The following is a 57671-nucleotide window of genomic DNA, read 5'->3' on the forward strand; positions in this document are numbered from 1 at the left end:
ACGGGCCCAGCGGGACCAACCGGACCAGAGGGCCCAGCAGGGCCAACGGGCCCAGCAGGGGCAACAGGAGCGACGGGACCAGAGGGACCAACAGGACCAGAGGGGCCAACAGGCCCAGCAGGGGCAACAGGACCAGAGGGACCAACCGGACCAGAGGGCCCAGCAGGGCCAACGGGCCCAGCAGGGGCAACAGGAGCGACGGGACCAGAGGGACCAACAGGACCAGAGGGGCCAACAGGCCCAGCAGGGCCAACGGGCCCAGCAGGGGCAACAGGAGCGACGGGACCAGAGGGACCAACCGGACCAGAGGGCCCAGCAGGGCCAACGGGCCCAGCAGGGGCAACAGGAGCGACGGGACCAGAGGGACCAACAGGACCAGAGGGGCCAACAGGCCCAGCAGGGCCAACGGGCCCAGCAGGGGCAACAGGAGCGACGGGACCAGAGGGACCAACCGGACCAGAGGGACCAGCAGGGCCAACCGGACCAGAGGGAGCGACGGGCCCAGCAGGGGCAACAGGACCAGCGGGCCCAACAGGGCCAACGGGACCAGAGGGACCACAAGGGCCAACGGGACCAGAGGGACCACAAGGGCCAACGGGGCCAACGGGACCAGCGGGACCATAAAGTGTATACAAAGAGAAACGAAAACTCTCCCTCAGCGAATTTAAACTAACTTGAGAAGCCCTCTGTTTAAAAGGGCTTCTTCTTTTTTATGCTTAAAAAGCCATTTATTTTTACATTAGAGTTAAAAAGTTGTTGTAACTTGATTTAACAGGTACTTTGTAGAAAAAGTGAACATCTGTGACGAGATGCATAGTTTAAAGTAGTGGAGACTTTATCAACATTTCCATCCGATTTAACAGTGGTATTGCTAAAAAACGTTCACAAACAGTAGGTGAGGGGAGAAAGTATGATCACAATTAGCTTATGTATGATTGTTAAAAATGAAGAAAAGGTGTTGGACAGGTGTTTACAGACAGTTAAAGGTCTTGTAGATGAAATTAATATTGTAGATACTGGATCGGAAGATAGGACCGTGGAGATTGCAAAAGAATATACAGATCGGATCTTTTTTTATGAATGGACCGGAGACTTTGCAGCAGCAAGAAATGAATCATTTAAATATGCAACAAAAGATTATATTTTATATTTAGATGCAGATGATGTGATATTAGAAGAAGATCAAGAGAAATTTAAGAAATTAAAAAAATCCTTAGATCCCTCTGTAGATTCTGTGTCCATGTTTTATAATGCCGGTGTGGATGAATATGGAAATGTCACCTTGAGATATCGACGTAATCGTTTAGTTAAAACTGATAAAAAATTCAAGTGGGGAGGAGATGTCCATAATTATTTAAATGTCTCCGGTCATATTATAAACTCTGATGTGGCAATTACTCATAAGAAAATAAAACATGCCACAAATAGGAACTTATCTATTTATAAAACAAAGATCGAACGAGGAGATGTTTTTTCTGCAAGAGATTATTTTTATTATGGAAATGAGTTAAGAGAGAATGGGCATCGAGAAAAAGCTATAGAAGCGTATGAAAAAAATATTCAAATGACAGAGGGATGGATTGAGGATAAATTTTACGCCTGTATCAATAAAGCGGACTGTCATCGACAGCTTGGCGAGCAAGAGAGAGAGCTGGAAGCGTTGATTCAATCTTTTATATTTTCAAAGACACCGAGACCGGAAGCTTGTAGTAGAATTGGATATCATTTTCAAACTAAAAGATTATATGATCATGCTATTTATTGGTATGAGCAAGCACTAAATTTAAAGCCTGACACGAATCAATGGAGCTTTAGTTATCCGGCTTATTCTACATGGTATCCTCATTTGCAATTGTGTGTTTGTTATGATCGCATCGGAAAGAAACAAAAAGCTTATGACCATAATGAAAAAGCAAGAGAATATAGGCCACGAGATCGAGCTGTACTCCATAATAAAACCTATTTTGAGAAAACGTTAAATCTCACAGAGTAGACGATAGGGTATTGTATCACGTTTAAGTTAGATGAAGAGAGGAAGAGTGAGTATGAATATGGGGCATGTTTTAGTAACAGGAGGAGCAGGGTTTATTGGGTCTCAGCTTGTAAACGAATTAATACCTGTTACTGATAAAATAACAATCATTGATGATTTATCAACGGGAAATGAAAAGGTAATTCCAAGTAGTGCTAACATCACTTTTTATAAAAAAAGTATTTTAAATACAGACTTTTTTCAATCTGTTTTTAAAGATGTTGATTACATCTTTCACCTTGCTGCGAGAAACTTAGCTTTGTCAGTAGGAAATGTAAAAAAAGATTTAGAAATTAATATTTTAGGTACGCTGAATATGTTGGAATATGCGAGGAAATATGGAGGGAATTTGAAGAGGTTTGTATATGCCTCTACCTCTTCTATATATGGGAATGCCACCTCTTTTCCAACAATGGAAAGTGAGAAAGATCTTACTTCCCCATATTCAACTAGTAAATATTCTGCTGAACAATATTGTCAGTTATATAAAAGCGTGTATGATGTCCCAACAGTTATATTAAGATTATCTAATGTATTTGGTAGAGGACAGCTCCCTACAAATCCGTACTGCGGAGTGGTAGCTAAATTTTATGAAGCAATAACCACGAACCAACCTCTCATTATATATGGAGATGGATTTCAAACGAGAGATTTTACGTATATAGATGACGTTCTTCAAGCCTTTATTTTAACGGCTTTAAATCCACGTGCTATAGGGGATGTTTTTAATGTAGGAACTGGTAAAGAGACGTCTGTGTTACAACTGGCTAAAATGGTCGTCGATATTTATCAAGTACCTGATTGTGCTTATGTCTATAAAGAAAAAAGGGTAATTGATACGGTCGACAGACGTTGTCTATCTATTAAACATATAAGTGATCTTATAGATTGGCAGCCTAAACATGATCTGTACACAGGGTTAGAACGGACGGCAGAATGGTATAATACTACAGCAAACTGATTAAAAAGGTTGCTCTTTTTTCAAGGAGCAACCTACTAGTTGTTTATATAATCGACTTATAAATATCAATTATATTTGCACTATTTTTTTTATAATCATGATATTTTATGGCATACTCTCTAGATTTTAACCCTATTTCAGGCAAAGCATCTTTATTTTTTAATAGCTCTTCTATTTTATCTCGAATGGTGTCCGGGTTAGCAGATATTATAGGTAACTCCGGAGGATATTTTTCTAACATATAATCACTAATATAACATATAACTGGTTTCCCCATCGCCATCCCTTCAATAGAAAAAAGACCGTAGCTGCCGATATGAAGCTGATCAATAATTATATCTGCTTTCTCATAAATCTTTTTTGCTTCTAAATGGGATGCTTTTTCAACTAATGCAAATTCAAACGAGTAGTGAGGTTTAAGTTGTTCGATGGCCTTTACTATATGGGAAGTTCCTTTAATTTCTGGGTGTGTGGGTGCATGGACGATCAGTGGTTTCTCATTTTTTTGTAACGGGTTGAAAGAATAAGCGTCTAAATCAACCATTGACGGTACGACATGAACATGTTCGTAATAGTCTTCTACATAGCGCCGTAATTCCTCGTCAGGAACAATACAATGGCTAATGTGACTAGAAATAAATCGAAGGTGTTTGTCAATAGATGGCGTATTAGCTACTTTCACTTTAGCATATGGATTCACTTCTAAAGCTTTAGACAACTGGCGGACATCACTGCCCCAATGATGCATAATAACCGGTTTATTCAAATTTTTAAGAAGAGTCAGGTCGTAGTTATCCTTGTATAAAGAGGTGGCAAAATGAAAGTGAAATAAGTCATTCTCAGGAATTAAATGATTTAGCAAGTATAGCTTTAACTTTTCTGTTGTTCGATAACGGCTCCAATCTATCTCAAATTCAGATGAATAATTTAAGTAATTGCGGTAATAATTTAACGTTTTGGCAGGAATAGAGTAGTATTGTAGTCCTTTAGATATAGTGTACATTTGATTGGCTATCTCCATCGTACCATGTACCACATTCAAACGATGTTTACTTTGCGACATGGTTTTTGTCGTCATGTCATCCTCCTTCTTTTTAATTTATGAGTCGTAACCTTAACATTATATGTTGAGAAATAAGGGGGGAAACGGTTTATGAGAAAATGTTCATGAAAAGGCATAGCACGCCTACTAACCGTAATTGAATGTTTCTATAGTTTAAATATTTGTAACGTCCTTCGCATAATATGGTAAGGGAACAGGTTCAGGTTATTTCTTTAAGGGGGGGGGATACAGTTGACCCAATCTAACTCATATAATCCAGTGGAAATGGCGGAAAAATTAGAAAAGTATAAGCAAATCTTAACGACATTAAGGACAGAAAGTGTTGTAGAAGATTATGTGAAACTAAAAGAAGAAAAAGGAGGTTTAACAACACAGTTAGCTCAATTAAAGGAAAGAGTTGAGATGCTAGAGAAAGGTGACAAACTCAATATTAATAGCCTTTCGGAAAAAGTTCAAAGTTTGCAAGGGCAAATTGAAAGGTTAAAAAAAGAGGTTGAGTTATTAGCAGAGGCTAAGCCAATGCCCTCGGTGGAAAAGGCGCCCAAAAATAAGAAAACATCAGATTATAAACGATTAAGAAATATGTTACAAACGTCAAAAAAAGTGGAAGTTGTCTCGGATGAATCGACTCCTTCGTACAACACCATTTCCCATTCTAAAAGAGGAGATTATCATCACTCTGCTTTAAAGAAGAGCAGGAGCTTGTTAGGTAGTAAAAAAACTTCTTTGCAAAAAAAGCATCATTCATCTTCGAAAAGTGAATGATAAGGTTGAATGCCGCTTCCTTTTACGAGCAAACGAATAAACTATCATAGTTCGCTAGAAAAAATGGAGGTGGCATAACGTGAAAGTAAAAAAATTAACACGAAAGTTGGCAAACTCTAAAACAATACGTCCCATACGTTCGACCTCAACAGGTAAACATAAGCGTTGTTGTTTAAAAGGATGACGTTCTTTCAAAAGGCCTTGGAAAAGGTCTTTTTATTTTTTCGAAAATAAAAAAGGAAACTTATATTTGGAAAGCGGTGAAAAAAGAGAGGATGAAGGAAACGCATTAAGAGTGCGAATCGTTTGCGAAGTCTTTCAACATAAAGGTGTTCAAATATTTTGCACGTTTAGCTTCAGGGCAAAGTATAAGTGATAATTTATTATGAATACCATTGTAAATGTTGTTGAACAGAATAGGGATTAAAACGCAACCATACCTTCTCAAAATGATGGAGAAAGAAGACGTATTAATCACGTTGTATTTCTTAAAGTCGCCACACTTTTGCCATTGGTTTGAAACGAGACTTTCACAATTACATCAAGTATTTTGCCAGCAAACAGACTATAATGTAAGTATCAAAGGCAGTGAGTGGTCACTAACTCTCCAATGGATAATAGCACTTATGTTGAATCATGATCAATAAATGACCGCTAACATGTCTAAAAACTGCATACTTAAGGAGGAATTGACGATGTTCATGGATTTTTTAAGGAACAACACAGTTGCTGCAGGAATATTAACGATTCTACGTGTGTATCTTGGTTGGCAGTGGTTAACGGCAGGGTGGGGAAAGGCTTTTGGTGAGTTTGATGCTAGTGGCTATTTGAATGGTGTGCTTGAAAATGAAACGGTGATTGAATATTACCCTACTTATCATGCATTTATAGAAAACGTTGCACTTCCTAATTCAGGCTTATTTAGCTTTCTTGTGGCATGGGGAGAAGTATTAGTTGGTTTAGGACTTATATTAGGAGTTTTAACAACTGCAGCTGCTTTTTTCGGAATTGTAATGAACTTTGCTTTTATGTTTGCGGGGACGATATCTTCTAATCCGTGGATGGTGTTGCTTACCATCTTCATCTTAGCTGCCGGCTATAATGCAGGTAAATTTGGTGGTGACAGGTGGATAATTCCTTACATGAGATCTACCTTGTTTAAAGGAAAGTTAGATCCTTCTTGAATCGGGGAAGTAAGGTATTTAAACATAAATAAAAAGACCAATCAGTGGGGCGTTCGTGTCCCACTGATTGGTCGTTACGTGAATCAGGACATTAGCGTCCGCCCTCTTCTACCTAAATAGATTTAGCTCTCCTCTTTAATTTGACCGTGCACGGGCAGTTATCTGTGATAAAAAGCGTTCTCATTAAAACGTGAGAGGCCGCTTTTTGGGCATGTATTACCTCTGCATGTTAATCATAAATCTATAGCGATCAGCTCGATAAGAAGACTTAACTAATTCAAGAGGGGTCCCGTCTTTTAAGTATGTATGACGCTCAATTAATAGGACAGGTGACCCTTTTTTTACGTTAAGATGGGTAATCTCATTTTGGTTAACGGTAGAAGACTCAATAATTTGTGTACCTTCCCCTATTTCTTTACCAAGGCTATTTTCTACATAATCATACAGGGATTGTTCTAATAACTTTTCTGTTATATTGGGAATTAAATGTTTTGAAATATAAGTCGTCTCTAGGGCCATAGGAAGACCATCAGCTAACCTGACTCTTTGAATCTCATAAACAGGTGTACTGGAGTCAATATTTAACGCTTTCATAACGGATAGAGGAGGTGATATAACCTTAAAATGTATTAATCGGTTTGTTGCAACCATTCCCCTAGCTTTCATATCTTCTGTAAAGCTTGTTAAGCCTTGAAGTGGTTGATCGATTTTTTTGGCTGATACAAAGGTTCCTGTCCCTTTTTTTCGGTAAACGTATCCATCATTTACAAGTTTCGTAATAGCTTGCCTTACCGTCATACGACTGATAGCATATTGACTGGCATATTCCCGCTCAGAAGGGAGCATATCTCCAGGTTGGAGTTCACCTTGATCGATTTGCGTTTTGATCTTTTCTTCCAGTTGATAGTAGATGGGGATAGGTGAGTTTTTATCAATCATTGAGACATCATCCTAATCTATAAAATTACATCGCATGAAAACTTGCGTTTATTTTACCACATTATCGGTTAAGAAAACTAGCTTAGTCCTGTAAGAGAACGTCTAAAAGTGCCTGTATTTACAGGCACTTTTAGAGACTACATGCGTTATTTGATTTTATGGTAGGCTTCAGGTATGTAAATACAGAATGGTTCACTTTCTAAATAATCACCTGTCACCGCATAAGCGCGCGAGCGAGACCCGCCACACACGAATCGGTAGTCACATACACCACATTTCCCTTTGTATAAATTAGGATCTCTCAGCTCTTTCAAAATAGGGGAGTGGCGGTAAATGTCTTTAAGCGGCTTCTCTTTAACATTCCCCACTTTAATCGGGAGCAGGCCGCTTGGCATAATGTCACCCGTATGCGAAATAAAAATAAAGCCGTTACCATCATTGACACTTTTAGGTGCACGATTTAAGCCATCAATATGAGACGCTGTATCGGAGATGGCATCAGCATAATGAATTTTTCCTCGCTCTATCATGTTATCTTTTACTTTTTGTTGGAGCACGACGCGTCGATGGTGTTGCGCTGCCGTCGTCTTAATGTCAAAAGGAGCAGTTTTATTTAGCTCATATAACCATCGAAACACTTTTTCATGTTCGGCAGGTGTCAAACAATCATTTATCTGTCCGCGACCTGTGGGAACAAGAAGAAAAATATACCACATAATGACGCCTAGCTCTTCAACTAATGCAGCCATCTCTTCTAAATAATCGTAATTATAACGAGAAATAACAGTATTAATTTGCAGAGGCATATCATATACTTTTAATTCTTTTATTTTAGAAAGTGTTAAGTTGAAAGAACCGGATGTGCCTCTAAACTGATCGTGGATCTTCGGAGTAGGGCCGTCGAGACTTAAGCCCCAACGTGCCAAGCCAACCTCTTTTGCTTTTTTAATTTTAGCTGGTGTAACATTGTCTGTAGCACTTGGTGTCATAGATACTCTCATGCCTTTTTTGATGGCATAATCAGCTAATTCAAATAAATCCTTTCGCATCATACAGTCCCCACCGGTAAAGACGAGCATAGGATTGTCCATCTCATAAATATCATCAATGAGTTTTATTCCCTGCTTGTGGGACAATTCATGAGGATGAGGCAGCGTTTGAGCATTAGCACGACAATGAACACAGCGAAGCTCACAGGCTCGTGTGACTTCCCAAATAACGATAAAGGGATTTTTGTTATAATCAATCGTCATTGCTTTATTACCGTGTGAATGGCCATGATGTATAGAGTGAGAGGGCTTTACCATAATATATCATCACCTTACTTATTAGAAGATTTAGTTATAAATAATTGCTATAATTTTATTGTAAGTGACTAACTCTCTTTTTAACGAAGGGATTGTTACAAAATGGTAACAATTACATTGTAAAAAATGTAAACAGTTCCATTAAACATGGCAATAGTTATTACAGGAGAGATTAATAGGTGTTACATATCTGCTGTCTTAATGAAAAAAGGGGTGTGTGAAGTGGATCGTAAAAAAGCGATAGAAGAACAGGTGATTAGCACTTATAAACAAGACGAAAGAATGATGATCCTTGTTTTTGCTCAATGGTGTATTAATCATGACTTAAACCCAGAGGACATTTATTTAAAAGCTTATCCAACTCAAAAAGAGAATAAAGAATTAAAGGAAGCAATCAGTCTGACGGTATCGAAGGAAGAAGCAGGAGAAATTAATAATGAGACAGTATTAGGAGTGCTCTCTTTGTTTGGAAATGATGACCTTGCGTTTATCCTCTCTGAGGAGATGGAGAAATTAAAGAAATAGCCTCTTGGAAAAACCTTTTCTCAAGATTTTGGACAAAATTTAAATAGGTATGTATAGGAATTAAATAACTTGTAATACTACATAAGGAAACAATTTAACAGGAGGAACAATTATGACTCAAGGAACAGTAAAGTGGTTTAACGCAGAAAAAGGGTTTGGCTTCATTGAGGTGGAAGGACAAGATGATGTGTTCGTTCATTATTCAGCAATACAGGGAGATGGATTTAAATCGCTTGAAGAAGGGCAATCCGTCACATTTGATATTGAAGAAGGCCAGCGTGGACCACAAGCAACTAATGTGCAAAAATAGGTGGATATAAAAGCTCCTGTTTCAGTAGCTTTTAATATGAGACTATGAGGCTGGGCTACACCCCAGTGATTAAGAATGGCCCTCACTTATGTGAGAGCCATTTTTAAATTGGTTACATGTCAAAAAATACACTCGCTTGTCGTGAACAAGGTTTTGGTGGGCTCTATTCTGAAGCATGTCAGTGCCTTTTGTCGTAAAACAGGTAACTAGCTTATAAAACCGAAGATGAGGATGTTGAAACCGAAGATGAGGATGTTGGAAATGATTTTTGCGCGTATACCCAAGCTGTATTTTCCGGACGAAAAATTGAAACTTGATTAAAAGACAATATACGTATGATGTGACTTGCTCAAGGGTGTGAATGTTTTTTATAAAAATAGGCACAGCTAGCTGTATTACAACTCATTAAGAAACGTCTGTATTCCTTCCCAATAGCTATCAGTGGTTTGGAGATCATTGTGGCCATACCCGTCAATCCAAATAGTTCTATTAGGGCCACCCCAAGAGACGAGCGTTTTTTCTGAATGATCTGGTGGTATGACTTTGTCTTCTGTGGCTATGAAACCTAAGACAGGAGACATAATGTATGGCGCCTTATCACTATTTTCAAATGGATGGCGGATAAGTGAAGAGAATGGCAATAATGGATAACGATGTTTAATTAACCGTTTGCGGTTATCATATGGGGAAACTAAAATAGTACCAGCTACATCCCTTTGTTTAGACACGTGTGTTGCGGGGGCAGAGCCCATGCTTCTTCCCATGATAACAATTTGGTCTTCTTTCACATCTGACCGTTCCTTCATGACATCATAAATCACTTCTGCATCATGAAACAAGGTTTCTTCACTTGGTTCACCATCGCTTAACCCATAGCCACGATAATTAACAAATAAGACATTCCATTTCGACAATACTTCAAAATCATCTATCGATTGGGAGGCTACTTCAGCATTTCCGCCGAAGTAGATGAGAAGTGGCGCAGGTGATGGCGCATCTTTTTGATGTAGCAACCACCCATGAAGAGATAGATTATCTTCTACATTTATCCTGACTTCTTCATAATGTTCGTCGTTTTCTATTGACGCGATGTCATTATCGGAAAATGGTGGTGACTGAAACAACATATCATCTTGTGTAACATAAAATACCGTGAGATAACTAACATATAATACAATCATAATAAAGCTAGTTAAATAAATATATGGAAAAAAAGGTGTCAGTTTTAGCATATAATCACCAGTTCTTTCTTACCCGTTCTTTTTAATAAATAATCATGTTTGGATGAAACACTCCTTTTGGAGCCCATTTTTTGGTGTCTCCGTAGATATAATTGGGGTGTTTTAATGTTGTTTATTTCATCTATATTTGGGACAGCATCGTTACAATATAAAAAACGAGACGAGGATTTCTTATATCCTGTCCCGCTTTTACATACGAATCGCATTCTTTTAGCATTTTATCACAGGTAACCGTCCGTAAAACGTCCACTGATTGTTTTATAATAATTTACTTAAAAATGCTTGTGTTCTTGGGTGTTGGGGATTATCGAAAATCTCTTCTGGTTTTCCTTCCTCCATGATGACACCTTGATCCATAAAAATAACACGATCACCCATTTCTCTTGCAAATCCCATTTCATGAGTGACCACAACCATCGTCATACCGTCGTTCGCTAAATCTTTCATAGCTCCTAAAACATCTCCCACAAGTTCAGGATCTAAAGCGGAAGTAGGTTCATCGAATAACATGACTTTTGGATTCATCGCTAAAGATCTTGCGATAGCTACTCGTTGCTTTTGACCGCCTGAAAGGCTATTTGGATAGGCGTGTGCTTTGTCAGATAAACCAACTTTTTCAAGCAAATCCATAGCTGAGCTTTCCGCTTCTGCACGAGCGACCTGCTTAACTTTAATGGGTCCTAACGTCACGTTTTTTAAGACTGTCATATGAGGAAATAGGTTAAAATGTTGGAAAACCATCCCAACTTGTGAGCGCAATTGATTTATATTCACTTTAGGGTCAGTCAGATTTTTGCCATCAATTACGACGTCACCAGACGTAATTTCTTCGAGTAAGTTAAGACATCGTAAGAAAGTACTTTTTCCTGAACCAGAAGGGCCAATGATACACACTACTTCTTTTTCTTGGACCTGGGCATTGATGCCTTTTAAAACTTCAACTGCTCCGAAAGACTTGTGTAAGTCTGTTACTTTAATCATTAAACATCTAACCTCCGTTCAATCCAGCGTAATAAAACCATTGCAGGAATCGTAATTATTAAATAACCAAAACAAAGCATCACATAAGGTACGAAGGTTTCTCCTGTAGTACTAACATATTGTCTCATAAGATAAGTCATTTCACTAAGAGATATGACAGCAAAAATAGAAGTATCTTTCAAGCTAATAATAAATTGATTACCTAACGGTGGAATCATCCGTTTAAATGCTTGCGGCCAGATAATATACTGCATTGTCTGAGTAGCATTTAAGCCAATTGATCTGCCTGCTTCCATTTGCCCTTTATCAATTGATTCTACCCCACCACGCACAATTTCAGCAATATAGGCACCTGCATTAATAGCAATTGCAATTATTCCAGCGGTAACAGCATCGAAATTAATTCCGAAAAAGTCAGAGACAGCAAAATATAAAAATAAGGCCTGGACGAGAATAGGTGTCCCGCGAACTAATTCAATATAAATGGTAGCTATAGCGTAGATGAATTTATTTTTTGATAGCCTCGCTAACCCAAATAGACTGCCAATCACAAATCCAATAATGACACCAGTAAATGTCACAATTAACGTTAATTGAAGTCCTCTCCATATAAAAGGAATGCTATTGATGAAATGAGGACTATTTATTAAATCATTAAAATTGTCTAACATACAATTAAAGGCCTCCTCGTAAATCATAAGATGTAGAAGCGCCACAAGCTGTCACACTCGTCGCGCTTCTGTTTCTATTTGTATTAAATTTATTGGGGCGTATTATTCAAAGTCAGGCCTTTCACCAAACCATGTTTCATAAATATCGCCATATGTCCCGTCTTCCTTCATGTCAGCTAATGCGTCATTTACTTCTTCAGTTAGCTCAGATCCTTGAGGAAAAGCAATACCGTATTGCTCTGCTTCAAGCCTTTCCCCTACAGCTTTCATTTCTCCTAAAGCTTCTGTTTCAATGTAATATAATACATTGGGCACATCATAAATAACCGCGTCCACACGTCCCGCCAATAAGTCTTGGTAAGCGTTCATAATGTCTGGGAATGTGGTAATTTCAGCGTTCGTATTCTCTTGTAAATAAGTCTCGCTAGTTGTTGAGCCACGGGTGGCCACATTTACGCCATCAACGTCTTCAATAGATTGGATTTCTTCTTCATCTGCACGTACAGCAAGCATTAAACCAGCATCATAGTAAGGATCGGAAAAATCAAAATTTTCCGCTCGTTCTTCTGTAATGGTCATACCTGCAATACCAATATCATATCGACCTGTGCCCATTCCTGATACGATACCATCAAATTCCACCACTTCTAAATCGATTGTAAATCCCACACGATCAGCTATTTCATTAATAAGATCAATATCAAACCCTTCCATTTCACCAGTGTCAGGGTTTAAGTATTCAAATGGTACATAATTAGAATCAGTAGCGACGGTATATTCTGGTAATTCCTCATTATTAGCTGATGAATCTCCACAAGCTGCGGCCACGACTGTGACAGCACCTAATAGTCCTACTAAAGGTAACGTCTTCACAAAAAATTCCCCCTTGTTGTTTGTTTTATTTGTGTATATTTAAATAGCCTAAATAGTATGACTATTTAAAATAAAAAATGATGTAATTTATATTGAAGTAAATAAATCAATCACCTTTAGGTTAGAAAATGCCCTCCTATAAAAGCGTTGAGATAACAGGGAATGATCATCGCCTAAATAAAATATCATTGCGATAATCCGAAAATTGGTAAATGTGAATGCTTGGCTCAACGTCTTCTTTGTTAGATAGTACGGTAGGAAAAGAGATGGCACAAGGTGTGTGTGAGATTATCTGACTGAAAACTACGAAAATTGTGAATAAAAATAGAAAAAGAGGCTGAAAAGGGATTGGAAAATATGGAAGGTGGAGGGGGTAAGATTTAATGAAAAAGACGAACAACCGACACTTAATTTGTTTTAAATAGTCTTAACGATTAGTTATATTGCTTGAGACCAGGGATACCAGCAATGAAAAGGAAGATAAGAGGGACGAAGCCGTAAGTACTTATAAAAAAAGGAATGAGAAGCCCAGTAATAACTAATGCCCAACTGCTAAAACGTGGTTTAAGACGTATCATACAGGCGGAAATGATAGCTATAGTACTTAATCCCATTGCTATCATGCTAGAACCCATAAGAAATGATTCTCCAAACACTATTTCATCTGTTGTTCCGTAATAAACAGCATAAAAAGTAAATATAAATCCTAATATGCCACCGATTAACCCTGAGCAAAACCTTGTTGAAATCATCTCTTATCCTTCCTTTGTATTGCATAGTATCTCTATTTTGAACGTTTAAATAATATATATGCCATTAAATTTTCATTAAATACAATGAAGTCAAAGGTCCCGATTATGATTTTGGAGTATAGGTCATTTTACTATGTTTTAATTAAAAATGGTACTTTAGATCCTGTTTGTCTATCGGAATTTATCATAATTTGTTATGTTAGTAGCAGATAAAAAGTCACAATTATTAATAAATAGTACTTTTGTTGTGCTAATGCCTCATTTTGTACGAAAAACTAAAACGGGGAAGGGGATAGGATTATGTACAAAGTTAACCCAGATTTAAAAGAGATGATGAATTTGCAAGAAGCGTCAGATAACCAGCTTAAAGAAAAATATAACTCGTTAGTGGAAGAGTTATCGTTCGCTAGAAGTGCATTTGAATTTGAAAATACGGCTGAAATTAAAATGCAAATGGTTTACATTATTCAAGAACTAAAAGAACGGCAAAGAAAAAGAGAGATAGAACTTCAGTTAGCTAAATAACATACCTTATGTATAATAGATATTTAACTTAGTCATTAAACCCACGTTAAAGAAAACAGCGTGGGTTTTTTCGAGATCTAAAAGGGCTAGGATTCAGTGGGCGTTTTCATCTTTTTCCTACTGATTGGTCATTGAGTCAAATCAGAACATGAGCGTCCGTTTACCACTCACGACAATAAATTTTTTCTGCTCTCTATTTTGGACGAGAAGTTTTACGGACGGTTATCTGTGAATTGTGACACTTTTTTATGGAAGCACTTTTCTTTAATCTTTTATTAAATCATTATAGAATGGAAACGATGTAAGTAAACGTGTAGAGGAGCAATGACTATTATCGTATGTCCGCGATTCAGTGAAAAGAGTACAGAATTAGGATGACAGTTGTCAGCTCTCCTAACTTACACAGCTTAAAATATAAGGAGGTATTTTGATGTTTACGAACACTCATGCACACATTTTTACGTGGGTTGTGGCGTTAATTCTATTTGTAGCTGCTATTTTATTATTAAAAAAAGGGTTAGCAAAACAAATGAAAATCGTACATATGACTTTGAGACTTTTCTACATTTTTATTATCATTACAGGAGCAGGGCTATTTTTTAATTTTGCTTCTATTGATCATATGATGTATGGCTTAAAAACGCTTGTAGGGATTGGGGTCATCGCCTGTGCTGAAATGGTACTGGTGCGTATGAAAAAAGAAAAAAGCATAACGGGTGTTGCAGCAGGTCTCGGCATAACGTTGTTAATCACACTTTATTTAGGATTTAGTTTGCCAATAGGCTTTGACTTTTTTCACTAGATGAGCTATTGAAAATGTGTATAGGTAAGTGAAAGATTTATTGATGCTGGTGATTGCTAACAACCGCGTTATTGTGATTAACAGTCACGTATGCGGTTATCACAAGCATTGAGGGCTATGAAAAGAGGTTTTAGCAGGAATCGTGCATGAATAGAAGAGGGAAGGTATCAAAAAAAGCAAATGAGATGTTTTAGTAAGAAATAAGATTGTGTTATTTTCGGTCATCTTCACATTCCTTATTTACGAGGCACGGGATAAAACAAGGTCGATGGTGATAAAAAATGCACATAACTCATGTGATATTCTCTCTGTAGGCAATTTATATTTTGATAAGTGCAATTGAAAGCTGTCCTTAATGAGGACGGCTTTTTAGTGATTTTTTGAATAGATCCTTTTTAATCTACACGTGTTCACATTTATGGATAAGAATTATGATACATAATCAAGTCTTCCAACCCTTTTTTTAGAAGGCATGTTTTCTATGAACGCTCTAAAGTTGGAAATGGTGAATTAATGCCCCTTATCCAGAGGTAATTAGACCTATTTAAGAGAATGGACTTGCATACCTCTACGTATATTTGTAGTTTAAATAGGTGTATAGTCCTATTCTGTTGATTTTGTTTAAAAAAGTTATTTTCGTTTTTTCAACAGTAAAAAGCTTGAAAAAAACAGCTGTTCGCCTATAATGTGTCATAGTTCGTTCAAAAAAACACATTGAAACATGACTGTAACATTTCTATAATCTTTCTGTGATTTAATAATGTTAGTATTCTATTTGTGGTTCATAATACTTATATCTATTAAAACAATCTACTTTATGACATATTCTAGTTTTTGAGAAAACAAGTACATAATCAACGTGATAAGTTATCTATGAGGAAGAGGGGTACTTTTTTATGAAGAGAGTAATGGGATTATCGTTTGTGGTGGGAATGAGTAGTTTATTAATTTTTCCAACAGGGATGGTAGAAGCAACAGCAAATTTAGAGAGTGAGCAGGAAGAAATTCAAGAGCAGCGTGAAGAAATTCAATCAAATCTTTCAGAAGCGGAACAAGAACTTGCTGAAATCCTAGATGAAATTGAAGAAATTAATGCTCAAATTGATCGAACAGATGAAGCAATTCAAGACAATAAAGCTAAGATGGAAGAAACGGAAGAAGAAATAGAAGAGCAAGAAGCAGCCATTGACGAATTAGAAGCAGAGATTGAAGAGCTTGAAAAAGATATAGAAGAGCGGTTTGAATTACTGAAAGAACGTGCTAGCGCTTATCAAAAAAACGGAGGAAACACGCGTTATTTAGAAGTAGTTCTTGGTTCAGAAAGTTTCAGTGATTTTGTCAGTCGTGTATTCACTGTCAATAAAATTGCACAAGCCGACAATGAGATTATTGATCAACTAGAGGAAAGCCAGCAAAAATTAGAAGATAGTCAAGCAGAACTTCAAGAAACCCTTGATAGCTTAAATGAGTTACACGTTGAAATGGAAGGTATGCACAAACATCTTGAAGAGCAGCAAGAAGAAAATGATCGTTTAAGAGAAGATTTAAAAGCTAAAGAAGCAGAAACTGAAAATATGATGGCTAGCTTGTTAGAAGAAGATGAAAACTTACGATCGGAAGAAGCTGATATTCAAGCACGAATTGATGCAGAACGCCAGCGTCAGCAAGAGGAAAGAGACGCTCAAGCAGCAGCTGAGAGTAATTCAAGTAGTAGTAACGGCTCATCTAATAGTAATGGTAATAGTAACTCTGGCTCTAGTTCGGCCTCTACCGCTTCATCAGGTGGCGGCAATGGTGGAGCAGTGACACAAGTAGGTCAAAAGTATATCGGGAATTCTACATACGTATTTGGCGGTGGAAGAAATTCTTATGATATTGCAAATGGAAGATTTGATTGTTCAGCCTTTGTAGCTTGGTCTTTTTCTCAAGTAGGTATCAGTCTACCAGCTTCAACTGATGGGCAGAAAAACGCTGGTCGCCAAGTATCAACTAGTGATATGAGACCTGGAGATCTTGTTTTCTTTGATACTTACAAAACGGACGGACACGTAGGTATTTACATGGGTGGAGGTCAATTTATTGGAGCGCAAAGCTCAACAGGCGTAGCTATTGCTAGTTTGAACAGCGGCTACTGGGGTGAAGTATTCAACGGCCGAGTAGTACGTGTTCAATAAATAAAAGGTTAAACAGTGCAGGGAAACCTGTACTGTTTTTTGATGTGCACTATCTTAAGGCAATCTACTTCTCATAGTCCGTATCTATATAAACTGAGACAACTTTATAATCTAGTTTCTTCTATTATAATAGTGTCCATTTAAAGTGTGTATTGAAGATGTTTAAACATGATCATTCTGTATTTCTAAGCACTGGTGTGTTATCAACGGATAAGTTATACAACATTCCTCTGTTAATCATATGACAGTTTGTTTAAAGGGCGTTCTTGCGTTTCTCGTTTTAAAGGCACAAAGTATCACTGACTCGTGACAAGAGGAGATACTATATAACGCCACCTTTCTTTGAAAGTAAATGGACTAAAAATTTTATTCTTGAATTGGCGATAGGCTTTTTAACAATGGTCAGTTGCTTCCTCTTTACCTTTCCATCATAATTTCTTAATACCCTTATTTATCTCTCAAAAACGTTTATTTCTCCTTATTTAAAACTTCATTTCTCATTCTATCTTCATATAAAAAGAAACAGGAAATCTAGCACATTTTACAAAACGTAACTACTAGAATGAAAATCATCACTCACAATAAGATATCAGCATGCGAATCATGATTGTGACTTTCACTTCAGACGTACGCTTTCCGAGGGCTTGTCTTCAGCTAATTTTTGCTCGGTAAACCCTAGCAAAAGTGGCTTTTCAGAGTGTGCGTCATCCTCAGGGCGTCGCCGTCTTAAGTGTCAGCCACATCCTATCTGTCAATCACCCTGCTCAAAATAAACAAGGAGAACGGTATCTATTTATGCGGGAGATAATGTTAATGTCCTGATTCAAGGTTCGTTATCTCATCTGTCTATTAAATGAAATCTATTACATATTAGTCGTGGTATTGCTTTAACAACATTATGATGAAAGCGACTCTCTTATGAATTCTGAGATTTTATCTGTGGAAAGGGAGAGAAAAGACAATGAATGTCAAAACCGCTGATTTAGATGAGTGATGAACGGATTTATTCAATAAATGTATAAAGGTCACAAATGGAAGTTTTTTTAAAATAATTGTTCTGTTTTATCAATTTGTTTGGCAATTTATCTAACAACGATAAATAGCGTTTACATAAGTGATGATTAGTAAAATAAGTGAAACAAATGAGAAGAAAGTCACGAATTAAAATAGGTTTTATCTAAAGTGATAATTCCAAATCATAAGAAAAAATATAATTTTCAAAAAATATTATTTACAAGTTTATGAGTTTATAGTAATTTAGATGATAACCTGTAAAGAAAGTTACGGGTATACATACCAGATTTGAAGGGGGATTTATTTTATGTTTAAAACGAAAAGGATGAAAGCTTGTGCTAGTTCACTTGTCATAGCATTAGCGATAGCTGGATGTGCCAGCGAACCGGATGATGGGAATAATTCGGGAACAGATACAAACGACAACAACAATAACACTAGCGAGAACGAGACAGGTGCAGGTGAGCCAGGAGGGGACTTAGTGGTTGGCGTGTTATCGGATGCGTCATCACTTGACCCTCACACTTCAAATGATGTGCCATCGGGAAATATTCAAGTAAACCTTTATGAAACACTTGTAAACTATGATGATGATATGGAGTTAGAACCTGGTCTTGCAGAAGATTGGGAAGCAGTAGAGGATAATGTTTGGCACTTTACTTTAGCTGAGGATGTAGAGTTCCATGATGGGGAGCCATTTAACGCTGAAGCTGTGAAAGTAAATATTGATAGAATTTTAGACGAGGAAATTGGCTCACCGAGAAAGATTTTGTTTGAAATTGTGGAAGAGGTAAATGTGATTGACGAGCATACCGTTGAGTTTGTAACGGAAGATCCATTTGCACCACTTCCTGCTCACTTAGCTCACTATGCATCAAGTATCATTAGTCCTCAAGTGATTGAAGATGATTATGCGGCAATGGAAGATGGTGCTCAACCAGGAGACCATGTCAATGAGCATCCATATGGGACTGGCTACTTTAAATTTGACAGCTGGGACACAGGGAACCAAGTTGTTTTAACGAATAATGAGAATTACTGGGGAGAGAATGCGAAAGTTGATACGGTAACATTCAAAGTTATTCCCGAAGACTTAACGAGAATCGGAGAGCTTGAATCGGGTAGTGCCCATATTATCGACCCTGTGACGCCAAGTGATATGGCTCGAGTGGAAAATTCCGATGGGACTAACGTGTATCAACGTAATGCCGCAAGTATTACGTATTTAGGGTTTAACGTTGAGAAAGAACCATTTGATGATGCGCGTGTACGTCAAGCAATTGCTATGACATTAGATAAGGAAGCGATGTTAGAAGGGATTCTTGAAGGAACTGGTGATCCAGCTCTCGGTCCAGTCAATGAAACAAACTTTGGATTCAGTGAAAATGTAGATCAATTGGAACGGGATCCAGAGAGAGCACAAGAGTTACTAGCTGAAGCTGGCTATGAAGATGGTTTTGAAACAACTATCTGGACAAATGATAGTCGAGAACGAATGGATATTGCTGAGCTCGTTCAGGCGGACTTAAGTCAAATTGGCATTGAGGTTGAGATTGAAGTTGTGGAATGGGGAGCGTACCTAGACCAAACAGGCGCTGGTGAACATGATATGTTTATTCTCGGATTATCATTAGGGACAGGCGATGCTGATTATCCTATGCACATGCTTTTCCACTCTGATAACGTTGGGGCATCAGGTAATCGATCCTTCTTCGCTGATGAGACATTTGATGCTATGTTGCAAGAGGCGCGTGTTGAACAAGATGAAGAAACACGACTTAGCATGTATGAAGAAGTAACCAATTATTTATTAGAAGAATCACCGATGGCATTCTTGTATCACCCTGACCATATTATGGGTTATTCTGATAGTGTATCGGGATTCTGGGCAGATGGCTCAGGCTTGTATCAGCTTAAAGATGTTACCATTCAATAATCTTTAACTATAACTGCTTTTTAAGTGGCTCACACCACTTAAAAAGCAGTTTTTATTTATATCTTCAAGAACTATCTTCATGAGTAATTCAGGAAAGTCAAACAGTTCAAAGCGATGATAAACGAATCTTCAATTAGTGGGTGTTTTTGTTCTCCTTCCTCTTGTTTGTTGAGTGAATCAGTCCATTATTATCCGTTATCCTCCCCTTAAATAGATTAAGCCTTCACGTTTTTTGTGCCAGACGTTTTACGGACGGTTATCTATGATAAATGTGAATAGCCAGATATAGCTTATAATTTTGATGAAAGATCACATACATTGATGTTGGTTAGAATATAGTTTACTGAACGTATATGAGCAATGAGGAGGATGGGAGCTTGGATATTCATGTGATTTCTCCGGGAGAGTCCTTATATTCAATAGCACAAACCTATGCAGTCGCTTATGAAAACATTGCAGCAGCTAATGAAATAGACGTAAATGCACCATTAGTTGTAGGGCAAACGCTTGTTATTCCAGTATTAGGTAGATATCATGTTTTAAAGCCAGGGGAAAATTTATGGCAATTGAGCGAAAAGCATCAACTTCCTGTCACAGATATTATCCCACTAGGTCAGGTGGTGACAAATCCCTTTGAACATACGGAAGCGAGGGTCTTTATTCCGGACACATATAGGCAAAAGCCAGCAATAGATGTTGGCGCCTATGTAGATTTGAACATTACCGGTGCTGAATCCGCAAATATTGTGCAACGTACAGGACCATATTTAACATTTTTGCAGATTTTCAGTTATGAATTAAATGAGGATGGTACTTTAACACCTATAGACGATCAGCAGCTCATTAATGTGGCATATGAGCAAGAAATCGTGCCCTTAATGGTGATTACAAATATTGAAGATAATGCCTTTAGTACAGAGCTAGCTACGACTGTTCTTCAGAATGAAGCATTGCAAGATAGATTGTTAGATGAGGCGCTGACGATTATGGAAGAAAAAGGGTATTTAGGGTTGGATTTTGATTTAGAATACTTAGGTGCAATTAATCGAGAACAATATAATCAACTGATGCTAAAAGCACGTGATAGACTAGCTGAAAAAGGACTATTTCTTTCCAGTGCTCTTGCCCCCCAAGTGGAACCGGGTATGCCTGGCGTTCTTTATGAAGGACATGATTATGCTTTTCATGGAGAGGTAGCGGACTTTGTTTTTTTAATGACTTATGAGTGGGGCTGGACAGGTGGACCGCCTAGAGCTGTGGCGCCCGTTGATGAAGTCAGGCGGGTTATCGAATATGCTGTTTCCGTTATGCCTAATGATAAAATTATGTTAGGAATACCATTATACGGATATGATTGGACCCTTCCTTTTGAAGAGGGGGTCACACGAGCGAGAGCCATTGATCATCAAGAAGCTATTCGGTTAGCAGCAACTTATAACGCTGCAATTGAATTTGATGAAGAGGCACAATCGCCATTTTTTACGTATGTAGACGAGGAAGGGAATCAACATGAAGTATGGTTTGAAGATGCGAGAACGGTTCAAGCTAAATTTGATTTAGTGAAGGAATTTGGTTTAAAAGGGGTGTATTATTGGGTTTTAGGATGGGATTTTCCACAGAATTGGCTCCTTCTTGAATCTAATTTTGATATTAATAAACGCGTTTAATAGCATATTTCTGGCCGACCAGATGTGTCGGCTTTTTCTTTTGTAAAAGAAAAACAAGATGAGGCAAGGTCGTAAAGCATAGAAGCACATCATAGTTGAGCCTAATTATAAATTTTTTCTTAAAAAAGAAGGTTGTAACTGTAGGATAGAGAATAGGTTTGTTATAATGTTAAATCAGACAAGTATATGTTTTTTAAAATAGAGAGAAATAACAGTCTAAATGGACTGAATAACTAGTCGTTCGTGAGGAGAAAAGCATGCTGATAGAGAGTGAGAAAAAACACCAAAACGTCATTCGTCGTTTCTTTAAGTGGTTAAGGTATCGAGGTTCAAAAACAGCAGCATATGACAAAAAAATAGTGTTAATGATTGTAGGGTTATGGGTTATATCAAGTATATCAATTATAATCGGGGGGCTAGGAACACCGTCCGGATTTGGGATGGTGATAGACTTAGTCGTTTACCTGACTTTACATACAGTTGTATTTTTAACAGTGACCTTTCTAGGCGGTTTTTTACTGAGTCTTTTGTATATACCCCTGCCTCGATTGTTACTTGCTGCATTAGGTTATAGTAGTGCCTTAACGTATTATATTTTATCAGAAGCCAACTTGGGGGCGTTATTCTCAGGGGTTATAACAGCTGTATGGATGGGGGTGGCCTTATGCCTCGGGTTTATATTAGTAGCCATTTTTCATAAAGTCTGGTCGACACCTAAGAAATTAATACTCATAATGTTCCCTTTATCCTATATTTTATTAATTTTCCTTTGGGCGCCAACAATTGACTATGATAGTGTCACACCCACTTTCAGTGAAAAGAGCTATATTACGCCGTTAGCCGTCCCAAATCCGGCAGATCAAGGTGATTATTCTTTTAAGAGCTTTTCATATGGAAATGGTGAGGATAAGCAACGAGATACTTTTAATGAAGATGTAGATATCGTTTCGAATTCAGTGGATGCATCTCAATTTATTAATGAATGGAAAGATTATCGAGAGTTTTTTTGGGGGTTTGATGAAACAGCTTTGCCATTAAACGGTCGGGTATGGATGCCGGAAGGAGAAGGGACCTTTCCCCTAGTTCTTATCGTGCACGGTAACCATAGCATGGAGTATTTTTCTGATTCTGGTTACGGTTATTTAGGAGAACTTCTTGCAAGTAGGGGATACATTGCTGTATCAGTTGATCAAAATTTTTTAAACTATTCAAATTGGACAGGTATTCCTAACGAAGATATGTCATTACGTGCTTGGATATTAATGCAACATTTACTGGAAATTAAGCGGTTTAATGAAACAGTTAATAATCCTTTTTTTGAAAAAGTAGATTTACAGAGAGTATCGCTCATAGGCCATTCACGTGGTGGTCAGGCTGTTGCAATGGTAGCTGATTACGAACGATGGTTTAGTGAAGATGAATCGGTGGAAGGGATGGCGGCGATTGATGTGAAGTCTGTGATTGCAGTCGCACCTACAGATACACAAGTGGATGATATGCGTGCCGAGCCAGCAAATGTCTCATATTTGACTTTACACGGTGCTCGCGATGGCGATGTCCACAACTATCATGGAGATCGGCAATATAGTAGAGTGATGATACCAAATGATTCTGACTTATTTAAAGCAGGGGTGTATATCGCTGAAGCCAATCATAGTCAATTTAACACCGATTGGGGGCGCATGGATATGCGCTTACCAGGGGGACTGTTTTTAAATAGACAGCAACTCATGCCTGCGGCAGAGCAACGAGAAGTGGCAAAGGTGTATATATCAGCTTTTCTTGAAACAACTTTAAATGGGAATGATCAATACAAGCCACTTTTTAAAGATGTTAGATATGGAAGAGAATGGTTACCTAATACGCAATACGTAACAAGGTACGAAGATGCGTCCTTCTATCCTCTTGTTAATTACAATGAAAGTAATAACAAAACAGTTCTCTCACAGTATATCATTGCTGAAGGAATAGGCTTTGAAAGCTGGGAGATTGAATCAGCTGTCAATCGAGCTGGAAATACTAAAAGGTCTAAAGGGATGGTCTTTGAATGGGATGATAATGCTCACTACGTTATGTCGTTAGATGACAGTTTACGAGAGACATTAAGTGAACATGACTTTGAATCAATGATTGTGTCTATGGCTAATATGGATAGAGATTTAGACGAGAATTCACATGATTTCTCTCAAGTGCCTCGTGTAGAAGTGGAATTTATGACGAGCGATGGCATATCGACTCGGGTAGATATGGAACAGTTTAAAAGTATTCAGCCATCAATTTTTACGCAATATACCATTCACCCGTGGTTCGATGAGATTATGCGTGAAGGAAAGTATGAAGAAGCTGTTGAACCCGTTTTTCAAAACTATGAGTTACCGCTTGATGCTTTTTATGAACAAGCCCCAGAATTAAAGCTTGAAGATGTAACAACGATCACACTTTATTTTTCAGAAGGACCAGGAAAGCTGATGATGGATAACATTGGGTTTAATGAATCTGAATAAGTGATAAGGTGATGATTAGGTATTAGTGTAAAACATAATATTAAACATAACGAAAAAGAGGCTTGAAAAAGTCTCTTTTTTTATTTGAGCCTTTTCAATGAGTACTTGTTTGTAAATGAGAAGGTTGTCATAAGGAAGACTCACATTGGTCATGAGAGAGGACTTACTTATAATATGTTTGAGGTTTTTGTAATAATGTCCCTACGATGACTGAAGCTTTTCTTACATTCTACATAAACGATCAAAACTCACTTTCCTCGCCCACCCAAGACTTTAATTAATGTAACGCTTCATTGCCTAAAATAATAAAGCATCCACTAGAAAAATAATGATGATAAGAAGGTGGAGAAAGGCTTTGACTATAGTGCTCGAAATAAAGCCAAGTAATGTTCCGGCAGCAATTCTCCCTGACTGCTTCATAGAGTGATTTTGCATGTATTCTATCAAAAAAACGGCAGTGAACGGTACGATAAAAATACCAAAAGGGGGGATAATAAAGCTACCAACAATAAGCCCGATTGTAGCAACGCGTTTTCCTAATAAAGACGCACCGTACTTGGTGATAAAGTACATGCTTGCTATATAATCAGCGATAAAAATGGCGACTGTGATGACTAAAAGGGAGCTCCACGTCCACGAAGACATTATAAGATCATTAATAAAAAAATGTCCAACGAAAACCCCAATCCAAACGAGTAAAATAGCTGGAATAATGGGATAAAAAAGACCAATGAAACTACCCGAAAATAGTAAAATGATCAATATCCAAGCAAAAAAATCCATTGACTGTCCCCCTTATTATGAGTAATAATAGTTTGCGGAGAAGTTTTTGTTATTTTATAAAAATTTAGAATAATCGTAAAGGGGTGAACAATTCACACACACACTAATTATGATAATATAATATCTCAATTTAATACACAAATAAGAAGCAATATCTTATATTAAATTTTCAACATGAAAAGGTCGAACAATGATAACTAAACGATATCAAATGTCCGTTTTAAAAAAGGGCTGTCGTGAAAGACAGTGAAAATAGAGAGGAGAGCAACATCTATTTAGGGGAATTAACGGATCTAATGTCCTGATTGAAGGGGCGTGTTATGAATGGTCTTTGTATGATGAAAGTGATTTAAAATAATGAATGAATCAAGCTTATACAATATTTACATCATTTTTTTTGATTTGGGAGGTTAGAATTCTTTACAGAATCGTGATACACTTATCAAAATATTTAAAACGTTCATAAGCTTGTTTTAAATAGGAAAGTTTGATAGATTTATTAACCAAGTAGTTTAAGAAAGATTTGAAGTTAAGGAGGAGCGCTATTATGAAACATCCAAGAACGCCATTACCGCAGGGACTGTATCACCCAGATTTTGAACACGAAGCCTGTGGAATTGGTATGATCGCCCATATCGATGGAACGAAATCGCATGATATCGTTCAAAATGCGATTACGATTTTATGTAACTTAGAGCACCGCGGAGGACAATCAGCAGATGTCAGTACCGGTGACGGTGCAGGAATTTTAACGCAAATTCCGCATCGTTTTTTTGAGAAACAGTTTCATAAAGAGGATCTTGAACTCCCTTCTGAAGGTAGTTATGGCTTAGGAATGATTTTCTTTCCTCAGGACCATAAAAGCCGGAAAAAAAGCAGACAAATCTTTGAAAATATTGTAGAGGAAGAGGGCCAGAAAATCCTTGGCTGGCGTACGGTGCCTGTGAACGATTCGTTTGTAGGTAAAGAAGCAAAAAAGACAAAACCGTATATCAGGCAAGTGGTTATTCTCCCTTCGGACAAAGTGAAGGATCAAGATGATTTTGAAAGACGTCTGTATATAATTCGTAAACGGACTGAAATTGAAGTAGCTCGATCCAGTGATACGAATGATTTTTATTTCACTAGCCTCTCTACAAGAACAGTGGTTTATAAAGGGATGTTGATCCCGGAACAATTGGATTCATTTTATATTGATTTAAACCATCCCGACTTTAAAACAGCTATGGCCTTCGTCCATTCACGATTTAGTACAAATACGTTTCCTAGCTGGAAGCGATCACACCCAAACAGGTACACTATTCACAATGGTGAGTTTAATACGATTCGTGGGAATGTTAATTGGATGCGAGCAAGAGAACAACTTTGTCAGTCTGACAATTTCAGTCAAGAAGATTTGGATAAAATCCTTCCTATAATTGACAAAGACGGCAGTGATTCTTCGATGTTTGATAATGCCTTTGAATTTCTACACTTATCCGGACGTTCCCTTGCTCATACGGCGATGATGATGATGCCTGAACCTTGGGCAAATGATCCGACTATTCATCCTGACAAGCGTGCATTTTATGAATATCATAGTACGCTCATGGAACCATGGGATGGACCAGCAGCTGTTGCTTTTACGAATGGAAAGCAAATCGGGGCCTGTCTTGACAGGAACGGACTTCGACCTGCGAGATATTACGTCACGAAAGATGGCTTGATCGTACTAGGTTCTGAAGTAGGAGCGCTTGATATTTTTTCTGATGATGTGTTATACAAAGATCGTCTTAAGCCAGGCAAAATGCTACTAGTCGATTTAGAGCAAGGTAAAATAATCCCTGATGAAGAGATAAAACTCCAAATTGCAAATGAGGAACCATACGCTGAATGGCTTTCAGAGAATCTTATTCGTTTAGATGAACTTCCCCAACAAAAAGAAGTTCAAACGATTACCGATAAAGGTGAACTCGTTAATCATCAACTTGCTTTTGGTTACACAACGGAAGAATTAACGAAAATCATTAAGCCTCTCGTTTCAGGCGGAAAAGACCCAGTAGGCTCAATGGGATATGATTCACCACTTGCTGTATTGTCAAAAAAACCACAGCTTCTATATAATTACTTTAAACAGTTGTTTGCTCAAGTAACGAATCCTCCTATTGATGCTATCCGTGAGGAGTTAATTACTCAAGTGGGAACAACAATCGGTGCTGAAGGAAGTTTAGTGAACGCTAACCCTCAAAGTTGTAGACATATTTGGCTTGATAGTCCAGTGTTGCGGAATGATCAGCTTGAAACACTACGACAACAAGACATGGATGGGTTTATGGCTGTCACGTTGCCTATTTTATTTACGGCAGAAGGTGGCAAAGGGCACTTAAAATCTGCCATGGATAAGCTTTTTAAAGAAGCGGACAAACAGGTTGAGAACGGGGCGACGTTACTCATTCTCTCTGATAGAGGGATTAATACTGAGCTGGCAGCTATTCCATCATTGTTAGCTGTTTCAGGTTTACATCATCATTTAATTCGACAAGGTACGCGTACGAAAGTGAGCTTACTGCTAGAATCGGGTGAAGCGAGAGAAGTGCACCACTTTGCCACTTTGTTAGGCTACGGTGCAGAAGCTATTAATCCGTATTTGGCTTTCGATACGGTTAATCACTTAATTGACATTGATGAATTGGACATGCCTTTAGACGACGCCATTAATCGTTATATAAAAGGCGCAACTGACGGCGTTATTAAAGTGCTTTCTAAGATGGGGATCTCTACGATTCAAAGTTACAGAGGTGCACAAATCTTTGAAGCTGTTGGTATTCAACAAGAGGTGATTGACAGCTATTTCACCCGGACATCATCGAAACTTGGTGGCATTGACCTTGACATGATTGAAAAAGAAACGTTGTTAAGACACGTCGATGGTTTTGGAGAAGATCGAGGCTCAGCTAAGCTACTAGAAGCTGGGGATGACTATCAATATAGAGTAAAAGGGGAAGACCATTCTTACAACCCTGAAACGATCCATTTGCTCCAGCATGCTTGTAGAACGAACAACTATGAGACATTTAAGAAATATTCAAACCTGTTAACAGACGAGAAAAACAACCTTCAATCATTACGTGGCCTTTTATCGTTTAAAAAGCGAACCCCTATCCCAATTGAAGATGTTGAGCCAATTGAGGATATTTGCAAAAGATTTAAAACGGGAGCCATGTCTTATGGGGCTATAAGTCAAGAAGCGCACGAAGCGTTGGCCATCGCGATGAACAGAATAGGAGCTCGAAGTAATAGTGGTGAAGGCGGAGAGGATATCGATCGGTTTACACCAGACGACAATGGCGATTTAAGACGAAGTGCTATTAAGCAAGTGGCATCTGGCCGCTTTGGTGTGAACAGTCATTATCTAGTCAATGCCGATGAAATTCAAATAAAAATGGCCCAAGGAGCAAAGCCCGGAGAAGGTGGCCATCTTCCTGGTAAAAAGGTGTATCCTTGGATTGCAGAAGTGCGTGGATCAACACCAGGAGTAGAGTTGATTTCACCGCCGCCACACCATGATATTTACTCAATTGAAGACTTGGCGGAGCTTATTCATAACTTGAAAAATGCGAACCCACGGGCTCGAATCAGCGTTAAACTCGTGTCAGCTGCTGGTGTAGGTACAATCGCCGCAGGGGTAGCAAAAGGGCGAGCTGATCTCGTGTTAATTAGCGGCTACGAAGGCGGGACAGGTGCAGCACCAAGAACGAGCTTGAAGCATACTGGTCTTCCATGGGAAATAGGGTTAGCAGAAACACATCAAACCCTCCTACTCAATCATTTAAGAGACCGCATCGTTGTAGAAACAGATGGTAAGATGATGAGTGGCCGTGACGTTATTATTGCCACGTTGCTAGGAGCTGAAGAATATGGGTTTTCAACCGCACCTTTAGTTGTTCTGGGCTGTGTCATGATGCGTGTATGTCATCTTGATACCTGTCCTGTGGGGGTAGCGACACAAAACCCAGAGCTACGTAAAAAGTTTCCGGGTAATGCCGATCATGTAGAAAACTTCATGCTATTTATCGCACAAGAAACACGTGAACTGATGGCTGAACTAGGATTCCGTACCTTGAATGAGATGGTGGGACGTACCGACATTTTAGAGACGAATGAGGCTGTGAACCATTGGAAAGCGAAAGGTGTGGACTTATCTGCTCTTTTACATCGACCGGATGTTACTGATAAAGTGACTCGTTTTGCATCTATCGAGCAAGATCATGGTTTAGAGAACTCAATGGACATGCAGGAACTTATTCCTTTCTGTGAAGATGCACTAGAAGATAAAATACCTGTTAAAGGGACCTTTGCGATACGAAATATTAACCGCGTCACGGGTACGATCCTCGGAAGTGAAGTGACACGCCGTTATGGATTAGCAGGATTACCTGAAGATACTATTCGCCTCACGTTTAAAGGTTCTGCCGGCCAAAGCTTTGGTGCTTTTATTCCACAAGGAATGTCATTAAAACTTGTAGGGGATGCCAATGACTACGTTGGAAAAGGGCTATCTGGTGGAAAAATTATCGTTCGACCATCGAGAAAGCGGACCTTTAAACCAGAGGAAAACGTCGTAGCAGGAAATGTATGTTTTTATGGTGCTACTAGCGGTGAGGCCTATATAAATGGTATTGCCGGTGAACGTTTCTGCGTACGAAATAGTGGCGCTAAAGTAGTGGTTGAAGGTGTAGGAGACCATGCATGTGAATATATGACAGGTGGTGAAGTCATTGTTATTGGCCCAACAGGCCGTAACTTTGCAGCAGGGATGTCTGGAGGGGTTGCTTATGTCCTTGATGAGAGTGAAGAGTCTTTTGCTTCTCGGTGTAACGATGAATTAGTTCACTTGGAATCACTTCTTGACCATGACGAAATTAATAAACTATATCACACACTTAAAACTCATATTGAGCATACGTACAGTGATCATGCAAAGTATATCTTGAAAAATTGGGAAGAGATGGTTCCGAAGTTTGTGAAAATCATTCCTAAAGATTATCGTCAAGTACAAAACCGAATTCAACAGCTCATGCAAGAGGGAAAAGAACGGCATGAAGCAGAAATGACTGCCTTTGAAGAAAGTAAAATTGCTGTCGAAGCATTGAAATAAAAAGGAGGGTATCTGCTATGGGAAAACCGACTGGCTTTATGGAATATCAACGACAGTCTTATCACGAACGACACCCTTCTGAACGGACGAAGGATTGGGAAGATTATACAAAACCGATGTCAGAGGAAGAGTTAAAAAAACAAGGGGCTCGCTGCATGGATTGCGGCGTCCCGACCTGTCATCATGGGATGGAAATAGACGGTGCCACGACTGGTTGTCCTGTCTATCATTTAATCCCTGAATGGAATGACCTTGTTTATCGTGGTCAATGGAAAGAAGCGTTGAAAAAAGAACATGAAATGAACAATTTTCCTGAGTTTACTGGTATGGCTTGTCCAGCACCGTGTGAAGGAGCCTGTGTGCTAGGTATTAATGAACCTCCAGTTGCTATTAGAACTGTCGAACGTTCTATTATTGAAAAAGGTTTTGAAGAAGGCTGGGTAGTCCCTGAACCGCCTGAGAAGCGAACAGGAAAAAAAGTAGCGGTCGTTGGTTCAGGGCCAGCTGGATTAGCAGCAGCAGCTCAATTAAATAAAGCTGGACACTCGGTGACGGTTTATGAGCGTCACGATCGCATCGGTGGTTTGTTAACTTACGGTATCCCTGAAATGAAATTACCTTATGATGTGGTGATGCGCCGTGTGGATATTCTTGAAAAAGAAGGCATCGAATTCGTGACTAATACAGAAGTAGGCAAAGATATAACGGCTGAGGAGTTAGATGACAATTTTGATGCGACTATCCTATGCGGAGGGGCAACCGTACATCGAAATATTCCAGCTGAAGGGCGTGACCTTAAAGGGATCCATTATGCCATGGATTTTCTCCACGCTAATACGAAAAGTTTATTAGATTCAAACCACGAAGATGGTAACTACATTTCAGCAGCTGATAAAAATGTAATTGTCATCGGTGGGGGAGATACAGGGACAGATTGTCTTGCCACATCACTGAGACATGGCTGTAAAAGCTTAACTCAGTTTGATATTTACAATAAAAAAGGCACAGCTAGAGACGAAAGCAATAATCCGTGGCCCCAATGGCCGGTTATCCACCGTATTGAGTACGGTCAAAAAGAGGCAGAAGCTGTTTTTGGTAAAGATCCTCGTGCTTACGCCGTCATGACGACAAAATTTGTCGGTGATGAAAATGGGCATGTTAAAGAAGTTCATACTATAGATGTAGAAACAGTTTTCGATAAAAATGGGCGGAAGATTCGCAATAAAATACCTGGCAGTGAAAAAGTATGGCCAGCAGATCTCGTCCTTTTAGCAATCGGTTTTGCTGGACCGGAGCAAGACTTAATTAACCAGTTAGGTGTGGAAACAGAGGCACGCTCTACTGTTAAAGCAGACTATGATCACTATGCGACGAATGTAGAAGGTGTGTTTGCAGCTGGTGATATGAGACGGGGGCAAAGCTTGATCGTCTGGGCAATTAATGAAGGCCGTGGAGCTGCGCGAGAATGTGACCGTTATCTCATGGGGACGACAAATTTACCATAATAAAAGACAACTAACAAAAGCCGGACTTTAAGTACATCCTTAAGTCCGGCTTTTTCTTATCCGTGTAGGGAAATAGTCAATTAGTGATCTGAAACCTTGTTAACTTGGCTTTCAAGGGAGATTGGTTTATCTGTTCGATCGTCAATTTTAATCGTCGTTACCACACGTTTTGCCTCGTTTTCAATTTCATTTAGATGAATCACTTGAGCCACATCCATTAATTTATCCAATTCTCCTTCAATAATAGTAGAAGTAGGGGTCACCTGATATTTCAAATTATTTTGTTCTATAATTGAAACGGCCTTTTCTACGTCATGACTAAAGCTTTCAGTGGCAGTACCTACAGGAACAACGCTAATTTCAAGCAATGGCATGTATTATTTCCTCCTTTGAAGAATTATTTTATAAGGTGTAGTTAATCTATTTCCATAACAGAAGATTTTTAAACACGTTTAAATTTAAACTCATGATCAGTACATAAAAGAGACGTCTATACAAAAAGGGTAAGTCGTTTTAAGTGAATGAACTTCAAAATTCATCATGACCGTGACCTTCACTTCAGACGAGCGTTTTTCGAAAGTTTGTCTTCAGCTAACATTTACTCGGTAAACCTTCGCAAACGGGATCTTTGGACAGCGTTTCATCTTTAGGAAGTTGCCGTCTTACATTGCACGTTTTATCACAGATAAGCGACCTAAAACGCCCTGCTCAAAATAGATAATAAAAGCTGTTTAAGGGGAGCTATCGGCTTCTAAAGTCCTGAGTTGACTCAACTAGGATAAAATCATGTAGAAAAAATCATAGACGACTAGCTCTTCTATTTTTGCTGACCTATGGTTTGTAATTTTTTCATTAAAAATGGTGTCTTTCTGAGGATGAATAAACTTATTTTACTTTGAGTGTGAAAGCTAGGATTAATCGTGACGAGTCCTTTTTGGATTAATTGCTGAATTTCAGGTGTTAATCGAGGCACGATACAAATATGATCCTTATTTGACAGACGGATTAGTGACCAAAGTGTTTGCTTTTCATGACGAGGTAACGTTTGAATGGAGAGTAAGAGAGCCCTTTCTTTTTCTGGTAAATCTTCAGCACGTATTTTCACAATTATCTACCTCTGTCCTGTGACATGATGGTCTAATAAGTATAAACGATTGAGTTGATAGAATGCATATGTTAATGATTAAGAAGACATGCCTTCTCATTAAAAGTGAGGAGACTTCAAAAAAAGAGAGACCTGTCAACGCTTAAGTAGACAGATCTCTTTCTTTTAAATGAAGAAAGGAAAATAAAAACCTCCGATTCCATAAAAGGGGAACCTACGACGTCTAAAGCGACGGAATCGCCACGGGACACCGTACCATGGACCATAGCCAAAACCGTAAGGAGTAAACGTACCAAAGCCTCCTATCCCCGTACCAAATTGCCGTGAACCATCTGGAAAGTGATGATCTTCTTCAAATGGTGTAAGTAACGTGACGCCTTCATTGTCTACGTCTTCTATAACGCCTTCATGTAGCGATCCGTCCATCATCTGAATTTGGACAAAATATAAATGATAATGCTGACACATATCTTTCATATCTTGTTGGTGAGGATGAGTATGAGTATGACGATCTTCCTCCACTGCATAAGTCTCCGTCTGTTCCTGTTTGTCTTGTGAATGGGCTGACATAAATAAATTCCTCCTTTTCTCACTAATGTATGCATACGCCCAATTAAAGGTGTAAATATAATTTCATTAAAATGTATAAAACCCTTCATTTTCCAAAAGACTAATGGTTAAAAATGGAGGTGTTTAAAATGGGATTGTTAAATGCGTTATTACTATGGCAGGAAACACGCCATGAGAAAAAAATGATGAAAATGAAAGATGAAGGCTTATGTCCGGCATGTCATGGAAAAGGCTATAACTTGCCGATCAGTGAATTTTATATCTCGCCTGATTACTTTCATTGTGATGCGTGCGAAGGCAGTGGCACATACACTGATTGGGAACACTCGCCTTACTACAATTGACAGTGTTGCCCATCATAATTTAACAAAAGAGGTCCTATTTGAACATATGTAACCTTAGATTATGACCAAAGTCATCATTCTCACCTCAAAAGTAAACATGGCTAAACGAGGTCCCCTACTATGGCCCTGTTTTAGTCATGTTTTAACTCGTTTCAAGTCATCACCATTATTTTCATTGACAGCTATATTTATCTATGTATTCCGTATATTGTTTTGTGTTTTGCAGAAGATAATGGAGACGTCACGATTTAATTGAGGGAGAATGCTATGCCAAATCAACATGAAAAACCTCCGACTAAGAAGCTCACATTTGATTTGTCAGAAAACATTAACTTAATTCGTTGGGGAACAGGTCATAGCGAGGATATCATTGTGAGAACTGTCAGTGTTGGCTCTCCAACATTAAAAGGGGCACTTATCTACACAGATGGTCTAACAAACGACCATTTAGTACAAACGGCTGTCATTGAACCGATTATGAGAGCAGGATCAAATGTTCTATATGATTATGGCACGCTCGATCATATATTTAGAGCGCTTCATGAGACTATTCTTCACATGACAGAATATGCGTATGAAAAAGAGATTGAAACCATCGTGACGGCCTTATTATCTGGTGATACAGTTTTTTTGTTAGAAGGATTAGATGAATGTTCATTAATTGCTTCGAAAAAATGGGAAGAGCGCGGTGTTGAAGAAGCTGGTACACAAACCGTGGTGAGAGGCCCGAAAGAAGCGTTTAGTGAAAGTCTCAAATCTAATTTAGCTCTCGTGAGAAGAAAGATAAAAGATTCGGATTTAACGGTTAAATATCATCAAGTAGGAAGTAGAACAAAAACGAAAATTGCTATCATGTCTATTGATGGACTTTGTGACGAAAAAGTATTGTCTGAAATTGTGAAGAGAATTGAAAATATTAACGAAGAATCTATTTTAGAAAGTGGGCACATCGAAAAGATCATTCAGGATGAGCCTTATACACCTTTTCCAACTGTTTACAATAGTGAACGACCTGACAATATTGCCGCTGGTGTGTTAAAAGGCCGTATTGCCATTCTCGTTGATGGGACGCCTTTTGCGCTACTCGTTCCAGCACTGTTTGATCATTTTTTTCGATCCATGGAAGATGACTATCAACGCTCAGATATTGCCACTTTCACACGACTTATCCGTTACATTGCATTTACACTAGCATTGTTAGTTCCATCGGTGTTTATTGCTATTACGACATTTCATCAAGAGATGCTGCCAACCCCACTTTTATTTAGTTTAGCTGCTCAACGGGAAGGCACCCCTTTTCCCACAATTGTAGAAGCACTAGCGATGGAACTTACCTTTGAAATATTGAGAGAAGCGGGAGTAAGAATGCCCCGAGCTATCGGGTCAGCGATTTCAATCGTGGGCGCTCTTGTCATTGGTCAAGCTGCTGTTGAAGCGGGCTTCGTATCAGGAGCGATGGTAATTGTGGTGGCACTTACCGCTATAAGTAGTTTTGTTAGCCCCTCATACAGCATGGGAATTGCGGCTAGACTATTGAGGTTCCTCTTTATGATTATCGCCTCTTTTTTAGGGTTATATGGCGTTATTTTAGGTCTGATTCTTTTAACCCTTCATCTATGTAGCTTGCGCTCGTATAGTGTGCCATATTTACAGCTGCCTACCTTAGCTAAGCTTAGAATGAAAAGGAAGGGCAGTTCACAGCAAGGACAGCAAAAGCAGCAGCAGGCAATGGAAGGTGGTTCATAATGTTACGAGTAAGTTTACAGCAGTTAACTCTCGTGATTTTAGTCATACTAGCTCCTTTTTTATCTGGCTGCTGGGATGCAAATGAATTAGGTGATTTAGGGATTGTTTTCGGTATCGCCATAGACAAAGCAGATAATGGGGATTATCTTGTCACCACCCAAGTCATTAATGCGTCAGAAATTGGCGAGCAAGAAACATCTGAACGAGCAGCCGCAGTCACATTTACAGAGTCTGGTGCCTCTGTTTCAGAAGCGTTAAGACGGTTAGCCACTCGAACACCGAAACAGTTTTATTTCTTTCATTTGCGTTTCATTGTCATTAGTGAAGACATGGCGAAGGAGGAAGGGCTCGCTAGTTTTATTGATCTTTTATCTCGTCATGATGAGATGAGAACCGATTTTTACATTGCAGTCGCTCGTAATACTAGAGCGAAAGATATTTTGACTCTTTTTACCCGACTAGAGAAAATACCTGCTAATAGTTTATTTGCCACTTTAGAATTATCAGAAGTGTTATGGGCTCCAACTGTTGCCACATTTTTAGATGAACTCATTATTGATATGGAGCTTATAGGAAAAGAACCTGTATTAGCAGGTGTTGAAATAATAGGGGACGAGCAGGAAGGTAAATTACCAGAAAATGTGACGAAAATTCAACCAGATGCCCTCATAAATTTCCTGACGATTGGGGTATTTAAAGAGGATAAATTATGTTATTGGATGACGGAGGACCAAAGTAAGGGCTTTAATTACATTGTAGGTAACATCGAGACAACGCTCGGTGTTATTCCTGTAGACGAGTCTTTGATTTCAATTGAAATACTTGATGCTGATAGTGAGTTAGAGGTCACTGTTGATAAAGGGGAGATAACAATAGATATTACCATCACAGGGGACGGGAACATCGTTGAAGTGAAAGGAGATATTGACTTAAGTGACCCGAAAGAGATAGAAAAAGCCAATGAGGTGGGAAGAGACAGAATAAAAGAACTAGTGGTCGATTCTCTAGCAGAAGCACAGAAGCATCAGACGGACGTGTTCGGGTTTGGTGAGCTTGTAAGGAAAGAAGATCCCCAATTGTGGAAGCAATTAAAGGATAAGTGGGGGGACGAGTTTGCCGAATTGAATACATCGGTGAATGTGGAGATGTCTATAGAGTATACAGGAAATAGATATAAGCCTATTAATTAACGCAGTGGAATGAGTGGTCTTAATGAATAAAGAAAAGATAACGAATTATCAAATATTCTTGCTCATGGTTTTGTTTATGCTCGGGAGTGCCGTAGTAGTCGGTCTAGAAATGAACTCACAGCAAGATGCCTGGCTGACCATCCTAACAGGAATGGTGTTTGGTAGCGTGTTTTTCTTACTGTATGGCTACATTTTTTCAAAGCATCCAGGCAAAGCGTTAACATCGATCTTAGAAGATGTTTTTGGGAAAATAATTGGTAAGCTCGTATCAATAGGATATATAGGTTACTTTTTGTATATAGCAGCTCGGGTAACGAGAGATTTTACAGACTTAATTATTATTGAATTAATGATTAAAACCCCTAATTATATCATTGCCGTTGCCATTATAATCGTGGTGATTTATGCCTGTTCCCTCGGCATCGAAGTGATCGCAAGAACTGGGCAATTAGCGATTATATTTTTGTTTGGACTAGGTGGACTCGTTATTGTGTTTGCGCTCATCGATCAGCTACCAGACTTTTCTCGCCTTGAACCAGTGTTAGAAGAGGGATGGGGACGTGTGTTAACGAACGCTTTTCCTGTTGCTACCACATTTCCATTTGGGGAATTGATCGCTTTTACGATGTTTTTTCCATTTTTTAAAGAGTATAAAACAAAAAAAATAATCATGACTGGTTTAAGTGCTATCGTCGTTAGTGGGCTGACATTAGCGTTACTATCAGCACTCGTTGTGGCGATAAATGCACCAGAAGTGATGGGGGATCTCGCGTTTCCACTTCTCGATGCCATAAAAAAAATCAATATAGCTGACATTATTCAGCGGCTCGATCCTATCGGTATTTTATTTTTAGTTATTGGAGGGTTTTATAAAATATCTCTCTTTGTATACGCAGCTAATGTGGCATTTAATCATGTTCTGAAACTGAAGAAAAATGTATTCATGCAAGGTTTTTTGGCAATTGTACCGTTAGTAGCTTCTTTTTACATTGCAGAAAATTTTATCGAACATTTGTATATTGGATTAGAAGTTGTTCCCTATTATCTGCATCTCGTTTTTCAGCTTTATATTCCACTTTTGTTGATAGTAGGCAGTTGGATTCGCTCAGCTTTTGAGAAAAAAGGAGCTAAGAAAAAGGCGTCTTAAGGTCGATTGCCTAGAACTATTGAATAAGCAAGATATCTTAGCTATTCTCTGAATGAAAATGTCTACATAATAAAAAAGACGAGCTGTCCCCAAAAGCACTGACATTTTGGAACAGCTCGTTAACCATAACTAAGTGATTATTAAAGTAATTGCATGGTTGTAATACATGTAGCATCATCTTCAAACGTAGAAAATTCAGAATGAACGGTTTTTCCGTTGTGCTCAATCGTTATATAATAGGTTTCTTCTCGTGGAAGCCACAAATCAATAAAACCATTAGCAAGTGACGTTAAAGACTCATCAACTATGACCTCACCTTTTGTGTTCTCAATGTAGATGTCAAACTCTTCCTCTATCATCTCTCCTTGGCACCCTGTAAGGTTATGGTAAGTGCAAGGATGTGTTTCCTTAACGTAAGGGGCAATAGATACAAAAAAGTCGTCACCAACTAAGTCATATGTCACTTCTCGGTCGTCACTATCCGTAACGATCAATTCAGTAGGTGTTATTGAGGCTGTTTCGTCTTCCACATTCGTTGTGCTGTACTCATGTACCATCTCTTTTATAGCTTGTTCATTCTCTTCTTCTACAGCACGATTATCACCAGTGCTCGAAATAACTAAATATACCACTGATATGATAGCAGCCAAACCGAAGGCTGTTATTAATTTTAATTTCATAATTATTCCTCCTTAGTTATTTTTGAAACACCATTGATGGAATAGCCACTTGTATTTTAGCATGCTTAAACGTTAGTGTGACATTTATTTGTGAAGATACTATGAAGAACGGAGAAATTGTTTAGTGAGATTAACAAAGCGGTTATGCATGGCATAAAGGCGATAACATCGATATATCCATGGAACATGTTGCCGGATAGGATTTTTTTCTGTTCACCTCACTAATTTTTTTCTCGTTGGACACCAAAATGGGATAGTGATGTTTTTGTTGATCTAGCACAAAAATAAAAACCCCTTGTAAACCAAGGAGTTTAGCGTTTTTTTATGGTGTCCCGTACTGGGCTCGAACCAGTGACCTCCACCCTGTCAAGTATCGGTAATTGTCCGATAAGTCAGGAGTTAAGTCAGTCCAGTAAGAGTAGCGATAAATCAAACGGTGAGTCCTACGCTCGTCCTATTTCTATCTAATTATAGCGTATAGCACCGCAATCCTGCAAGCTATAAAGGCGTCCGCGATGATCCCGTCTTAGATAGCGAAGACTCACACCGGACGAAGTTCCGCCGCGCTTTACATCGACTAAACGAATTACTAGACGAGGTGGAAACGTATTAAGCCCGCCAATTCCCGGCGGGCCTTCGTTGGATTAAAATAACACTTACTTATGATATTCTTTTCCCAAAACAGTTTGGCCGTTAGTTAAAGACACGGTATTTGGCAGGTCGTCAGAAAGAATTCAAGCAAGAAGGAGTATTTTACCATTAAATTACTCCTCAGAGGTATCAATATAACCGCTTACTGATTGTATCATACCAATATCAGCTAAAAATGTCACATTAACCGAACCAGAAATAGATACTTTTAAACCACTCTCTACGTTCTCTTGTATGTCAATACTCCCTCTCAAATTTTCTTTGCAATAACTTACACTTAAATCTTTTATATCAAAAAAATCCAACTCTATAAAAACAGTGTTGTACCCGGAATTAGTCCATTTTGAAGGAGGATTATCAACAAATTTTGGCATATTAAAATGTATTGAAACTCTCCTGCCTTCATCAGTAATTTTAATGGCTGCTATACGAACATTATTAAGATCAGGAACGTCATTGTATAGATTTGAAATAAACTTGCTTCTTTCTAAAAAGTTATACCACATATTATTATACACCACCTATTTTATTTAAAAAGGATAATGGTCTTTTGTATTTTCTACTTTTCCAGTACGAGGCTTATCAGCAGGTCTCACGTTAAAATGAGGTCCTTGTCCGCCTTTTTGGTGTCCTGCACTATGATCTTGAACAATTATTTTTTCCCCACGATTGTTTGTATAATGATATTCTCGAGTCATTATAACATTCCCTTTGCTATCTTTTATTACATGCCCACCTTCATAATCTGCATTACGCATCGGTACTTTTTCAACTTTTTGAGGTTGTTGACTTCTTGGGATATTAGTGTCTCTTTTCGCTTTATTAAATGCTCCTTTTCTACTAGGGAGATTACTAGTACCTTTAGCAACATCCCCAACATTATCTGCATTCTTCGCAAACTTGGCGACTTTTGAAGCCCCTTTAACTGCCGCACCGCCTAGAATAGCGCCACCAGACACCGCACGCTCCCACGGTTCTAAGCGCCTGCCTGTAAGAGGGTCGTATCCTGTGGCAGCTTCGATACCGGCTTTTAGATTACCGACGACAGGCACGAAATCAACGACGGCTGAAAGACTGGCCGCGGGGTTCTCTGTGACATAATTATACGCACTTGATGCCGCATTGCCAACCGTATCGACTGCTTTTTCCACCGTGTCAGCCACAGCCGAGACTGTTTTCGACCACCACGATTTGTCCTCTTCTACTTCTTCCAAGGCTTGCTGTTCAGCTAAGCGAGCTTCCTCGGCTTCAATGGCTGCTCGTTCAGCTTCGAGGATCGCCAGTTCTTCCTCCCGTGGATCAGCGGTTGATTTAATCTCTGTTGAGCGCTCTTGTAACACCTCAGTCAGTTTACTGTGCGTGGGTAAGTAATGGAGTTGGTCGACTGAAAAATCTTTAACGCTGAGATGTCCGCCACCCATGGCTTCATGCATTTCCATCACGTACTTACCTAATGTCTTCAAGTTGTCCTTGATAGACTGTAACGAGACGGTACCCGTGTGGTCGAATTGCAACACTTTGTCAACAACGGAATTGGCTTCCTTTTTGGCCACATGAATGGCCTGTTGCACATCGCTATCATCAATAAGAGGGATAGAGATAATATCTTGAATGCTTCTTAGCGATCATTTGCCGAATCTGTTAATGACATGGCCGTTTGACTGACCCGATCAAGCCCGTCTTGGACGTCGTTTTCTATAAACGCTTGATCGATAAATCCGCCTGGTGCTGGTTCCACAAAGTCTAAAGATTGTTTGATCTGCTGGAGGATGTGTTCGTAATCTTCTGAGAACAGTCTTAATAATTGAACAAAAGGGATGTGGCACGTGGCATAAAAATCGCGAATAGCTTGTCCGCCTTGACCTCTAAATTCAGCTTCTAAGTTCACAAAATTAGTAAGTGCGATTTCCATCTCGCGCAGTTGATCTTCTTTCTCGTGTAGCGCCTGAATGGTGATATCAATCGCTTCATGAACCTTATCTACATCTAATTGTTTCGTAGTCATAGAATAGACGCTCGCTTTCTATTAAAATATGTAGTCTTCTCTACATAATAATGGAAAGGGGGCACAGGTTAAATAAGGAAAAAGATAGATTTTTATTTAAAGTAGATCGCGGAAATAAAGAAGTCTTAGGTCTTGTCGCACTCATTTAAACAACTTTCGAATGGCCCGGCCGGTTATTTTTCCGGTGGCTCGACGGGCGACGCGCTTGCCGATAGTACCTCGTTTAACTGCATTGATATCGTTAGAAATGCGCAAAAGCTTATATAAGCTAGATTTAATACTCATTCGTGATCCCTCGTTTCTTTTCGTATTTTTTAACGCTTATAAAGGATAGTCGCGAGGTCTTTCGTTGCTAAAATATTATCTCTTTGAGTCCTCGTCAGTTTTTTCTACAGCCACCAAGTGTAGTAATTCACCGATCTCCACGTTAAATTCTGTGCATATTCGGGCAAGTAAATCCGCAGGGGAACGTGTCATTGTTCAATTATATAATTTGCGGATGGATAACCAAATAATTACGCCGCTTGCCCGTTTTAACGTGGTGGAGGTCGGCTATTACGTTAAGCCCGCTAAGCTCTCCCTCTGCGTTTAGATGCTGTCATTTTTTGCGTGTCTCCTTTCGGTCAGCCATCGAATAAAAGAACTTTAAGTCACCGTTTGCAGTATTGCGCTTACCGCCACCCTGCATGACCAGTCCGTTAAATCACCGACTAAGTCAAGGCATTAAAAAAGCGCCCTATTTCGCAATAGGACGCGGTTTATTATCGATTATGGTGTCCCGTACTGGGCTCGAACCAGTGACCTCCACCCTGTCAAGGTGGCGCTCTCCCAACTGAGCTAACGGAACTAAATGTGACGACAAATATTAATATATAAGAAAAATAAGCCAGAGTCAATAGGTTTACAAAAATTTTATTGGATTAAGAAGAAATCTTTAAATGTTGTCGTTAAAGGGGATGTGAATATAAGGAGGAAGCATGATAAATTATGTGGGAAATATGCTAGTCAAAAAAGTTATTATAACAATTAAAAGTACTGTGATGTTGCAGACTAATAACGGAATTATAGAAAGCGCTTTCTAAAAAACATTGACGTCTCCTTGCTAACCATACTAATATATTAGTATGGTTAGATTGAAGAATATTCAAAGGAGGGATGTTTGTGACAACCTTTACATTGAATAGTAAGCGAAAGATTCATATACTTGCTAACTATAAAGTCCTGTTCAATACATACTAAAAACCTAAATAAATTTTTGCATAGATAACTTTTATTACAGGTAACTGTCTGAAAAACTGCCGGATCAAAGTAGAGAGGAGAAGATAACGGACGCTAAAATTCTGATTCACTCACTTACCACTCAGTGGGAGAAGAACATAAATTACCCTGAGTGAAGTTCGCGTTATAGAAAGTCATTATATGATAAAAAGCTAGTCAATAGATGGAAAATGACACGTTTCAGCTAGAAATTGTTCTAAAATTTAATGAGTAAAGAGGGAGTATCAATGACTGATCAAATACAACCAACGTTTAAAACAGCAAGGGATTATATTTACCATACCATTAAAAAAGAAATATTAAGCTTAAACCTAAAGCCAGGAACTTGCATCTCTGAGAAGGAATACATGGAAAGGTTGAGTTCGAGTAGAACACCGATTCGAGAAGCCTTTGTTCAACTATCAAAGGATGAGCTCTTGGATATTTACCCTCAAAAAGGAACATATGTCTCACTTATCAACGTGGCGTATGTAGAGGAAGGACGTTTTATCCGAGAACATTTGGAGAAAGAGGTGCTTAAATTAGCATGTGATTGTTTGACAAAACACGACTTTTATAAATTAGAGGCCCTATTGAAAATGCAAGAGCTTGCAAAGAATCATGATCATATGGAGGAATTATTCAAACTTGATGATGATTTTCATCAAACGATTTTTAATGCGTGCGGTAAGGAGAGAACATGGTTAATGATTAAGAGAATGAACTCACACCTTGATCGGTTAAGAATGCTGAGTCTATTTAAGAGTACCAGTTGGGATTTAATCGTTAATCAACATGTCCTTATGTATGAAGCGATTAAGCGAAAGGATAAAGAAAGGGTTGAAGAAATTGTGGTAGAGCATCTTCGACTTGCTTTAATTGATCAAGTTGATTTAAAGCATCAATATCCTGCTTATTTCAAAGAATGATATAACACGTAAAGGTCTTAAGAATAAATATTTTTAAATAGGCCTAAGTCATGTTGTTTGGAGAAAGATGAGATATAGAGTTTGCACTGTTAACAGTTTATGAAATGAGGTGAGGCATATGAAGATGATGTTTCGGTGGTTTGGTCCTAAGAATGATCCTATTTCATTAGCACATATTAAACACATTCCCGGTGTTGAAGGCGTCGTATGGGCCTTGCATGATATACCAGTAGGTGAGGTTTGGCCATTAGATACATTATTAGAAGTGAAAAAGGTCGTTGAGAGACATGGATTTACAGTGGACGTTGTAGAAAGCGTTAATGTACATGAGGATATTAAATTAGGTTTAACCTGTAGAAAAACGTTTATCGATCACTATAAAAGAACGATTGAAAATCTTGGTAAATTAGGTGTTAAAGTCATTTGCTATAATTTTATGCCTGTGTTTGATTGGACGAGAACAGATTTGTTTAAGCACTTGCCGGATGGTTCTACAGCTATGTTTTATGAAAAAGCTATTATAAATAACATAAAACCAAGTGAACTTATAACAATGGTTTCTCAACAAGCACATTTTAGTCTTCCAGGATGGGAACTGGAAAGGCTTGATTATTTATCAGATGTTTTTCGTGCTTACGAAGGGATCACAGAAGATGACCTATGGGAAAACCTTCACTTCTTTCTTGAAGAAATCATCCCTGTAGCAGCAGAAAATGATATAAAAATGGCGATACATCCTGATGATCCTCCTTGGCCGATATTTGGCTTACCGCGCATTGTAACCTCGCAAAAAAATATAAGACAATTATTAAATCTTGTGAAAAGTGACTATAATGGGGTGACCTTATGTAGTGGCTCTTTAGGGATAAATCCTTCTAATGATGTTCCCGCAATGATAAGGGAGTTTGCTGGCCGTATTCCCTTTGCACATATTCGAAACGTAAAAGTATTTGAAAATGGTGATTTCATAGAAACCTCTCACAGGAGTCAAGATGGCTCCATCGATATTTATGAGGTCGTAAAAGCTTACCATGATATAGGCTTTACAGGTTATGTACGCCCCGATCACGGCAGACATATATGGGGAGAAAGCGGCAGACCCGGGTATGGATTATATGATAGAGGACTAGGAATCATGTATTTATGGGGAATATGGGATAGCTTAAATAGATTAAGAGAAAAGGAGCATCTATCATGATTACTATTAATAAAAATTTAGCAGGTAAGGTTGCAGTTATTACAGGTGGTGGTGGTGTCCTTTGTAGTGCTATTGCCAGAGAATTGGCTCGCCATGGAGTGAAGGTGGCAATCTTGAACAGAACAGGTAAAAAGGGAGAGGAAGTTGCAGCTGGTATTAGGGAATCTGGCGGTACGGCTATTGCCATTACATGTGATGTCGTGGATGTTAAAAGTGTTCAAAATGCAGAAAAAATCGTGTCAAACACATTCGGTCATTGTGATATTTTAATTAACGGGGCTGGTGGCAATCATCCAGACGCTTCTACAACAAAAGAGACATTTGAGCTGTCCGATTTTGATGATCCAGCAGTAACGTCTTTTTTTGACCTAACCGTGGATGGTTTTAATGACGTGTTTCATTTGAATATTATGGGGACAGTTATTCCAAGTCAAATTTTCACAAAAAAAATGGTGGATCGAGAGGGAGCCGTTGTCATCAATATATCTTCAATGGCAGCCTCAGTACCAATGACAAAAGTGCCTGCTTATGGAGGAGCAAAAGCCGCTGTTTTTAACTTTACCCAATGGTTGTCTGTACATCTAGCCTCAGTAGGTATTCGTGTGAACGCTATTGCACCAGGTTTTTTCTTGACAGAGCAAAATAAGACATTACTCATGAATGAAGATAGCACTTTAACACCACGAGCAGAAAAAGTCATACACCATACACCAATGAAACGGTTTGGTTCAGCAGAAGATTTGTTAGGAACAGTTCTATGGCTGGCAGACGAAAATTTATCACGATTTGTAACGGGCATTTCAGTACCTGTGGATGGAGGCTTTATGGCTTATTCAGGGGTGTAAGACATTAGAGAGACAAGAGAGCGGTAGGTGGTCTATTTAATTATAAAACGTTTAATAGATGTTATAGGGGGGGCAAAGATAAAAAGTGATTAACAAGCGTTTTTTACGAGATGTGAACATAATCATTATATGAGATAGTACCATAAAAGCTTACACGAGAGTCGTTAAGAAAGAATGTTTATATCTCTGATACGCCAACCATTCAAATATAGATAGGGGCGACATTGGCTATATAAACCACACTGTGCTTAGTGATTTATTCATCATACGTATAACGAACGATATAGCGATCATCTTTAAGTTTGCGAATTTCAACTAAAGGTCCCACTTCGTAGCCATTCACCCAATTGTCCTCTATTTTTGCCTTCAGACAACTAGCTTGAAATTTTGAAGGGAAAATTTGTTTCCAATAAATCCATCTCGGTTTTTGTGACATTTTTCCATCTCCTGCAAAAGATTCATTGTAAAATAGCCTACCATCGTTATGAAGAGGAATCAAGAAGAGAGCTTATTTTAAGCCGGTTGACTAAGCAACCGGCAAAAAAACAAGTTAATGCATGACTTATGAAGGGCTAGCCAATGCGTTCTTCTTCATCACGATGCTTAATTTCTTCCTCTCGTAAGTCTTCTTCCCTATCGCGTATTCGATGAGCAAGCCGGCTTGAAGCATTGGCTGCAATGCTACAAACTAAGTCATCGAGGAACGTGTGGACACGATCACCTGGCTTTGAATCAAGGTGCTTGATGATACCAACTTTTTGCTTATCAAGATATCCGAAGGTGGTAACGGCAATACTACCATAGCCAAACACGGAACCGATCGCAATTGTTTCGTCTACTCCAAATAAACCCTCATCTGTTTCAACAATAGATTGAAGCGGTTCAGCTAATTTCTTTTGTTCAGCTAATTTATCTAATTCTATGCCTACAAGTATGGCATGTTGAATTTCTCGTTTTTCTAGAACAGCATCCACACTTTCTAAACATTCTTTCATAGATAATGATTCATTATATTCACTTTGCATATCAAAAACGATTTGTGCAATGGCTTCTAGTTCTACGCCACGTTCTTTTAATAATGTTCTTGCTGCGGATTCAACGACGTGGCAATGAACGGGTTGTTTCTTGGACATCTGCTGACACTCCTATTCTTGTTAGCTCTTTGCTAATAGTTTACCATATTTCCCGAGGTGACATGTTAATATCATGCTCTTTAAACGGAGTTGACATATTTTACTTCATGCTCTGTTTAAAAAAGTGTTCATTAAGGTTTGTTATATCACAGATAAGTGTCCATAAAACTCCCAGCTCAAATTAGAGAAGAGAGCGACATCTATATATACGGGAGATCACGGCCCCTAATGTCCTGATTCATTCAGATACCAATTAAGGAAGAAGAACGAAAACGCCACCGATTGAAGGTTCGTTTTATAATAGATTTTAGATCAGTAACAAAAAAAATCAAGATAGTCATTAGTAATGACCCTTTCAGATCCTCGTTGTTATTCTATCTATGTCCCGGGGCCAGTTTGTTGCAATGATCTCTTTAGTCTGTCATACTTCTAAAATAAAATGACCTATTTTCTTGCGAATAAATGGCTGTGTTCGTTAGAAGAAGACAGCCTCATTTTTAAAAGTGTCTAAGTAGATTTATTTTAAATGTGATCATGATTTATGACATCAATTAGCTCACAACACCAACTACTGTGATAAGATATTTTGTTAAGGGATGATGATTGGCATGGGGGAAAAACAAACAGAAGTATTCGTAGCAAAAACGGAACAACAACTTGAAGATGTGTACCGAGTGAGACGAGAAGTGTTCGTAAATGAGCAAGGAGTACCTGAGTCAATTGAAATAGACGACAAAGAAATAGATGCAGTTCATTTTATTGTTTATGTCCACAACGTGCCTGTTGGAGCAGGGCGTTTTCGTATGTTAGAGGATGTAGCAAAAGTTGAACGTGTCTGCGTGTTACAAGATTATCGTAAGCACGGAGTTGGTGCATTGTTAATGGAAAAGATGGAAGACGTAGCTAAGCAAAAAGGCGTTACTAAATTATCACTTAATGCCCAAATACATGCTGAAGATTTTTATAAGAAGGCGGGTTATCAAACTGACTCAAATACATTTTATGAGGCAGGAATCCTTCATGTTAGGATGGAAAAAGAATTATAGGATAACAGTTCATAGATAAGAAAAAACGGTCAGCTTCTTTATTAAGCGAGACCGTTTTTGTTCCTCCGATAAGATGAAAAGTCTAATAAGTTAGTTGAAAATGTCTTTCCATTCCGCTTTATGAGACAGCATTTCACGGGCAATATCCTTGGCTCCCTCAAGGGAATGTGAGGCAGCCCAGCCACACTGAACCTCGTTGCAAGCAGGTACTTCTGTTGCAGTTAACACATCGTTTAGCGTCTTTTCTACAAGTTGAAGAACCGTCTCATAGCTATCATCGTTAATAATAGATAAATAGAAGCCTGTTTGACACCCCATTGGACTAATATCGACGATTTGTGGATGGTGGTTTCGACTGAACTCTGCCATCATATGCTCCAAAGAATGAAGGCCAGGCATATCCATATGATCTTTGTTAGGCTGACAAAATCTAAGGTCGTACTTATAGATGACATCTCCTGCAGCCCCTTTTGTAGTACCTGCTAAGCGAATATAAGGTGCTTTTACTTTTGTATGGTCTAAGTTAAAACTTTCAACATTCATCTTTTGTGTCATGATAATATCCTCCTTATAAACTAAACTGTTGTTGGTTATTAGATTCATTTTAACAGTTTCAGACGATTTTTTCTCGTGGTTTAGCTTTTTTGGCGTTTAATCGAGGTAAAACATCTTTCAGGCTAGGACATGGTTAGTGTGCTTGTTGAGGTCTGTCATGTTTTTTAGAAATATTAGTCTCGTAAAAAACCTTTTTGTTGTACCACATCTTTCATGTCTGTTCGTTTTGGTTTGCTCAGCATACGTGAAATTTGCTCAGTCCATCTGTCTTTTCGTTCCCCTTGTGTCCGTGACTCATAATAATTTGTAATAGTATCATTGTAGCTTTCTAGCCCCGAATAAATAGTATCTGTGTCCTTAGGATACGTATTTTCATAATAAATACTCTCCATTGGAAGCCTTGGCTTTTGATCTGTTTGTGTATCAGGAATACCGACTGCAAGCCCGAATAATGGTATGACATAATCAGGTAGAGAGAGTAATTCTGAAACTTTTTTCATATCATTTCGTAAGCCGCCAATATAACAAATACCATAGCCCATGGATTCGGCAGCGATAGTAGCGTTTTGTGCAGCGAGTGAGGCATCAATGACGGCTACCATAAATTTTTCTGTCGACTCTAAGGACGTCGTGACAGCTGTCTTTTCCATTGTTCCTGCAATGGTGTGACGATAAAGGTCTGCACAGAACACAAAAAAATGACCGTTTTGTTCAACGTAAGGCTGAGGGCCTGACAGGTGTGCTAATTGGGATTTAATCGCTTTATCTGTAACCCCAATAATTGTATAAGCTTGTATAAAACTAGAGGTTGAAGCCATCTGGGCAGATTTTATAATCGATGTAATGTGTTCCTGAGAGAGTGGTTCATCTTTAAATTTTCTAATTGAACGGTGGTTAAGCAATGTTTTTAGGGTGTCATTCATATGGTCATCTCCTTATTAATCACGATTAGTGCCAGTGTATCATATTGTCAAGAAAGAAGAAGCGGTTGGATATTTTAAGTAGCTAAAAAGATCGTGAGGCAGAGGGTGTTTCTTGCCTAATAGGTCTTTCTCAACCCTCAAAGAGGTGAGGTGCGAAGTGCATTATAAGATGTCATAGTGAGAGGGAAAGTAGTAGTTGTGACTTACAATAGCAATGAACCATAACGCAATCATTTGATAGGTCAAAAGACATTTGCAGAGTCTTCCGAGTTAGGAAGTGAATGAAAAAACGTAACAGAGAGTATTAAAATCTCTGTTACGTTTTTGTTGTAAAGAAGCTGCCAACTTGTTTAACGAGAGGGCTAACTTGGTTAGCTGTTTTTACGACTTGATCCATCGTTGTCATGGCTTTTTGGAAATCAAATTTCCCGTCACTAGTTTGAAAAGCGCTCATAAGTTTTGCCCCTGGGTTTTGCTGACCTCCTTGCTGCTGTTGGTTAGGCGCAGCAGTGAAACCGTGAGAAGGAGGTTGAGACCATTGATAAGGTCCTTGGTGAGGCGGAGGATAGGGATGATGATAGGGATGTTGATGGTGATAAGGGTGTTGCTGGGGTGGATGAGAAAAGAACATCCTTACACCTCCTTCGTATCAATTGGAATACGTTTGCGTCTGTTTGGAATTCGGATAACTAATAGTCCTTGGGACAAACTCGCTTTTACGTCTGATTGATTGACTGCAAACGGAAGCGTTACAAGACGATCAGCTCGCTGATAACGTAATGATTGCTCAGTGATTTTTTGTGTGTCATCTTTTTTTTCGGTAAAAGCTTCGTCTTCCACACTGATTTTAATATAGTTTTGGAAAATATCGAGATTGATTTGCTTCTTTTTAATACCTGGTAATTCAGCTTCAATAATGTACTCGTCAGCTGTTTCATATTGGTGCACAGGTATCGCTCTCGGTGTGTGGAAATGTTGTATAGCCTGGGTAAAAAAATGGTCCATTGAATGTAAAATGTCTCCGAAAGGCTTTTCATGAATTGGTTGAATTTCACGCTTTTTTCTATCACTCATTTTCTTCACCTCTTTGACCGTTCATCCAGTATCAATATATGTTGTGACGTAAATGGGTGAGTGGGCATTTGCCTTAGTGAATAAAAGAAGGGCTAATATAAGAGGAGGGCAAGCGATCTCATCTAAGTTACAAATGAAATCTAAACAGTTGATAATGGGATAGTATATTTGATACTTTCTTTTTACGTGTGCTCTTGACATAATAGAAGCAATCATTATCTAAAGGTGTTGATAAATGTGGAAAAGGTCAAAAAAATAATTATTATCATGTTGTTAATCGGGGCAGGGAGTATTATTATCACTTACAGTATTATGACGGTATTGGCTATTATTAACAGCGGCGGCTGAAGGCGGGATTGTCAAAATAGCTCTGTACAGCTTTGAGAAAGTAAAAAAGCCCGCTTATGCGGGCTTATATACAGGTTCTCTCAATTGGGTACTCTACGAGACGATGATTTTCTACAACAACATGGCGATCGGCTTTTTTTATGATTGATGAGTCATTAGTGGCAATGATGACAGTTAACCCGTGTTGCCGAGAGAAATGTATGAGCCTCGTGAGTAGTTCCTCACTTTCTTCCCCCGTGAGTGCTTTAGCAGGTTCATCTGCTAGTATAAGCTTAGGCTGTGTCATAAAAATTCGTCCGATAGTAGCTAATAACTGCTGTTTATCATCGAGTGCTTCGATTGATTCATCCATCGTTTCTTCTGAAAAGCCGAGTTCACTTAATATGGCTGTAGCTTGAGCTCGTTTAGCTTCATAGCCAGTATCTTCTTTTTTAAAGCCAATGAGCAAGTTTTGTCGTGCTGATAAATAGGGAATAAGGCAGCTGTCAGCGTTAATAAAACCGATAGTATTTAAACGCCATTCTGTCCGTTTATGAACTGAGAGTAGATCTTCACCAAAGACATGAACTGTGCCTTTATTGGCAGGAGTCATTGCTGCTATCATCTGTAGCAGTGTAGACTTGCCGGATCCTTGATTTCCTGAAACAACAACAAGCTCTCCTTTACGAACAGAGAAATCCATATTTTCAAATAGGATCGTCATATCAGATCCGTGCCCATTTGAAAAACGCTTTAAAACGTTCGTTAATTCCACGGCATTCATTGTTCAGCACCCCCAAAGTATATTTTTGCCACCACGATCGGACTGGCATAATATAGAAATACCTTCTCTCCATATTAAACCATGAATACACCTTGAAAGAAACCGCTAACATGAGAAAAGATTGACAATTTTGTTATACAATCTATGAATACTCCCTTTTCTATTTCAAAGAGAGGCGTACATGTTTTTAATGGGGATAAAAGCGTTAGAACGTTTATCACAGCTAAACGTCCGTAAACTTCCCTGCTCAAAATAGACGAGATATCTATATAGGCGGCAGCTAACGGGGGGAATGTCCTGACTCAACTAAACTCGGAGGGAAAACGCCACTGATTGAAGGTTCAATATAAATACACGAGGTAAAAACGACATTTAGGCCTCTCCCTAAATGAAGGAGCGACATACAGAAATTGTTTTTAGCAATAAAGATTGTATAGAAAAAGAGCTAGGATCTCTAGCTCCTCATGTGCTTTTATTAACAGGCTTATTAGACATGCCTTTGTGGCTGACATGCTAACTACTTTTGTTACAGAGCTTCCTCTTGAAATCGACGTAAATCTTGTTTGCTGCCAATGATAATAAAGACATCACCAGCGTTAAGGGGAATATCTGGTTCAGGTGTTATATTGACTTTTCCATTTTGTTTAATAGCGAGAATCGTACATCCGAAGCGAGCGCGAACATCGAGTTCAATCAGTGTTTTTCCACTAATTTTTGGCGTGCCGAGAATTTCTACAATACTGTAGTCAGCTGACAAATCTATATAGTCAATGACTTTTTCGGAAGTTAAAAATTGTGCAATCCGATTTCCCATATCATGTTCAGGGTGAAAAATTTTATCGGCCCCGATTTTTTCTAACACTTTATGATGATAGTGATTTTGAGCTTTGACCCACACTTTTGGAATTCCCATATCTTTTAAATGTAAAGTGCAAAGAATACTTGCTTGAATATCCTCAGCAATGGCTACAATAACATTATTAAAGTTACGTATGCCTATTTTTGCTAATGCGGCTTCATCTGTTCCATCTGCAAGTAAGGTGTGAGTAGCAAAATCCGCTATGTGCTCAATCTTTTTCTCATCTTTATCAATGGCTAGAACTTCATGTCCCATATGATAAAGTTCTCTACAAATACTTGAGCCGAATCGACCGAGTCCAATGATGGCAAACTGTTTTTTCATATAATCCCTCTTTGCGTGTAATAATGTCAAAGTATAACATTTACACATGATTTTTTTCAAGTTAATATTAGGATAGTAGCTATCATTCTAAAAGGAAGAAGGGATCACAATGATTATTGTACCTATCGACGGGTCATCCCATTCATTAAAGGCACTGGACTATGCAATATCTATGGCAAACCATTATGAAGCTTCTCTACTCCTATTAAACGTGCAACGCGAGAAAGAATCAACCCTTTCTTTTGAAAATACGGATACACAATCAGAAATAGATAGTTTAATGAAAGAGGGACATGATCAATTACAAGAAGCAATCGCGTTTGTAGCGGATAAAGTGCCTTATGAAACAAAAGTAAGAATTGGGGTCCCTACTATTGAAATTGCTAAAGAAGCTAAGGAAAAAGAGGCTATTAGTATCGTGATGGGCTCCAGGGGAAATGGTCCCGTTATCAGTGCTATATTGGGTAGTGTTAGTTATGGGGTGCTGCATTTGGCCCCTTGTCCTGTCACTGTAGTTCCAGATCATACTTATAAACATGTGTAAATGACTATAGTCTCATGACATCATACTGCTTTTTGGTATAATAAAAAAACTGACCAACTCTCTTTTATTTTAAGAGAGTTTTTATTTACTATTTTAGACGTAGTGTTTTGAATAACCGCTCAATGATTAATGACATTAATGGATAGGAAACATGACGGAAGCGAGTAAAGGAGACGGCGACAATGAATGAGTTGATAGCCAATGTGACGTGGGAAAAGGCAGCGATAGCGGCATGTATTTTTCTTGTGATATTACTCTTGAGAAAAGTGATGACAACGTATGTGTTTAAATTGATTTTATCATTATCTCGAAAAGCACCTACCGATCTAATGACGAATATTTTACTAGCCTTTGAAAAACCAATTAGGCTGTTGTTTGTCTTTATCGGTCTTTATGCAGCTTTAAGGTACTTACCATTTCCAGCAGATTATAATCAAATCTTTTTACAACTTATACGCACTTTAATTATTGTGCATTTATCTTGGGGACTCTTTAATTTATCTGCCAGTAGTTCAGAAGTTTTTACTAAGATTGGTGAAAAATTAAATGTTGAAGTGGATGATATTTTACTCCCCTTTTTGTCGAAATTAGTGCGTTTTGCCATTGTCGCCATGACGTTAAGTATTATTGCAGATGAGTGGGGGTACAATGTCAGTGGTTTTGTGGCAGGTCTAGGCTTAGGTGGGCTAGCATTTGCATTAGCAGCACAAGACTCTATCGGTAACTTTTTCGGCGGTGTGGTTATCATTACTGAAAAGCCGTTTACACTTGGTGATTGGGTTAAAACCCCATCTGTTGAAGGTGTGGTGGAAGATATTACATTCCGAAGTACAAAAATCAGGACATTCGCTGACTCTGTTGTCGTTGTTCCTAATTCGACGTTAGCTAATGAACCTATTGAAAACTGGGCTAAAATGCGCAAAAGACAAATTTCATTTAATTTAGGTGTCATGTACTCGACACCTAAAGAGAAGTTAGAACGATGTGTTGAGCGATTAGAATCCTATTTGCGTAGCAGAGAGGACATTGATAAGGAAATTCTTATCGTAAAATTTAATGAATTTAATGACAGTAGTTTAGATATTATGCTTTATTTCTTTACAGTTCCTACAGCATGGCTGGATTATATGGAGATAAAACAGGAGGTGAATTTGAAAGTATTAGATATTTTAAACGAGGAAGAGGTGACAATTGCCTTTCCGAGCAGAAGTATCTATATGGAAAAGCAGGCTGATGAGATGGAAATAGAACAGGCCATGGACGTGCGGGATAACGAAGCTAAATAATAATTAAAAGGTTCCACATCATATTAATGATGGTTGGAACCTTTTTAGTTCAGCCTTCTATGTTTTTGGCATCAGCTCTGTACTAACATTTTTTGAAGTGTTGCATTCAATTTTGGGAGACATCGTTTAATGTTTAAACATAAGGATCTCTCCGTTTGTGGTTTCGTTTGTCAGCGTTAACTTTTTTAACTTCTTTATTAGAAGATACCCTTTTGGTGTACCGTTTTAAGAAGCTTAAAGGGGGTTACCCGGCTGATTGTTAGATTAGGAGATGCTCACGGGAAACGACGTGTATGCCCGAAAGTCGGGTTAGAATGTTCACATAGATGATGGTTCGTCGTTAGAAGAGAGGGCAGAGCTTTTGGCTCAGTTTTTTCTAGTAGTTTAAGGATATATCTTGATTTATTCTCACTATCAAGGAGACTACAAACGAGAAAGAGGACTATTAAAGGGTGACTTATAGCCTAGTTTTTTTGAATAAATGACTATAGCCGTTTTTAGTACATCGTGTAGAATTTATAAATATAGAGTATGAACCCCCTATCTTTAAAGCGATTGTACCTTACACAGATAAAGATATAGTTCCAATCCCCTACATTGCCCCACTTTAAATATAAGTTAAAAAATAGTAACGGATGCTCAATATAAGAGGGACAACGACGTGGTTGTGATTGCGATTTAAACCTACTTTTTATTATATGAAATTGAAATGAGGGAGCAGCATGAGATACGTAGCTATCGACAAGGTTGAACAAGGGGAAAAGCTGGGGAAACACATTTTTTCGAGTGATGGAAGAATATTATTAAGTGAAGGGATTACCTTGACTGTAGGACTTATATCTAAGTTAAGACATATGGGCGTTAATACTATATTTGTGAAAGATGATAGATTTCCTGATCTAGAAGTGGAAGAGCCAATATCTGAAGAGACAAAACGAAAAGCCATGACTGCATTAGCGCAATCCATACAGTATATTCAAGAGGATAGGCCGATTGACGGAAAGGCTATTAGTGAGTCAGTAGAGGAGATCCTTAATGACGTGATGGCCAATTCTGATATACTTATTCATTTAACGGAAATAAGAACGGAAGACAACGCCTTATTTGTCCATTCTGTTAATGTATGTATGATGTCGTGCATAATAGGTGTCCAGTTAGGTCTCAATAGAATACGTATTCAAGAACTGGCTGTAGGTGCGCTACTTCATGATATTGGAAAACTTGTAGGAGAAGTAAAGGCGACTGATATCCCTACAGGGTATGAGAATGAAGAAGAACTTATGAACCATCACGCATGGAAAGGATTTAATGTTTTAAGAAAATCACAAGAAGTGAGCACACTTTCAGCTCACATTGCTTTGACACATCATGAAAATGTGGATGGTAGCGGTGAGCCAAGAGGTATGATTGCGGGTGACATTCACTTTTTAGCTAAAATTGTGGCTGTGGTTAATGACTATGATCATCTCATTTCAAATGTTAAAAAAAATGGCGGGTTATTCCCTCATGAAGCCTGTGAGAGAATAATGAGTTTAACAGAATCTCGCTACGATCATAAAGTCGTTGTAAAATTTTTACGTTGTGTTGCGTTTTTCCCTACTGGCACACAGGTGAAATTAAGTAACGGAGCGATTGGTATTGTGACCGAACAGCATAAAGGTTTGCCACAACGTCCTAAAGTGAGAACTTTCCAAAAGGAAGGGGACCATTTTACATTTGATGAAGTTGATTTGGCAAAAGAAACGACGACTTTTATAACGAAAGTCTACTCATAAAGGACATTTTCACACGATGTTATCTGTGTGACATCATAAAGCCTATTATCATGGCGTTCACTATAGTGGAGTAAGTTAGTATTGATGGGTCTGAAAGCGTCATTTAAAATTGAGAGAGGCTATATTTATGAGGTGCATATCTTCTCAAAACTTGTTGCTTTATTTAGTAACAAGTTTTTTAGTAGTACGTTGTAGTGACAGAAAGTAGGACACGTGTTTCTAAAAATCTCATAGCAGGAATAAGATGTGTAGGGGGAAGGAGGTGGGGAAAAGTGAAGCACTGGAATCGCGTATTTTATATCATATTTAGTTTAACCCTTTTCATCATATTAGTAGTGACCTACTTTATTTTTTCTAGCAACGTAAACTCGTCATCTACACTGTTATCAGCAGTGGAAGGACAAGACTCACATCTAAAACTTATGAGTGAAGGCTTAGGAAAACATCTTGAGGAAATCGAGGGGGAGCAAGGATCTTTCGATGAAACAGGGCCATATGAAGGTGGAACGTTTTATCGTTATCCAGACGTTACTTATTTTACCGCTTATGCAAAGGGGCCCGTTATTGCAGTCGCAGCTCGTGCAGAAAATTTAACAAAAAAAGATGTGGAGGCGATAGCTAAATTACGTCATACATCAGCTATCCTTATTTATAATAATGAAGCTGAAAATACACGGGTAGAGATTTATGAGGATAGTCACTTTGAAGTAGTTATTGAATACAGTGATGTTCAAGATAGCATAGAGCTTGTATGGCTTACTGAACATCACTTATTTTCGCGCTAATAGTGTGAGAAAATGTCTTTAAACAGAAGCACACATTCCTTTGTGACCTTAAATGCCAAGTATGATTTAAATAAGACCGTATTTTTGGAAACTATTATATATCCCATCATTATCAGGTGTATCTGTAACATCATCAGCAACCACTTTTAATGCTTCTTTGGCGTTCCCCATTGCAATGCCATATTGAACGAATTCAATCATTTCTAAATCGTTTAACCCGTCTCCATATGCAAAGGTATCCTTTTTCTTTATTTTTAAATGTTTTATTAATTTTTCAATAGCTGTTGCCTTATGGATACCTGCAAGTGATAATTCGCCGCTGTTACTACCGAACGCTGGGACAGTGCTAGGGATAACAGTAAAGACGTCTTCAAATTCTTGCTGAATTCTTTCTATCGGTACAGAGGAGCCTAAAAAGGAAATTTTATTTATATCATCTCTCATCAAGTCTTCGTTTTCTATCAAACTATCATGGAATGGCTGAATCCCTTTTTCTACATCTTCTCTCGCTTCTGGATGCTCATGTAATAGTTTTTCAATAATGAAGCGGATCTTCTTTTTGCAATTGTTACTAGCGAACAAGCCACCATTGGATTCTAAATAGAAGTCAATCCCGTGAGTATTAAAAAAGTGTACAGCATGCTTCACATCCTCTTGTTGTACTCGCTCATGTAATAGAACTTCTTCTCCTATTTCGATGTAGCCTCCCGCAGCCCCAATAATGCCACTAAATCCAATGTTTAGTATGTCAGGGAAAAGCTCAGCTTTAGAGCGACCTGTACAAATAAAGACAAGGTGTCCGTTCTCCCTAGCTTTTTTAATGGCAACCTTTGCTGATTCAGGAATGACACCATGTTCGTTAACTAATGTACCATCTACATCGATAAAAATAACTTTACTCATGTCACACCTCTAACTTGGAGTTATTATAGCTTTAC

General features: G+C 38.5%; 52 protein-coding genes and 1 tRNA gene. 27 read left to right on the top strand and 26 right to left on the bottom strand.

Annotation, left to right across the window (positions count from 1 at the left end; genetic code table 11):
• The 3 genes from BK581_RS00005 to BK581_RS00015 form a co-directional block, all read left to right on the top strand.
• The coding region (locus BK581_RS00005) for a collagen-like domain-containing protein (protein WP_211273945.1) at positions 1-624 on the top strand (624 nt) is incomplete at its 5' end.
• Between the two features lie 286 nt (positions 625-910).
• On the top strand, positions 911-1993 hold the full coding sequence (locus tag BK581_RS00010) for a glycosyltransferase (protein ID WP_078575942.1): 1083 nt from the start codon (positions 911-913) through the stop codon (positions 1991-1993).
• A 52-nt stretch (positions 1994-2045) separates the two neighbouring features.
• Positions 2046-2993, top strand: a complete 948-nt coding sequence (locus BK581_RS00015) for an NAD-dependent epimerase/dehydratase family protein (protein WP_078575944.1) — start codon at positions 2046-2048, stop codon at positions 2991-2993.
• A gap of 43 nt (positions 2994-3036) precedes the next feature.
• Here the strand turns inward: BK581_RS00015 and BK581_RS00020 are convergent, their stop codons facing one another.
• Entirely contained in the window at positions 3037-4071 is a 1035-nt protein-coding gene (locus BK581_RS00020; protein ID WP_078575946.1) for a glycosyltransferase family protein, read from the bottom strand.
• A gap of 216 nt (positions 4072-4287) precedes the next feature.
• On the opposite strand from BK581_RS00020, the gene BK581_RS00025 reads away from it, so the two are divergent.
• A complete protein-coding gene (locus BK581_RS00025; protein ID WP_078575947.1) occupies positions 4288-4821 on the top strand; it encodes a hypothetical protein in 534 nt (177 codons plus the stop codon).
• A gap of 695 nt (positions 4822-5516) precedes the next feature.
• Entirely contained in the window at positions 5517-6005 is a 489-nt protein-coding gene (locus BK581_RS00030; RefSeq protein ID WP_078575948.1) for a DoxX family protein, read from the top strand.
• 216 nt (positions 6006-6221) lie between these two features.
• Here BK581_RS00030 and BK581_RS00035 read toward each other — a convergent pair whose 3' ends face one another.
• On the bottom strand, positions 6222-6944 hold the full coding sequence (locus tag BK581_RS00035; RefSeq protein WP_078575950.1) for a GntR family transcriptional regulator: 723 nt from the start codon (positions 6942-6944) through the stop codon (positions 6222-6224).
• Positions 6945-7090: 146 nt separating this feature from the next.
• On the bottom strand, positions 7091-8251 hold the full coding sequence (locus tag BK581_RS00040; protein ID WP_078575952.1) for a TIGR04053 family radical SAM/SPASM domain-containing protein: 1161 nt from the start codon (positions 8249-8251) through the stop codon (positions 7091-7093).
• 282 nt (positions 8252-8533) lie between these two features.
• Here BK581_RS00040 and BK581_RS00045 point away from each other — a divergent pair, with 282 nt between their 5' ends.
• Together BK581_RS00045 and BK581_RS00050 are read left to right on the top strand one after the other, a co-directional pair.
• Entirely contained in the window at positions 8534-8776 is a 243-nt protein-coding gene (locus BK581_RS00045; RefSeq protein WP_245829160.1) for a hypothetical protein, read from the top strand.
• A 112-nt stretch (positions 8777-8888) separates the two neighbouring features.
• Entirely contained in the window at positions 8889-9086 is a 198-nt protein-coding gene (locus BK581_RS00050; RefSeq protein WP_078575962.1) for a cold-shock protein, read from the top strand.
• A 395-nt stretch (positions 9087-9481) separates the two neighbouring features.
• Here the strand turns inward: BK581_RS00050 and BK581_RS00055 are convergent, their stop codons facing one another.
• From BK581_RS00055 to BK581_RS00075, 5 genes are all read right to left on the bottom strand, one after another.
• Positions 9482-10318: an alpha/beta hydrolase gene (locus BK581_RS00055; protein ID WP_078575963.1), complete on the bottom strand. Its 837-nt coding sequence runs from the start codon at positions 10316-10318 to the stop codon at positions 9482-9484.
• 267 nt (positions 10319-10585) lie between these two features.
• Positions 10586-11308: an amino acid ABC transporter ATP-binding protein gene (locus tag BK581_RS00060; RefSeq protein WP_078575965.1), complete on the bottom strand. Its 723-nt coding sequence runs from the start codon at positions 11306-11308 to the stop codon at positions 10586-10588.
• On the bottom strand, positions 11308-11979 hold the full coding sequence (locus tag BK581_RS00065) for an amino acid ABC transporter permease (RefSeq protein ID WP_078575967.1): 672 nt from the start codon (positions 11977-11979) through the stop codon (positions 11308-11310). The genes BK581_RS00060 and BK581_RS00065 overlap by 1 nt, the downstream gene beginning before the upstream one ends.
• A 102-nt stretch (positions 11980-12081) precedes the next feature.
• Positions 12082-12852 (bottom strand): transporter substrate-binding domain-containing protein, encoded by a 771-nt coding sequence (locus tag BK581_RS00070; RefSeq protein WP_078575969.1) that lies wholly within the window; start codon positions 12850-12852, stop codon positions 12082-12084.
• A gap of 434 nt (positions 12853-13286) precedes the next feature.
• Positions 13287-13604, bottom strand: a complete 318-nt coding sequence (locus BK581_RS00075; protein ID WP_078575971.1) for a hypothetical protein — start codon at positions 13602-13604, stop codon at positions 13287-13289.
• Positions 13605-13904: 300 nt separating this feature from the next.
• On the opposite strand from BK581_RS00075, the gene BK581_RS00080 reads away from it, so the two are divergent.
• From BK581_RS00080 to BK581_RS00105, 6 genes are all read left to right on the top strand, one after another.
• A complete protein-coding gene (locus BK581_RS00080) occupies positions 13905-14129 on the top strand; it encodes a hypothetical protein (protein ID WP_078575974.1) in 225 nt (74 codons plus the stop codon).
• Positions 14130-14559: 430 nt separating this feature from the next.
• On the top strand, positions 14560-14931 hold the full coding sequence (locus BK581_RS00085; RefSeq protein WP_078575976.1) for a YisL family protein: 372 nt from the start codon (positions 14560-14562) through the stop codon (positions 14929-14931).
• An 896-nt stretch (positions 14932-15827) separates the two neighbouring features.
• A complete protein-coding gene (locus BK581_RS00090; RefSeq protein ID WP_078575978.1) occupies positions 15828-17105 on the top strand; it encodes a C40 family peptidase in 1278 nt (425 codons plus the stop codon).
• A 1321-nt stretch (positions 17106-18426) separates the two neighbouring features.
• Positions 18427-20055 (top strand): glutathione ABC transporter substrate-binding protein, encoded by a 1629-nt coding sequence (locus tag BK581_RS00095; protein WP_078575979.1) that lies wholly within the window; start codon positions 18427-18429, stop codon positions 20053-20055.
• A gap of 377 nt (positions 20056-20432) precedes the next feature.
• Positions 20433-21722 carry a glycosyl hydrolase family 18 protein gene (locus tag BK581_RS00100; RefSeq protein WP_078575980.1) on the top strand — a complete coding sequence of 430 codons (1290 nt, stop codon included), beginning with the start codon at positions 20433-20435 and terminating at the stop codon, positions 21720-21722.
• 257 nt (positions 21723-21979) lie between these two features.
• Positions 21980-24226 (top strand): alpha/beta hydrolase family protein, encoded by a 2247-nt coding sequence (locus BK581_RS00105; protein WP_078575981.1) that lies wholly within the window; start codon positions 21980-21982, stop codon positions 24224-24226.
• A gap of 297 nt (positions 24227-24523) precedes the next feature.
• On the opposite strand, the gene BK581_RS00110 is transcribed toward BK581_RS00105, so the two are convergent.
• Positions 24524-25009 carry a DUF456 domain-containing protein gene (locus tag BK581_RS00110; RefSeq protein WP_078575983.1) on the bottom strand — a complete coding sequence of 162 codons (486 nt, stop codon included), beginning with the start codon at positions 25007-25009 and terminating at the stop codon, positions 24524-24526.
• A gap of 547 nt (positions 25010-25556) precedes the next feature.
• On the opposite strand from BK581_RS00110, the gene gltB reads away from it, so the two are divergent.
• Both gltB and BK581_RS00120 read left to right on the top strand, forming a co-directional pair.
• The gene (gene gltB / locus BK581_RS00115) at positions 25557-30146 is read left to right on the top strand and encodes a glutamate synthase large subunit (RefSeq protein WP_078575985.1); all 4590 of its coding nucleotides are present in this window, start codon (positions 25557-25559) and stop codon (positions 30144-30146) included.
• A gap of 17 nt (positions 30147-30163) precedes the next feature.
• The gene (locus tag BK581_RS00120; RefSeq protein ID WP_078575986.1) at positions 30164-31651 is read left to right on the top strand and encodes a glutamate synthase subunit beta; all 1488 of its coding nucleotides are present in this window, start codon (positions 30164-30166) and stop codon (positions 31649-31651) included.
• Positions 31652-31731: 80 nt separating this feature from the next.
• On the opposite strand, the gene BK581_RS00125 is transcribed toward BK581_RS00120, so the two are convergent.
• The 3 genes from BK581_RS00125 to BK581_RS00135 form a co-directional block, all read right to left on the bottom strand.
• Positions 31732-32025: an MTH1187 family thiamine-binding protein gene (locus tag BK581_RS00125; protein ID WP_078575988.1), complete on the bottom strand. Its 294-nt coding sequence runs from the start codon at positions 32023-32025 to the stop codon at positions 31732-31734.
• A 443-nt stretch (positions 32026-32468) separates the two neighbouring features.
• Positions 32469-32756 (bottom strand): hypothetical protein, encoded by a 288-nt coding sequence (locus BK581_RS00130; RefSeq protein ID WP_078575989.1) that lies wholly within the window; start codon positions 32754-32756, stop codon positions 32469-32471.
• A 165-nt stretch (positions 32757-32921) separates the two neighbouring features.
• Complete coding sequence (locus BK581_RS00135; protein ID WP_095995511.1) at positions 32922-33326, bottom strand: hypothetical protein; 405 nt, start codon at positions 33324-33326, stop codon at positions 32922-32924.
• Between the two features lie 128 nt (positions 33327-33454).
• Here BK581_RS00135 and BK581_RS00140 point away from each other — a divergent pair, with 128 nt between their 5' ends.
• The 4 genes from BK581_RS00140 (at position 33455) to BK581_RS00155 (ending at position 37753) form a co-directional block, all read left to right on the top strand.
• Entirely contained in the window at positions 33455-33670 is a 216-nt protein-coding gene (locus BK581_RS00140) for a hypothetical protein (protein WP_078575991.1), read from the top strand.
• A 267-nt stretch (positions 33671-33937) separates the two neighbouring features.
• Positions 33938-35416 (top strand): spore germination protein, encoded by a 1479-nt coding sequence (locus tag BK581_RS00145; RefSeq protein ID WP_078575993.1) that lies wholly within the window; start codon positions 33938-33940, stop codon positions 35414-35416.
• Positions 35416-36606 (top strand): Ger(x)C family spore germination protein, encoded by a 1191-nt coding sequence (locus BK581_RS00150; protein ID WP_078575995.1) that lies wholly within the window; start codon positions 35416-35418, stop codon positions 36604-36606. The genes BK581_RS00145 and BK581_RS00150 overlap by 1 nt, the downstream gene beginning before the upstream one ends.
• A 22-nt stretch (positions 36607-36628) precedes the next feature.
• On the top strand, positions 36629-37753 hold the full coding sequence (locus BK581_RS00155; RefSeq protein ID WP_078575997.1) for a GerAB/ArcD/ProY family transporter: 1125 nt from the start codon (positions 36629-36631) through the stop codon (positions 37751-37753).
• Positions 37754-37893: 140 nt separating this feature from the next.
• Here the strand turns inward: BK581_RS00155 and BK581_RS00160 are convergent, their stop codons facing one another.
• The 5 genes from BK581_RS00160 to BK581_RS00180 form a co-directional block, all read right to left on the bottom strand.
• On the bottom strand, positions 37894-38433 hold the full coding sequence (locus BK581_RS00160; RefSeq protein WP_078575999.1) for a CueP family metal-binding protein: 540 nt from the start codon (positions 38431-38433) through the stop codon (positions 37894-37896).
• Between the two features lie 764 nt (positions 38434-39197).
• Positions 39198-39590, bottom strand: coding sequence for an Imm50 family immunity protein (locus tag BK581_RS00165; RefSeq protein ID WP_078576001.1), 393 nt, complete (start codon positions 39588-39590; stop codon positions 39198-39200).
• Positions 39591-39614: 24 nt separating this feature from the next.
• Positions 39615-40655 carry an HNH/endonuclease VII fold putative polymorphic toxin gene (locus BK581_RS00170; protein ID WP_078576003.1) on the bottom strand — a complete coding sequence of 347 codons (1041 nt, stop codon included), beginning with the start codon at positions 40653-40655 and terminating at the stop codon, positions 39615-39617.
• A gap of 47 nt (positions 40656-40702) precedes the next feature.
• The gene (locus BK581_RS00175) at positions 40703-41089 is read right to left on the bottom strand and encodes a T7SS effector LXG polymorphic toxin (protein WP_078576005.1); all 387 of its coding nucleotides are present in this window, start codon (positions 41087-41089) and stop codon (positions 40703-40705) included.
• Positions 41090-41860: 771 nt separating this feature from the next.
• Positions 41861-41936: transfer RNA gene (locus tag BK581_RS00180), tRNA-Val, on the bottom strand.
• 658 nt (positions 41937-42594) lie between these two features.
• On the opposite strand from BK581_RS00180, the gene BK581_RS00185 reads away from it, so the two are divergent.
• The 3 genes from BK581_RS00185 to BK581_RS00195 all read left to right on the top strand — a co-directional run bounded on the left by BK581_RS00185 (position 42595) and on the right by BK581_RS00195 (position 45318).
• Positions 42595-43275, top strand: coding sequence for a GntR family transcriptional regulator (locus tag BK581_RS00185; protein ID WP_078576007.1), 681 nt, complete (start codon positions 42595-42597; stop codon positions 43273-43275).
• A gap of 118 nt (positions 43276-43393) precedes the next feature.
• Complete coding sequence (uxuA, locus tag BK581_RS00190) at positions 43394-44473, top strand: mannonate dehydratase (RefSeq protein WP_078576009.1); 1080 nt, start codon at positions 43394-43396, stop codon at positions 44471-44473.
• The gene (locus BK581_RS00195; protein WP_078576011.1) at positions 44470-45318 is read left to right on the top strand and encodes an SDR family oxidoreductase; all 849 of its coding nucleotides are present in this window, start codon (positions 44470-44472) and stop codon (positions 45316-45318) included. Before uxuA ends, BK581_RS00195 begins: the two co-directional genes overlap by 4 nt.
• A 256-nt stretch (positions 45319-45574) precedes the next feature.
• Here BK581_RS00195 and BK581_RS00200 read toward each other — a convergent pair whose 3' ends face one another.
• Together BK581_RS00200 and BK581_RS00205 are read right to left on the bottom strand one after the other, a co-directional pair.
• Positions 45575-45754, bottom strand: a complete 180-nt coding sequence (locus BK581_RS00200) for a hypothetical protein (RefSeq protein ID WP_078576013.1) — start codon at positions 45752-45754, stop codon at positions 45575-45577.
• Positions 45755-45890: 136 nt separating this feature from the next.
• Positions 45891-46451, bottom strand: a complete 561-nt coding sequence (locus BK581_RS00205) for a phosphatidylglycerophosphatase A family protein (RefSeq protein WP_078576014.1) — start codon at positions 46449-46451, stop codon at positions 45891-45893.
• A gap of 608 nt (positions 46452-47059) precedes the next feature.
• Between BK581_RS00205 and BK581_RS00210 the strand changes: the two genes are divergently transcribed.
• Positions 47060-47497: a GNAT family N-acetyltransferase gene (locus BK581_RS00210; protein WP_078576016.1), complete on the top strand. Its 438-nt coding sequence runs from the start codon at positions 47060-47062 to the stop codon at positions 47495-47497.
• 90 nt (positions 47498-47587) lie between these two features.
• Here BK581_RS00210 and BK581_RS00215 read toward each other — a convergent pair whose 3' ends face one another.
• From BK581_RS00215 to BK581_RS00240, 6 genes are all read right to left on the bottom strand, one after another.
• Complete coding sequence (locus BK581_RS00215) at positions 47588-48052, bottom strand: S-ribosylhomocysteine lyase (protein WP_078576018.1); 465 nt, start codon at positions 48050-48052, stop codon at positions 47588-47590.
• A 173-nt stretch (positions 48053-48225) separates the two neighbouring features.
• Entirely contained in the window at positions 48226-48975 is a 750-nt protein-coding gene (gene nfsA / locus BK581_RS00220; protein WP_078576020.1) for an oxygen-insensitive NADPH nitroreductase, read from the bottom strand.
• Positions 48976-49291: 316 nt separating this feature from the next.
• On the bottom strand, positions 49292-49606 hold the full coding sequence (locus BK581_RS00225) for a YppG family protein (RefSeq protein ID WP_078576022.1): 315 nt from the start codon (positions 49604-49606) through the stop codon (positions 49292-49294).
• 2 nt (positions 49607-49608) lie between these two features.
• Positions 49609-50049 carry an Hsp20/alpha crystallin family protein gene (locus BK581_RS00230; protein ID WP_078576024.1) on the bottom strand — a complete coding sequence of 147 codons (441 nt, stop codon included), beginning with the start codon at positions 50047-50049 and terminating at the stop codon, positions 49609-49611.
• A 412-nt stretch (positions 50050-50461) separates the two neighbouring features.
• On the bottom strand, positions 50462-51160 hold the full coding sequence (locus BK581_RS00235; RefSeq protein ID WP_078576026.1) for an ATP-binding cassette domain-containing protein: 699 nt from the start codon (positions 51158-51160) through the stop codon (positions 50462-50464).
• Between the two features lie 526 nt (positions 51161-51686).
• On the bottom strand, positions 51687-52343 hold the full coding sequence (locus BK581_RS00240; protein ID WP_078576027.1) for a potassium channel family protein: 657 nt from the start codon (positions 52341-52343) through the stop codon (positions 51687-51689).
• A 109-nt stretch (positions 52344-52452) separates the two neighbouring features.
• On the opposite strand from BK581_RS00240, the gene BK581_RS00245 reads away from it, so the two are divergent.
• The 4 genes from BK581_RS00245 (at position 52453) to BK581_RS00260 (ending at position 56733) form a co-directional block, all read left to right on the top strand.
• Positions 52453-52887 (top strand): universal stress protein, encoded by a 435-nt coding sequence (locus BK581_RS00245; protein ID WP_078576028.1) that lies wholly within the window; start codon positions 52453-52455, stop codon positions 52885-52887.
• 182 nt (positions 52888-53069) lie between these two features.
• A complete protein-coding gene (locus tag BK581_RS00250) occupies positions 53070-54173 on the top strand; it encodes a mechanosensitive ion channel family protein (RefSeq protein WP_078576029.1) in 1104 nt (367 codons plus the stop codon).
• 722 nt (positions 54174-54895) lie between these two features.
• Positions 54896-55948, top strand: a complete 1053-nt coding sequence (locus tag BK581_RS00255) for an HD-GYP domain-containing protein (RefSeq protein ID WP_078576031.1) — start codon at positions 54896-54898, stop codon at positions 55946-55948.
• Positions 55949-56220: 272 nt separating this feature from the next.
• Positions 56221-56733 carry a hypothetical protein gene (locus tag BK581_RS00260; RefSeq protein ID WP_078576033.1) on the top strand — a complete coding sequence of 171 codons (513 nt, stop codon included), beginning with the start codon at positions 56221-56223 and terminating at the stop codon, positions 56731-56733.
• 66 nt (positions 56734-56799) lie between these two features.
• Here BK581_RS00260 and BK581_RS00265 read toward each other — a convergent pair whose 3' ends face one another.
• Positions 56800-57636, bottom strand: coding sequence for a Cof-type HAD-IIB family hydrolase (locus tag BK581_RS00265; protein ID WP_078576035.1), 837 nt, complete (start codon positions 57634-57636; stop codon positions 56800-56802).
• Positions 57637-57671 lie beyond the last annotated feature (35 nt).

This window comes from Salipaludibacillus agaradhaerens (assembly GCF_002019735.1).
Lineage (GTDB): Bacteria > Bacillota > Bacilli > Bacillales > Salisediminibacteriaceae > Salipaludibacillus > Salipaludibacillus agaradhaerens.

Excerpts from the sequence above, each read along its gene's own strand:
- BK581_RS00010 (WP_078575942.1), top strand. The coding sequence starts at position 911 with ATGATCACAATTAGCTTATGTATGATTGTTAAAAATGAAGAAAAGGTG.
- BK581_RS00015 (WP_078575944.1), top strand. The coding sequence starts at position 2,046 with ATGAATATGGGGCATGTTTTAGTAACAGGAGGAGCAGGGTTTATTGGG.
- BK581_RS00020 (WP_078575946.1), bottom strand. The coding sequence starts at position 4,071 with ATGACGACAAAAACCATGTCGCAAAGTAAACATCGTTTGAATGTGGTA.
- BK581_RS00030 (WP_078575948.1), top strand. The coding sequence starts at position 5,517 with ATGTTCATGGATTTTTTAAGGAACAACACAGTTGCTGCAGGAATATTA.
- BK581_RS00035 (WP_078575950.1), bottom strand. The coding sequence starts at position 6,944 with ATGATTGATAAAAACTCACCTATCCCCATCTACTATCAACTGGAAGAA.
- BK581_RS00040 (WP_078575952.1), bottom strand. The coding sequence starts at position 8,251 with ATGGTAAAGCCCTCTCACTCTATACATCATGGCCATTCACACGGTAAT.
- BK581_RS00045 (WP_245829160.1), top strand. The coding sequence starts at position 8,534 with ATGATGATCCTTGTTTTTGCTCAATGGTGTATTAATCATGACTTAAAC.
- BK581_RS00050 (WP_078575962.1), top strand. The coding sequence starts at position 8,889 with ATGACTCAAGGAACAGTAAAGTGGTTTAACGCAGAAAAAGGGTTTGGC.
- BK581_RS00055 (WP_078575963.1), bottom strand. The coding sequence starts at position 10,318 with ATGCTAAAACTGACACCTTTTTTTCCATATATTTATTTAACTAGCTTT.
- BK581_RS00060 (WP_078575965.1), bottom strand. The coding sequence starts at position 11,308 with ATGATTAAAGTAACAGACTTACACAAGTCTTTCGGAGCAGTTGAAGTT.
- BK581_RS00065 (WP_078575967.1), bottom strand. The coding sequence starts at position 11,979 with ATGTTAGACAATTTTAATGATTTAATAAATAGTCCTCATTTCATCAAT.
- BK581_RS00075 (WP_078575971.1), bottom strand. The coding sequence starts at position 13,604 with ATGATTTCAACAAGGTTTTGCTCAGGGTTAATCGGTGGCATATTAGGA.
- BK581_RS00080 (WP_078575974.1), top strand. The coding sequence starts at position 13,905 with ATGTACAAAGTTAACCCAGATTTAAAAGAGATGATGAATTTGCAAGAA.
- BK581_RS00085 (WP_078575976.1), top strand. The coding sequence starts at position 14,560 with ATGTTTACGAACACTCATGCACACATTTTTACGTGGGTTGTGGCGTTA.
- BK581_RS00090 (WP_078575978.1), top strand. The coding sequence starts at position 15,828 with ATGAAGAGAGTAATGGGATTATCGTTTGTGGTGGGAATGAGTAGTTTA.
- BK581_RS00095 (WP_078575979.1), top strand. The coding sequence starts at position 18,427 with ATGTTTAAAACGAAAAGGATGAAAGCTTGTGCTAGTTCACTTGTCATA.
- BK581_RS00105 (WP_078575981.1), top strand. The coding sequence starts at position 21,980 with ATGCTGATAGAGAGTGAGAAAAAACACCAAAACGTCATTCGTCGTTTC.
- BK581_RS00110 (WP_078575983.1), bottom strand. The coding sequence starts at position 25,009 with ATGGATTTTTTTGCTTGGATATTGATCATTTTACTATTTTCGGGTAGT.
- gltB (WP_078575985.1), top strand. The coding sequence starts at position 25,557 with ATGAAACATCCAAGAACGCCATTACCGCAGGGACTGTATCACCCAGAT.
- BK581_RS00120 (WP_078575986.1), top strand. The coding sequence starts at position 30,164 with ATGGGAAAACCGACTGGCTTTATGGAATATCAACGACAGTCTTATCAC.
- BK581_RS00125 (WP_078575988.1), bottom strand. The coding sequence starts at position 32,025 with ATGCCATTGCTTGAAATTAGCGTTGTTCCTGTAGGTACTGCCACTGAA.
- BK581_RS00135 (WP_095995511.1), bottom strand. The coding sequence starts at position 33,326 with ATGTCAGCCCATTCACAAGACAAACAGGAACAGACGGAGACTTATGCA.
- BK581_RS00140 (WP_078575991.1), top strand. The coding sequence starts at position 33,455 with ATGGGATTGTTAAATGCGTTATTACTATGGCAGGAAACACGCCATGAG.
- BK581_RS00145 (WP_078575993.1), top strand. The coding sequence starts at position 33,938 with ATGCCAAATCAACATGAAAAACCTCCGACTAAGAAGCTCACATTTGAT.
- BK581_RS00150 (WP_078575995.1), top strand. The coding sequence starts at position 35,416 with ATGTTACGAGTAAGTTTACAGCAGTTAACTCTCGTGATTTTAGTCATA.
- BK581_RS00155 (WP_078575997.1), top strand. The coding sequence starts at position 36,629 with ATGAATAAAGAAAAGATAACGAATTATCAAATATTCTTGCTCATGGTT.
- BK581_RS00160 (WP_078575999.1), bottom strand. The coding sequence starts at position 38,433 with ATGAAATTAAAATTAATAACAGCCTTCGGTTTGGCTGCTATCATATCA.
- BK581_RS00165 (WP_078576001.1), bottom strand. The coding sequence starts at position 39,590 with ATGTGGTATAACTTTTTAGAAAGAAGCAAGTTTATTTCAAATCTATAC.
- BK581_RS00175 (WP_078576005.1), bottom strand. The coding sequence starts at position 41,089 with ATGACTACGAAACAATTAGATGTAGATAAGGTTCATGAAGCGATTGAT.
- BK581_RS00185 (WP_078576007.1), top strand. The coding sequence starts at position 42,595 with ATGACTGATCAAATACAACCAACGTTTAAAACAGCAAGGGATTATATT.
- uxuA (WP_078576009.1), top strand. The coding sequence starts at position 43,394 with ATGAAGATGATGTTTCGGTGGTTTGGTCCTAAGAATGATCCTATTTCA.
- BK581_RS00195 (WP_078576011.1), top strand. The coding sequence starts at position 44,470 with ATGATTACTATTAATAAAAATTTAGCAGGTAAGGTTGCAGTTATTACA.
- BK581_RS00200 (WP_078576013.1), bottom strand. The coding sequence starts at position 45,754 with ATGTCACAAAAACCGAGATGGATTTATTGGAAACAAATTTTCCCTTCA.
- BK581_RS00205 (WP_078576014.1), bottom strand. The coding sequence starts at position 46,451 with ATGTCCAAGAAACAACCCGTTCATTGCCACGTCGTTGAATCCGCAGCA.
- BK581_RS00210 (WP_078576016.1), top strand. The coding sequence starts at position 47,060 with ATGGGGGAAAAACAAACAGAAGTATTCGTAGCAAAAACGGAACAACAA.
- BK581_RS00215 (WP_078576018.1), bottom strand. The coding sequence starts at position 48,052 with ATGACACAAAAGATGAATGTTGAAAGTTTTAACTTAGACCATACAAAA.
- nfsA (WP_078576020.1), bottom strand. The coding sequence starts at position 48,975 with ATGAATGACACCCTAAAAACATTGCTTAACCACCGTTCAATTAGAAAA.
- BK581_RS00225 (WP_078576022.1), bottom strand. The coding sequence starts at position 49,606 with ATGTTCTTTTCTCATCCACCCCAGCAACACCCTTATCACCATCAACAT.
- BK581_RS00230 (WP_078576024.1), bottom strand. The coding sequence starts at position 50,049 with ATGAGTGATAGAAAAAAGCGTGAAATTCAACCAATTCATGAAAAGCCT.
- BK581_RS00235 (WP_078576026.1), bottom strand. The coding sequence starts at position 51,160 with ATGAATGCCGTGGAATTAACGAACGTTTTAAAGCGTTTTTCAAATGGG.
- BK581_RS00240 (WP_078576027.1), bottom strand. The coding sequence starts at position 52,343 with ATGAAAAAACAGTTTGCCATCATTGGACTCGGTCGATTCGGCTCAAGT.
- BK581_RS00245 (WP_078576028.1), top strand. The coding sequence starts at position 52,453 with ATGATTATTGTACCTATCGACGGGTCATCCCATTCATTAAAGGCACTG.
- BK581_RS00250 (WP_078576029.1), top strand. The coding sequence starts at position 53,070 with ATGAATGAGTTGATAGCCAATGTGACGTGGGAAAAGGCAGCGATAGCG.
- BK581_RS00255 (WP_078576031.1), top strand. The coding sequence starts at position 54,896 with ATGAGATACGTAGCTATCGACAAGGTTGAACAAGGGGAAAAGCTGGGG.
- BK581_RS00265 (WP_078576035.1), bottom strand. The coding sequence starts at position 57,636 with ATGAGTAAAGTTATTTTTATCGATGTAGATGGTACATTAGTTAACGAA.